Annotated in this window: 46 protein-coding genes and 2 pseudogenes; 19 read left to right on the forward strand and 29 right to left on the reverse strand. The window is 40.5% G+C overall.

Annotated elements, in window-relative coordinates; all coding sequences use genetic code 11:
• Positions 1-711: 711 nt before the first annotated feature.
• From B9T36_RS17930 to def, 3 genes are all read right to left on the reverse strand, one after another.
• Positions 712-2,757, reverse strand: a complete 2,046-nt coding sequence (locus B9T36_RS17930) for a TonB-dependent copper receptor (protein WP_086210792.1) — start codon at positions 2,755-2,757, stop codon at positions 712-714.
• A gap of 72 nt (positions 2,758-2,829) precedes the next feature.
• Complete coding sequence (locus tag B9T36_RS17935) at positions 2,830-3,267, reverse strand: DUF2946 family protein (protein ID WP_086210793.1); 438 nt, start codon at positions 3,265-3,267, stop codon at positions 2,830-2,832.
• 84 nt (positions 3,268-3,351) lie between these two features.
• Positions 3,352-3,882 (reverse strand): peptide deformylase, encoded by a 531-nt coding sequence (gene def, locus B9T36_RS17940; protein WP_086210794.1) that lies wholly within the window; start codon positions 3,880-3,882, stop codon positions 3,352-3,354.
• 120 nt (positions 3,883-4,002) lie between these two features.
• Here def and B9T36_RS17945 point away from each other — a divergent pair, with 120 nt between their 5' ends.
• From B9T36_RS17945 to B9T36_RS17955, 3 genes are read left to right on the forward strand one after another with little or no spacing between them, the layout of a single operon-like run.
• Positions 4,003-5,157 (forward strand): LysM peptidoglycan-binding domain-containing protein, encoded by a 1,155-nt coding sequence (locus tag B9T36_RS17945; protein WP_086210795.1) that lies wholly within the window; start codon positions 4,003-4,005, stop codon positions 5,155-5,157.
• A gap of 22 nt (positions 5,158-5,179) precedes the next feature.
• Complete coding sequence (dprA, locus tag B9T36_RS17950) at positions 5,180-6,313, forward strand: DNA-processing protein DprA (protein ID WP_086210796.1); 1,134 nt, start codon at positions 5,180-5,182, stop codon at positions 6,311-6,313.
• A gap of 45 nt (positions 6,314-6,358) precedes the next feature.
• Positions 6,359-6,928, forward strand: a complete 570-nt coding sequence (locus B9T36_RS17955; protein WP_086210797.1) for an L-threonylcarbamoyladenylate synthase — start codon at positions 6,359-6,361, stop codon at positions 6,926-6,928.
• Between the two features lie 395 nt (positions 6,929-7,323).
• Here B9T36_RS17955 and B9T36_RS17960 read toward each other — a convergent pair whose 3' ends face one another.
• On the reverse strand, positions 7,324-8,244 hold the full coding sequence (locus B9T36_RS17960; protein ID WP_086210798.1) for a DMT family transporter: 921 nt from the start codon (positions 8,242-8,244) through the stop codon (positions 7,324-7,326).
• A 335-nt stretch (positions 8,245-8,579) separates the two neighbouring features.
• Between B9T36_RS17960 and B9T36_RS17965 the strand changes: the two genes are divergently transcribed.
• The 7 genes from B9T36_RS17965 (at position 8,580) to B9T36_RS17995 (ending at position 13,064) form a co-directional block, all read left to right on the forward strand.
• Positions 8,580-9,134 (forward strand): hypothetical protein, encoded by a 555-nt coding sequence (locus tag B9T36_RS17965; protein WP_086210799.1) that lies wholly within the window; start codon positions 8,580-8,582, stop codon positions 9,132-9,134.
• 122 nt (positions 9,135-9,256) lie between these two features.
• Entirely contained in the window at positions 9,257-9,802 is a 546-nt protein-coding gene (locus B9T36_RS17970; RefSeq protein WP_086210800.1) for a glutathione peroxidase, read from the forward strand.
• Between the two features lie 175 nt (positions 9,803-9,977).
• Positions 9,978-10,280, forward strand: coding sequence for a hypothetical protein (locus B9T36_RS17975; protein WP_086210801.1), 303 nt, complete (start codon positions 9,978-9,980; stop codon positions 10,278-10,280).
• 62 nt (positions 10,281-10,342) lie between these two features.
• On the forward strand, positions 10,343-10,777 hold the full coding sequence (locus B9T36_RS17980) for an RcnB family protein (RefSeq protein ID WP_086210802.1): 435 nt from the start codon (positions 10,343-10,345) through the stop codon (positions 10,775-10,777).
• A gap of 152 nt (positions 10,778-10,929) precedes the next feature.
• Positions 10,930-11,520, forward strand: coding sequence for a hypothetical protein (locus tag B9T36_RS17985; RefSeq protein WP_086210803.1), 591 nt, complete (start codon positions 10,930-10,932; stop codon positions 11,518-11,520).
• 83 nt (positions 11,521-11,603) lie between these two features.
• On the forward strand, positions 11,604-12,047 hold the full coding sequence (locus tag B9T36_RS17990) for an AAA family ATPase (RefSeq protein ID WP_086210804.1): 444 nt from the start codon (positions 11,604-11,606) through the stop codon (positions 12,045-12,047).
• Positions 12,048-12,128: 81 nt separating this feature from the next.
• Complete coding sequence (locus B9T36_RS17995) at positions 12,129-13,064, forward strand: hypothetical protein (RefSeq protein WP_086210805.1); 936 nt, start codon at positions 12,129-12,131, stop codon at positions 13,062-13,064.
• 38 nt (positions 13,065-13,102) lie between these two features.
• Here B9T36_RS17995 and B9T36_RS18000 read toward each other — a convergent pair whose 3' ends face one another.
• The 12 genes from B9T36_RS18000 to B9T36_RS18055 form a co-directional block, all read right to left on the reverse strand.
• A complete protein-coding gene (locus B9T36_RS18000) occupies positions 13,103-13,405 on the reverse strand; it encodes a hypothetical protein (protein WP_086210806.1) in 303 nt (100 codons plus the stop codon).
• Positions 13,406-13,542: 137 nt separating this feature from the next.
• The gene (locus B9T36_RS18005; protein ID WP_086210807.1) at positions 13,543-14,403 is read right to left on the reverse strand and encodes a D-hexose-6-phosphate mutarotase; all 861 of its coding nucleotides are present in this window, start codon (positions 14,401-14,403) and stop codon (positions 13,543-13,545) included.
• Positions 14,404-14,501: 98 nt separating this feature from the next.
• Positions 14,502-14,921, reverse strand: coding sequence for a F0F1 ATP synthase subunit epsilon (locus B9T36_RS18010; protein WP_086210808.1), 420 nt, complete (start codon positions 14,919-14,921; stop codon positions 14,502-14,504).
• Between the two features lie 26 nt (positions 14,922-14,947).
• Positions 14,948-16,342 (reverse strand): F0F1 ATP synthase subunit beta, encoded by a 1,395-nt coding sequence (atpD, locus tag B9T36_RS18015; protein WP_004684425.1) that lies wholly within the window; start codon positions 16,340-16,342, stop codon positions 14,948-14,950.
• A 26-nt stretch (positions 16,343-16,368) separates the two neighbouring features.
• Positions 16,369-17,238 (reverse strand): F0F1 ATP synthase subunit gamma, encoded by an 870-nt coding sequence (atpG, locus tag B9T36_RS18020; RefSeq protein ID WP_004984038.1) that lies wholly within the window; start codon positions 17,236-17,238, stop codon positions 16,369-16,371.
• A gap of 87 nt (positions 17,239-17,325) precedes the next feature.
• Positions 17,326-18,870, reverse strand: coding sequence for a F0F1 ATP synthase subunit alpha (gene atpA / locus B9T36_RS18025; RefSeq protein ID WP_086210809.1), 1,545 nt, complete (start codon positions 18,868-18,870; stop codon positions 17,326-17,328).
• 44 nt (positions 18,871-18,914) lie between these two features.
• A complete protein-coding gene (locus B9T36_RS18030; protein WP_086210810.1) occupies positions 18,915-19,451 on the reverse strand; it encodes a F0F1 ATP synthase subunit delta in 537 nt (178 codons plus the stop codon).
• Positions 19,452-19,463: 12 nt separating this feature from the next.
• Positions 19,464-19,934: a F0F1 ATP synthase subunit B gene (locus tag B9T36_RS18035; protein WP_086210811.1), complete on the reverse strand. Its 471-nt coding sequence runs from the start codon at positions 19,932-19,934 to the stop codon at positions 19,464-19,466.
• Positions 19,935-19,972: 38 nt separating this feature from the next.
• Positions 19,973-20,218 carry a F0F1 ATP synthase subunit C gene (atpE, locus tag B9T36_RS18040; RefSeq protein ID WP_000424060.1) on the reverse strand — a complete coding sequence of 82 codons (246 nt, stop codon included), beginning with the start codon at positions 20,216-20,218 and terminating at the stop codon, positions 19,973-19,975.
• An 84-nt stretch (positions 20,219-20,302) separates the two neighbouring features.
• On the reverse strand, positions 20,303-21,178 hold the full coding sequence (gene atpB / locus B9T36_RS18045) for a F0F1 ATP synthase subunit A (RefSeq protein ID WP_086210812.1): 876 nt from the start codon (positions 21,176-21,178) through the stop codon (positions 20,303-20,305).
• A gap of 107 nt (positions 21,179-21,285) precedes the next feature.
• Positions 21,286-21,684: an ATP synthase subunit I gene (locus B9T36_RS18050; protein WP_086210813.1), complete on the reverse strand. Its 399-nt coding sequence runs from the start codon at positions 21,682-21,684 to the stop codon at positions 21,286-21,288.
• 171 nt (positions 21,685-21,855) lie between these two features.
• Positions 21,856-22,695 (reverse strand): metal ABC transporter solute-binding protein, Zn/Mn family, encoded by an 840-nt coding sequence (locus B9T36_RS18055; RefSeq protein WP_086210814.1) that lies wholly within the window; start codon positions 22,693-22,695, stop codon positions 21,856-21,858.
• Positions 22,696-22,836: 141 nt separating this feature from the next.
• Between B9T36_RS18055 and B9T36_RS18060 the strand changes: the two genes are divergently transcribed.
• The 4 genes from B9T36_RS18060 to B9T36_RS18075 are packed head-to-tail and all read left to right on the forward strand — an operon-like array spanning position 22,837 to position 25,404.
• A complete protein-coding gene (locus B9T36_RS18060; RefSeq protein WP_086210815.1) occupies positions 22,837-23,331 on the forward strand; it encodes a transcriptional repressor in 495 nt (164 codons plus the stop codon).
• Positions 23,316-24,098, forward strand: a complete 783-nt coding sequence (znuC, locus tag B9T36_RS18065; protein ID WP_086210816.1) for a zinc ABC transporter ATP-binding protein ZnuC — start codon at positions 23,316-23,318, stop codon at positions 24,096-24,098. Before B9T36_RS18060 ends, znuC begins: the two co-directional genes overlap by 16 nt.
• Before the next feature lie 3 nt (positions 24,099-24,101).
• Positions 24,102-24,902: a zinc ABC transporter permease subunit ZnuB gene (gene znuB / locus B9T36_RS18070; protein ID WP_086210817.1), complete on the forward strand. Its 801-nt coding sequence runs from the start codon at positions 24,102-24,104 to the stop codon at positions 24,900-24,902.
• 4 nt (positions 24,903-24,906) lie between these two features.
• The gene (locus tag B9T36_RS18075; protein ID WP_086210818.1) at positions 24,907-25,404 is read left to right on the forward strand and encodes a DUF523 domain-containing protein; all 498 of its coding nucleotides are present in this window, start codon (positions 24,907-24,909) and stop codon (positions 25,402-25,404) included.
• Here the strand turns inward: B9T36_RS18075 and B9T36_RS18080 are convergent.
• On the reverse strand, positions 25,385-26,005 hold the full coding sequence (locus tag B9T36_RS18080) for a LysE family transporter (RefSeq protein ID WP_086210819.1): 621 nt from the start codon (positions 26,003-26,005) through the stop codon (positions 25,385-25,387). The genes B9T36_RS18075 and B9T36_RS18080 overlap by 20 nt on opposite strands.
• A gap of 163 nt (positions 26,006-26,168) precedes the next feature.
• Here B9T36_RS18080 and B9T36_RS18085 point away from each other — a divergent pair, with 163 nt between their 5' ends.
• Positions 26,169-27,089, forward strand: a complete 921-nt coding sequence (locus tag B9T36_RS18085; RefSeq protein WP_086210820.1) for a Dyp-type peroxidase — start codon at positions 26,169-26,171, stop codon at positions 27,087-27,089.
• Between the two features lie 48 nt (positions 27,090-27,137).
• Here the strand turns inward: B9T36_RS18085 and B9T36_RS18090 are convergent, their stop codons facing one another.
• Together B9T36_RS18090 and B9T36_RS19130 are read right to left on the reverse strand one after the other, a co-directional pair.
• Positions 27,138-27,851 (reverse strand): SH3 domain-containing protein, encoded by a 714-nt coding sequence (locus B9T36_RS18090; RefSeq protein WP_086210831.1) that lies wholly within the window; start codon positions 27,849-27,851, stop codon positions 27,138-27,140.
• Positions 27,852-28,384: 533 nt separating this feature from the next.
• Entirely contained in the window at positions 28,385-29,053 is a 669-nt protein-coding gene (locus B9T36_RS19130; protein ID WP_171264508.1) for a hypothetical protein, read from the reverse strand.
• Positions 29,054-29,372: 319 nt separating this feature from the next.
• Here B9T36_RS19130 and B9T36_RS18110 point away from each other — a divergent pair.
• A pseudogene (locus B9T36_RS18110) lies at positions 29,373-29,549 on the forward strand (peroxidase); the annotation flags it as partial.
• A gap of 45 nt (positions 29,550-29,594) precedes the next feature.
• Here the strand turns inward: B9T36_RS18110 and B9T36_RS18115 are convergent.
• The 4 genes from B9T36_RS18115 to B9T36_RS18130 form a co-directional block, all read right to left on the reverse strand.
• Entirely contained in the window at positions 29,595-30,353 is a 759-nt protein-coding gene (locus tag B9T36_RS18115; protein WP_086210822.1) for a hypothetical protein, read from the reverse strand.
• Between the two features lie 4 nt (positions 30,354-30,357).
• Positions 30,358-32,544: a LysM peptidoglycan-binding domain-containing protein gene (locus B9T36_RS18120; protein WP_086210823.1), complete on the reverse strand. Its 2,187-nt coding sequence runs from the start codon at positions 32,542-32,544 to the stop codon at positions 30,358-30,360.
• A gap of 2 nt (positions 32,545-32,546) precedes the next feature.
• The gene (locus tag B9T36_RS18125) at positions 32,547-35,864 is read right to left on the reverse strand and encodes a type VI secretion system Vgr family protein (RefSeq protein WP_086210824.1); all 3,318 of its coding nucleotides are present in this window, start codon (positions 35,862-35,864) and stop codon (positions 32,547-32,549) included.
• A gap of 153 nt (positions 35,865-36,017) precedes the next feature.
• Positions 36,018-37,718 (reverse strand): NAD-dependent malic enzyme, encoded by a 1,701-nt coding sequence (locus B9T36_RS18130; protein ID WP_086210825.1) that lies wholly within the window; start codon positions 37,716-37,718, stop codon positions 36,018-36,020.
• Positions 37,719-37,992: 274 nt separating this feature from the next.
• On the opposite strand from B9T36_RS18130, the gene B9T36_RS18135 reads away from it, so the two are divergent.
• A complete protein-coding gene (locus B9T36_RS18135) occupies positions 37,993-38,595 on the forward strand; it encodes a hypothetical protein (RefSeq protein ID WP_086210826.1) in 603 nt (200 codons plus the stop codon).
• An 8-nt stretch (positions 38,596-38,603) separates the two neighbouring features.
• On the opposite strand, the gene B9T36_RS18140 is transcribed toward B9T36_RS18135, so the two are convergent.
• Complete coding sequence (locus B9T36_RS18140; RefSeq protein WP_004684392.1) at positions 38,604-38,888, reverse strand: DUF2798 domain-containing protein; 285 nt, start codon at positions 38,886-38,888, stop codon at positions 38,604-38,606.
• 177 nt (positions 38,889-39,065) lie between these two features.
• On the opposite strand from B9T36_RS18140, the gene argS reads away from it, so the two are divergent.
• Positions 39,066-40,871 (forward strand): arginine--tRNA ligase, encoded by a 1,806-nt coding sequence (gene argS / locus B9T36_RS18145; RefSeq protein WP_086210827.1) that lies wholly within the window; start codon positions 39,066-39,068, stop codon positions 40,869-40,871.
• A 402-nt stretch (positions 40,872-41,273) separates the two neighbouring features.
• Complete coding sequence (locus tag B9T36_RS18150) at positions 41,274-41,876, forward strand: SPOR domain-containing protein (protein WP_004684390.1); 603 nt, start codon at positions 41,274-41,276, stop codon at positions 41,874-41,876.
• A 30-nt stretch (positions 41,877-41,906) separates the two neighbouring features.
• Here B9T36_RS18150 and B9T36_RS18155 read toward each other — a convergent pair whose 3' ends face one another.
• The 5 genes and pseudogenes from B9T36_RS18155 to B9T36_RS19135 all read right to left on the reverse strand — a co-directional run.
• Positions 41,907-42,509, reverse strand: coding sequence for an alpha/beta fold hydrolase (locus B9T36_RS18155; RefSeq protein ID WP_086210833.1), 603 nt, complete (start codon positions 42,507-42,509; stop codon positions 41,907-41,909).
• A gap of 14 nt (positions 42,510-42,523) precedes the next feature.
• Complete coding sequence (locus B9T36_RS18160; protein WP_086210828.1) at positions 42,524-43,165, reverse strand: glutathione S-transferase family protein; 642 nt, start codon at positions 43,163-43,165, stop codon at positions 42,524-42,526.
• A 130-nt stretch (positions 43,166-43,295) separates the two neighbouring features.
• Positions 43,296-43,694: an OsmC family protein gene (locus tag B9T36_RS18165; RefSeq protein ID WP_086210829.1), complete on the reverse strand. Its 399-nt coding sequence runs from the start codon at positions 43,692-43,694 to the stop codon at positions 43,296-43,298.
• 101 nt (positions 43,695-43,795) lie between these two features.
• Positions 43,796-44,743, reverse strand: coding sequence for a pirin family protein (locus B9T36_RS18170; RefSeq protein ID WP_086210830.1), 948 nt, complete (start codon positions 44,741-44,743; stop codon positions 43,796-43,798).
• 575 nt (positions 44,744-45,318) lie between these two features.
• Positions 45,319-45,499: pseudogene (locus tag B9T36_RS19135) on the reverse strand (IS30 family transposase); the annotation flags it as partial.

Raw genomic sequence — 45,499 nt, forward strand, 5'->3', positions numbered from 1 at the left:
TTCAGTTAAAATCATTTAGTGACTTAAGGTCACAATTCTGGCTCATCAATTTTCTGACTAAAAATTCGCTCAAATAAACTTCGAGTAATTTCTACCATCAATCAATGAAATATTTTCGATCAATCAATCAGTAAAAATCCACACAAGTTGTTCTTCATAATCTCTTAATGATCTTCTCAATGGTTCGTCACCATCAAGCTAGGTCGGCTATATTACTCTCAATCTCTTAAAAGTCAACTGGTAATTTAAATTATTTTAAACTCTCCTTCTAAAACCCAACTCAATCAATTTTAACTAAGTTGCTGTTTTATCAGAAGTTTTAATCTTCATCACCGCCGATGGATGTGCATTCTACAGCATTTCTATCCCCTTGCAACACTTATTCTGAATAAATATTTTCACATGTTTACTTTTCAAACTCACATAAATTTAAGTTGTTGTTATTTATACTAAATTTATTTTATAAATTTTAACTCATTTTCATAACCACTTAAATTCAACCCGTGCGGTATATATTTTTACACCCTAACATATTGTTTATATTATATATTTTAAAAATCAACTCAATTGCTATCTTTAAACTGCTGTTTCCTCAGCCACTTTCTGTTGAATCTTTATTCAGCATGCTGTTTTATCAAACATTTTTTAACTTACAAAGCAAAACAGCCCATCTATTTCTAGACAGGCTGTTGCGATGATTACTCTATATTTTTAGAACTTCATACTGATACGTGCCCAATAATTACGCCCTATATTGTTAAATTGTTCTGTTGCAGCATAACCAAAACCTGAACTTCCAAGTTTATTCAAATGCTCGGCATAGTTTTTATTCAGCACATTATCTATTCCGACTGAAAGGTCTAGATCTTTTTGGATATTATAAGTCCCATTTAAAGACAGCGTTCCAAAACCTTTACTGTCTTCTAAATCATATCCAATGATATTGCCTTCTCGGTAGCTAGTACGATCTTGTGCTGCAACCACACGCCATAATAAACCAAGGTTATATTTTTCTTGCACATAGCGTAGATTGAAACGTCCTTCTAATGGTGCAATTTGCGGTAAAGCGCTGTGATCCGTTGTATTTTCACCCCATGCATACATGGCACTGATGTCCGCTTGAATTTGATCCGTCAACTGGTAAGCCACACCTGCTTCAGCACCTGCAATGGTTGCATCGACATTTCGGCTTTTGGCTTCTAACTTGCCCATTGAACCTGTCGGGGTATACGCCACTAATATATAGTCTTGAATCAAACCTGCGTAAACAGAAGCCCATGATTTAAAAGCACCCTGTTCATATTGATAGCCTGCATCAAACTGCGCGGTTTTTTCATTCTCTAAATCGGCAAAGGTCGTACCTGCACTTTGATGATATTTGGTACTAAACAATTCCCAATAATCAGGCACACGCTCTACATAACCTAAACCTGCGTAAGTTTTAAGATGTTCCGCAAGCTCACTTTCAATTCGAATAAAACCACTTGGCAAAGTTTCTTTACGCTCTGTATTAGTGGCTAAATTATCAATCTTCGCTTGATCGACACGTACACCTGTTACCAGTTTATGCTGATCATTGAATGCATAACTCAGCTCGCCAAAAGCCCCATAAGACTCAAATTCCATATTGGTTTTAAAGGGAGAGTTCATACTCGGCATAGCGTACATAATCATATTGCCACCATGCTTATTACGCTGTGAGTCTATTCCTGTCATCAGGCTGACTTTGTCCCATTCAGAAGTCATTGCAGCACGCGCATTCAACGTACGACGTGTCACCTCCATCTCCATCTTATTTGGCACAGTCATACTCATGCCATTCATCGTCATAGTCGTTGTTGGTGGCGTTCTTAAACGAAAATTATCCATAACATGGTCGTTATAGCTATAGTCAACTTGTGCTTCGACCTTCTTAATCACCTCGCTGACATTTTTCTTTTGCAGATGCAAACCTAGACTTTCACGGGCAAATTTAGAGCCATCCATGCTACGTCCAGCATAAACAGCCTCACCATCACTTTTACCACCTTTTAGCTCTATCCATGTGTCTTCATTCGGAGTCCAGCCTAATGCAAGGTCTGCATTCCATTTTTCCCAATCCGAGGGAACCGTATCGCCCGCTCCATCTTGATAACTGCCTGCAATCGAACGGTTAGCATTTAAACGTGCATATTTCTTTTCATCACCAACAGCAGCTTCAATATTTTGATCTAAACGACCATAAGAGCCAAGCATGACACTGGCTTGTCCACGATAAGGTTTCGCCGAAGTGAGCTGTTCAGGTTCACGTTCAAAAATAACAGTTGCGGCTGAACCAGTATGCGCATACTGAACAGTTTGCGGCCCTTTTACGACCGTGATTTTGTCATAGCTTTCAGGAGAAACATACGACGTTGGATTATCCATACGGCTTGGGCATGCGCCTAGGTTTTCCGTACCATCGGTGAGGATTTTAATACGGGAACCAAACATACCACGGAAGGTGACATCGCCATTCGCACCGCCATTTTTGATCTGGTTAAAACCGACAATACTTTGTAGGTAGGCTGCACCGTCAACTGCAGGAATTGGCTGCGTGGGTTGCTTCGGATCGGCATGTACAATGAGACCATTGGCATCATTGCCCTGCTGAGCCGTCACCACAATCGGCGCTAAAATATGCGCACTGTCTGTCTCTGTGGCAAATACGACACTTGAAAAACAAGCAAGAGAAATCGCAGCCGCAAGAGGCTGTAAAAAGAATGTAGGCTGAGCCATTTTTATTCTCACTAAATCTATAAATACAACTAGGCTAGAGTCCGTTAAGACCCGAAAAATAAATGTCTAGGTTTATACAAATAGTGGCGGTGCTCGCCCTTGAGGCAATAAGAAAAGTTGTTGCAGCGCAAACCAAACATGCACAAAGGCTTTTTGAAATGCAACTAAACGGACTTGAATACGATCGAGTACCGATTTCAACTCTAAATCGGGCGGTAAGACTAAATTACCGTACACCGTACAGTATTGGCATTGATGACTGGCATCATGATGATTGTGTTCAGCATGTTGTGAACTGAGTTCATGCTGAGTCTGCATATCATGATGATGCGTGGAATGCTTTTCAGCATGAGAACTGAGATGTTCAACTGGCTTGAGTAAAAGCGCACGCGTAATGGTTTCACAGACCGGCGCAATTTGATATTGCGTCGGAAGCAAAGGCTGTAAAAAAACAGCAATCTGTAAAAACACGGCTACACAAGACAGTAGTAACGCAGCTCTAAAGAACAATCCATTCCACCTAAGTTGAGGACGTGCGAAGTATATAACAAAGCCCAATCAAAATTGGGCTTTGTTTATGAAATTTAGGAAAAATTAACGTTTTACGGCTACTTTGTCTTTTTGACGTTGACGCGTGATTTTTTCCACTTTTTCCCGTGCACGTTGACGCTTCAGCGGCGACAGATAATCGACAAATAATTTGCCATTTAAGTGATCCATTTCATGTTGAATGCAAACAGCGAGAAGTCCGTCAGCTTCGACCTCAAATGCTTGACCTTCAAGGTTAATTGCTTCGATCTTTACACGTGACGGACGCGCAACTTTATCGTATATTTGAGGAACTGATAGACAGCCTTCTTCATAGGGCTGTGTTTCTTCGGTCAATGGGGTGACTTTGGGGTTAATGAATACCAAAGGTTGGTCTTTATGTTCAGACAAGTCCATGACAATTAACTGAATATGACGATCAACTTGTGTCGCGGCAAGTCCAATGCCTGGCGCTTCATACATGGTTTCAAACATATCTGTAGCCAGCTGACGAATTTCATCAGTAACTTCTTCGACGGGTTCTGCAATGGTACGAAGACGGGGATCAGGAAAACTTAAAATAGGTAATAAGGCCATACTGCGTCCTCAATTATGCCATTGATCAAAAAACCAAATGAAGGGAATGCTTGATCAAAAAAATGTGTGTAATATCGTTATTATAACGCAACTACATACATAATTTTAGGAATTATGATAATGAAAAAGGTTTTTATGGGCATGCCATCTTTTAGTGCCTTGGGGTTTAAGCAACACATACTAGCTCTTGCCATTTGTGTAAGCGTTGGAGCAAGCGTTATTTCTACAGCACATGCAGCACCTGCTCGAAATACCAATCCACCTGCTCTAAAAGCCAATGCACCGAATGTTTATGTGGTGAAAAAAGGCGATACCTTGTGGGATATTTCTAAACGTTTTCTCAATAATCCTGTCCGCTGGCCTGAAATTTGGGCAAGTAATAAACATGTTAAAAACCCGCACTGGATTTTCCCAGGTGACCGCTTGCTGATGTGTACCTATGAAGGTCGCCCAATCATTGGCAAAGACGAAGGTGATGGCTGTGAAGGGATTATTCGTCGTTATGCAGGTGGCACCAAACTTCAACCACAAGCTCGCGTTGAATCATTAAACAATGCAATTCCAGTGATTCCACTTGAATATATTAAGAACTGGCTAGAACACAGTACTATTCTGCCTGAAGAATCATTAAAAGATACACCATATATTGTCGGTGCTGCAGATCAACGAGTCATTGCAGGTAAAGGCCAAACTGTTTATGCACGTGGTCAAGGCATTCAAGTCGGTCAGCGCTACGCGATTTACCGTGAAGGCGAACCGTATATTGTGACGGATGCAGAAGGTAAAAAACAAAATCTAGGTTTAGAGTTGACTCAGGTTGGTTCAGCCATTGCCATCCGTGGTGAAAATGACATGTCAACTTTAGAAATTACAGACTCATATAATTCTGAAGTCCGTCGTGGTTATCGTGTCCTACCTGAATATGATGCCATGCTTCCAACCTTGTTCTACCCAACACATGCACAAGATGTGACTGGTGGCGGTCAAGTGATTCGTGTTCAAGGTTCGATTGGTTTGGCAGCGAAGCATTCAGTTGTAACCATTGACCGTGGCACAATGGATGGCGTTCAATCAGGCTATGTGTTCGCGGTCAGCCAAAAGGGTCAAGAAATTCGTGATCCGAAGACCAATGAAAAACTCACTCTTCCAACTGAGCGTATTGGCAACATCATGGTATTCAAAACCTTTGACCGCGTTAGTTATGCTTATGTACTCGACAGTGAGTTACCAATGAACTTGGGCGCTCATATTTATCCATCGGTTGTGGATGAATAATCCGTTGCTTTAAGGTACATATATGCTGAACTCATTATCACATGAACAGATTGCAACAATCACCCTGTGGTATTTAGTTCAGCATTCTTTATCGAGCTTTCAAAAATTACAACTTCATTTTGGCTCAAGCAGTGAAGCCGTCGCTCCAGCTCATCTCAATACTTGGTCCAAACTCGGTTTGCACAAAAGCCACCTGCAACGTGTAGCAGAGCTACAAACGCCTGCTGGACAAAACAGATTGCAAAGTGTACTGCATAACATCCAAACCAGTTGTGATTTTATCTTGCTAGAAACCGAAAGCAATTACCCCTCTCAGTTACTCCCTTATGCAGATCGGCCGCCAGTCTTGTTTGGTCAGGGTAATCTACAAAACTTAATGCAAGCTCAAGTTGCTATCGTCGGTAGTCGTAAGCCGAGCCCCCAAGGTAAGCAAATCGCGTATGACTTTGCTTATTACTTGGCAGAAAAAGGCTTTTACATTACCAGTGGCTTAGCTGAGGGCATTGATGCTGCGGCGCATCAGGGTGGATTAAAACATCAACGTACAATTGCGGTGATAGGTACAGGCTTAGATCTCACTTACCCCTCCCAACATCAAACGCTCCGCACACAAATATTAGAAAATAATGGCTGCATTATTACAGAGTTTCTGCCCAGCACCCCACCTTTACAGCGTAATTTTCCACGGCGGAATCGTATCGTCAGTGCACTGAGTCTAGGGGTTGTCATTGCAGAAGCAGCCTTAAAAAGTGGCTCTCTAGGAACCGCACAAAGAGCCGCAGAGCAAGGAAAAACCATTTTTGCCATTCCAGGGCATATTTACAGTGAACACCATCAAGGTTGCCATCAATTGATTCGTGAAGGAGCTATTTTGGTTGATCATCCTGAACAGGTCATTGAAGATTTAGCGCTCCCTACCCAGTGGCATAGCCAATCTCAAGCAAATGGACTGCATGAAAATGCAGATCTTGAAATTCCCCCCGATTTACTTGAGCTCTATAATCAACTGGATTGGGTTGGACAGAATATGGATCAGCTCAATTTTAAACTTGGGGTGGATATTGCCACACTCACCAGTCAATTGATGGAACTGGAAATTTTGGGACTTGCACAACAACAGGCTGGAAATTATCTGCGTTGCCGTTCTCACCAATAAAGTTCACAATAGTCCCTCTTTCCCCAATAAAAGGTACCACGTGTAATGATTACCACCTCTGTGACTGAAGCGGCACAATGTTTAAAACATGGTCAAGTTTTAGCATATCCAACAGAAGCAGTATGGGGTTTAGGCTGTGATCCTTATAACGAACAGGCATTTTTGGACATTCTACGGATTAAACAGCGTCCTATAGAAAAAGGCGTCATTTTACTGGCCGGGCAAATTTCTCAAGTTGAACCGCTTTTAGAACATCTAGATCCTACTATTCGCCAGCAAGTTATTGATAGCTGGAGTCATCGTAGTCCATCTGAACGTGCAACCACATGGCTCTTGCCTGCAAATGAACATATTCCGACATGGATTAAAGGCAATCATCCTAAAGTTGCGGTTCGCGTCACCACACATCCCATTTGCGTTGCCCTGTGCAATGCTTTTCAGGGCTTTATTGTTTCCACCAGTGCCAATCCTGCTGGACTCGATCCTGCACGCTCATTACAAGATGCAAGCCAATATTTTGCCCAACAGGTGAGTTATCTAAATGGTGACTTAGGGCTAAGCCAAGAACCAAGTCGCATACTTGATGCAGAAACCGGTGAAGTGGTTCGTGCCTAAAAATAGGCTTCTTATCAAAATTTATAGGAAAAATAGACAAAAAAAAGCTCAGCCATATAGGGATGGCTGAGCATAAAAAAGGATGTGTAATCACATCCAGAGGGTCTGAAAACCGTTGAGCAAAAGCAAATGCACTGTTTAAAAGCATCATCGTTTCGCAGTGCGCGTATTATGTAGCAAAATGTAACTTCTAACAAATAGATTTTTTGTATTAATCATGCGTCTAAAAGCATGATTAATCTGAATAATTGAAAGATAATTAAAATTATCTGTCTATTTTTAATGATTTTTTAGGCATATTAAAGAACATGGTTAATCTAAAAATACTATTACAAACAAAAAAATGAATGAATTATTCTATTCAAAATACATCTGTTTGTACATTTTTCAACCTTTTAATCTAAATGACCCGTCAAAGTAGAAACCTTTTGTAGCGTTTTTCGCTGTGCGAGTAAAATACCCAAGATGATCACAATACCACCAACAGTATGATAGACCGTCCACGCTTCTTTTAACCAGAAAAATGCAATTACTGCAGTAAAAACAGGCATCAAGTTCATAAAAATGCTGGTTCGGTTTGGCCCTAAACGCGTAATTGCAAGCATCCAAACCATCGGTGCCACCAATGAAGGAAAGATGCTGGCATATAGTACACTCGCTGCATTTTGACTATTGATTGAATCCAGTCCGAAATATGCAATAAATGGTAAATGATAAAGCAGCGCAAAAAAGATTTGGACATAAAGGCTCAACATGAGTGGAATCTGTAATTGCCATTTCTTTAAAAACACGCCATAAAAGGCATAGAAAAAGACAGCAACCACCATCAAGACATCACCAAAGTGTCCGCCAGACTGAACTAAGCCCGCCAGATTGCCCTGCCCAATGATATAGACCAAACCAGCAAAAGAGAGAATACTGCCAATAATCGCAAAGCGATTTGGAATATCTTTTAAAATCAACAATGAAACAAAAATGGTAAAGATCGGAATAAAGGCATTAATCAGCCCCATATTAGTCGCAGTGGTATAATGGGCAGCCGTATAAGCTAAGCCCTGATACAACACTAAACCAAATGCGCTCAATACCGCGAGTTGCCAAATATGTCCTCGGATCAATACCCATTTACGACATAAAGGAATGAGTGCAAAAGGAGTTAAAAGGATAAAAGCAAAGAACCAACGATAAAAGCTAATACTCACGGGTGAAATAAAATCTGCCACATAACGCGTGACCACAATATTGATTGACCAAATCAGTACAGCAATGATGGGTAAACTCAAAGCCCAATACATTCGTTGTTGTGTAGTACTCATGCCTAATCCAGTTCAACTTTTGTATGCAAAATTTAGATGAATGTTAAAGCATTTTTTCAGTTTATTCGAATATCATTTGGGTATTCAACATAATTGATACATTTATTTTTTAGATTTAAAATCAATAAAAAACAAAGTATTAGCGTTAATCATAAGTGCAAAACAGATTACAGTCATCACTTTCTACATTCCAACTCTACAAAAACACCATAGAACGCATTCGGCCATCTCTGCATCTTATTTATAGCGTATGAGAAACGCATTTTGAATAGATTTGTCATTGCACTGCGACTTTGGCAGATACCAAGCATATTTCCCGATAGAAGGATGTTCTTATGAAAAAGTTACTTTTAACCACAGTCTGTTTGGCCACGCTATCTTTGGCCGCATGTGAAAAGAAAGGAACTGAACCAGCCGTTGAACAAACAACGTCTGCATCTGAAACAACCTCCACCGAGGCAACCACCGTCGTTGCTAATCATAGCAATAATAACATTGCTGATATTCAAGCCGATTTATTGGCCGTAGAAACCTTATCAAATGCAAAAGCACAGGAAGCCACAGCATTCCAAAAAGAAGTTGCAGCAGTTGTCGAAAAGAAAGATTCGACACAACTTAAAGCAGTGCTTGAAAAAACAGAAACCTATGTCAAACAATTTAATGATGAGCTTGACGCTTTAACTTTAAAAAGTACTGAGGTGGATGCCTTACGTAAAAAAATGCAGGATGCCAATAACCTTGGCATTGAGCTGACTAAAGAGAGTATTGAAACAAAGCCAGATAGCGCAAAAATTACCGAGCTTCAAAACAAAGCCATGGAACTACAGAAAACCATCATGGCTGATGTCACGGCTTTAGAAGCCAAAGTCAAAGCAGCTCACGCTCCTTAACCTTAAAGCAAAACATTAAAGCAAGCTTCGGCTTGCTTTTTGTTGTGATGAGACATCAAATTGACGTGACTTTGGCGAACGCTTACAACACAATAAAATAGACTTTATATAAGGACACTCAAATGAGCACTTCGATTTATAACATTCCAGTCAAAACCATTCAGGGTGAAAACATCAACCTAAACCAGTACCAAGGTAAAGTGCTACTGGTGGTGAATGTTGCATCTAAATGTGGACTGACACCACAATACGAAGGTTTAGAAAAACTCTACCAAGACAAAAAATCTCAAGGTCTAGAAATTTTAGGCTTCCCTGCTAATGATTTCTTAGCACAAGAGCCTGGTTCAGATACTGAAATTCAAGAATTTTGCTCACTCAATTACCAAGTTGATTTTCCACTCTTCTCAAAAATCTCAGTTGCAGGCGATGACAAACATCCGCTATACCAAACTCTGACCCAAGCCATTCCTGAACGTATTGGAGAAGGTCCATGGTGGAAAGACTTAGTTGACTACGGTTTAACACCAAATGAACCACCTGAGGTACTGTGGAACTTTGAAAAATTCTTAATCAATAAAAATGGAGAAGTGGTTGCGCGCTTCGCACCCGATATTACAGCCAATGATCCTCGTATCGTCGATGCAATCAATGCTGAACTATTAAAGTAAAAACAGCTCATATGCTCAGAAAGTGAGATTCTTACTTTCTGACCTACTTTTCATTCGTCTCCTTTATTCCTCCACAGTTTTAAACTTTATACAACATAAAATCCAAATTAACTCGAACACTTACTGTTGTAATAGCAACATCAGAACAAGACAGATATGAATTGAAAGGTCGATTATGAAACATTTGGTGCAAGCAGTTATTCTCTCATTATCCACAGCATTAGTCGCTGCACCTGTTTTTGCAGCACAAGCAGAACAGCAACCTGCTAAAACTCAAGCAGCAACTCAACAGCACGTACATAAAGCAGCTGACGCAAGTAAGCCAGTAGCTGTAAAAAAGCAATCTAAGACACCAACACCAGCTGTACAAAAGAAAAAAGAAACACCTAAAAAGGCAACAAGCAAGAAAGTTACACCTCAGAACCACACACAACCGCAACACAAAACTGGCGAAAAAAAACCAGTTAAAGCTGCGTAATATTGCATTATTGCCCCTGTAACTTACGCCATCAACGCATACAATATTTAAAAAGGTCAATTATGAATCGTTTAATTAAAGCTGTAATTTTTTCATTCTCAACTGCATTAGTTGCTGCTCCTGCATTTGCTGCTCCACAAGATCAACGTAACAACGCAGAGCATGCAACACAAAATCACAATGATGCGCCAAATCACAATGATGCACATAAAGATGCATCTAACCATCATGCTGACGAGCATAAACCTGCTCCACAAGCTGCACAGCAACCAGGTCAACAAAAACCAAACCACGATAAAGCGCCAAGACCATCAGCATCTTGGAAGCCAGGCAATCCCGTACCAACTCAATACCGTGGTCAAGGCTACAAAGTCGACCATAAAAAGTTTAAAAAATTGAGCAAACCAGGTAAAAACCAACAATGGATTAAAGTGAATGGCGACTATGTACTGACAGACATTCGTACACATGCCATTATCAAAATTATTGCAGGTTAAGTTATCTGCTGATATCGAATCAGAAGAAAGAGTGCCACGGCACTCTTTTTTTTAGCTTCTCAAATAGTTTTGTTATGACTTTGAAACACTCTATTTTATCTGCACATTTTGCCTCTATATTAAAAATAGATAGCCGCAATATTGATTTGATGATGAAAAAATTTTTACAAAACTTAATTCTCCCTTTTGCTTTGTTTAGTGCGGGCATTTTGCTGATTGGCTGTGAACAAGCAGCCGAACCAAACCAGCAAAATATTCAAACTGAAAACGCTGATCAGAGCTCAACAGCACATGTGCAAAACACTGAAAAACCTGAACTCAAAACAGGGAGCATGCTGTATATCGTCCGTGATGTAGCAGATCTGCAATTAAAAGCAGGAGAATATGTCACCCAGCTTCAAGAAACCCAAAACGATCTACAAACCGCAATTGATCAGCACGATCAACAACAATTGCAACAGGCAGCCTCTGCCTTACAAAAACAATTGACTGGGTTTAATGCTGCTTTGAACAGCCTTAACCTCAAAACTCAAGAAATTAACGATATTCGTAATACTTTACTCTCCGCGAACCAACAAGTTTTGGTTTCACCATTTTTAAATGGACAAGTGGATTTCAGCCAAGTGGATTTTAAAAAAATTCAACAACAAATGGGCACAATCCAATCCGAAATGCTGAAACTGGCTTCTATGATGATTCCTCAACAAGCGGACAACGATGCGGCAGCTGAAAAGCAGTCTTAAATTATTTTAAGTCTTGCGACTTTAACAATAAGGGGAGAAAATTATTCAAAGGCTTTCTCGCACAGCGAGTATTTAAATCACATATGCAACTGATTATTTTTATGGGCATCCAAGCTTCAGGAAAATCGAGCTATTATCTGCTAAATTTGGCCCATAGCCATTTACGCATCAACCTCGACATGCTGAAAACAAGGCATCGTGAAAAGATCATGTTTGAAGCAGGACTGGCCTCAAAAACCAAAATGGTGATTGATAATACCAACCCAACCATCGCTGACCGAGCCCGCTATATTCAAAGGGCAAAGGACGCAGGCTTCGAGATCATTGGCTATTGTTTCGAAACTGAACTCAGTAGTGCTCTACAACGTAATCGCTTACGCGAAGGCAAAGCTTGCATTCCCGATGTCGGTGTTCGTGCCACTTATAAAAAATTTGAGCAGCCACAACATGCTGAGGGCTTTAATGCTTTATATAAAGTTAATATTCTAGGTCATGGGGAGTTTTCCATTTCTCCCATACATACTTAATAGTTTGATGAAAAAATATTAACTATTTCTCATTTTTGAGCTAACATCTACAAATAATAAACACAGAAAAACATTTCTATAATGAAAAAAGTCATTCTTGTGGTGGTCTGTTTAGCAATCATGGTTTTTGGCGTGATGCATTTTGTAATGCCTGAAAAAACGACACCACATTTGACCCATTTTTTCTCTAAAGAGTACAAAGAAACCCAACGCACTCAAGATTGGTTGAAATACAAACAGCAACAACAATTACTTTTGGTCGATGTGCTAATCCCTGTCAGCCCCAAACAGCAAGGCGCCTATGCTGAGTATATCAAACAGAAAATTGAGCTTAATCAGCAAAATATTCAGCGTATCAAGTTAAATCATTATCAAAGTAAAGGCTTTAAAGAACTACAGCAATTAGAAATACATGCGCTAGAGCAATGGAATGACCTGTTCCAGACACATATTGTCGATGCCTTTGTCGATCAACAATATTTCTCTGAAATTCCCGCAGAAGAATATCAACAGATCAACACAGAAGCGCGTTACGCCTTACAGCAGCAGGAAATTTTGGTCTTAGAACATTTACAGCAACTGCTACAACAGAATAATCCTTATGTCTCGGACATAGACCATGCTCTACTCAGTGACTGGGTTTATTACCAACAGATGCAACATGAAATTCACCCCGTGATATCTGAATGGCTAAAAACCGAAACAGATACACCACACCGAAGCCGTCAAGATGCGATGCAAGACTTAAGGCTTTATAAGCGGTTTAACCCAAATACCGATGAATATAAGTACATCATGTCACTTGAAACACAGCTTTGGCATGCTGAACATCCATCCTCTAACTTGGTCGCAGAACAGCCAAGTGCTATCTCTGAACTAGAAATAGACCAAGACATCATCATTCCTCAAGAGAAGCCACAGATCGACCAAATCAAACAACTCATCCAGCAACAGCAGGATGCTGTAAGCCAGATGCTACTCCATCAGCTCAGTCAGGCCTTTCTTAAAAAGAATTAAGCCCACCCACCATAATAGAAAATAAATTTAGCTTACTGCTAAACTTGAGTGCTTTTCATCCAGTTTCTAAAGGCCAATTGCATCGCTTGTCGTTCATAAGGCTTGGCTAAACGAGATTCTATGCTAGAAAAATCACCTTTATAGGCGGCTTCTATGATGCACTTGGCCAATTCCTGAATACTGACTCGGCCACGATGTTCATATTGCAAAATTTCTTCTTGCGTCAAAACCAAGTCCCAACAAGACACAACCGAACTCATATCAATGGCAATACTCAGATAATAGCGCTCAAAGTCTTGGTAAAGCTCCCAAAAATGAGCTTCATAGGCAATCAGGTTCATGGTCTTATTCACTTAACAATACTGTATCAACTTATACTTTTTATTGAATGAAATATATGCAACTTTAGCTACATATTCACTTGAGTACTATCCGTTGGCCTCAATCTAGATGGCTTTACTGCGCGAAGGCTTCCCATTTACTCTATACATAGTTCAAATTGGATCATTTCTCCCACTTTTAAAAATACTTTCTCTGATGCAATTTGCCCGCACTCAATACAAACGAAATCTTGCCAAGCATCATCTCGAATATCAAGAATACGCCTCGATTTATCTATCCAAGGATTCCAGATAATTGCACTTTTTGCAGTACTACGAATAAAAATCTGGTGCTGCGTGTCTTGTTCTAAAACAAACTGCCCCCTTGTTAGAGGATAAATGCGATCTAATTCTGACTTAAACTCAATCTGTTGCTCAAATTGATTCTGAACTTTATTGTTATTCAATTGATCAATATAAGTTGTATTGTCTAATCCCGAAATTTTAGCAATTTCTGTTTTGGCAGGAAAATAGCTATGCCATGCAAAGCTAAATTCTATATCCACTGTATCTAAATTGCTCAGTTGCATCATGAGTTGCAATTTTTCACCACAATAAATATGCATACTCAACTTAAATGCAACATCCCAATATCTGCGCGTTACATTTGAATCCCTCAATTCAAAAATAATTTCATGCCCTGCTTCACTCTCAATAACATTGACAAGTTTCCATTTCAGGTTCCGTGCAAAGCCGTGTGCAGAAAAATCGGCATGTTGTGAGTGGGCACTAAACCACGGAAAACATAAAGGAATCCCTCCTCGAATGGCTGTCCCTGCCTGATAAGAATTTAGTTCAGAGAGCCAAAGCAAAGGCTGTTGTTTCACTTTGGAATAAAATTCGAGTACTTGTGCTCCTTGGTAACTCATCACGGCATCACAATATGCATTTGATACTTTTAAAACATCCAACTCACTCTCGGCAAGTTGATCAATGCTAATGCCAGAAACATTGAACATAAATTTTCACACTTTTCGAATTAACGCCATTTATACTAAATTTTTTCGACATAAAAAAACCACCCTTTCGGGTGGCTTTTTTAATCTCAAACCGTCTCTTACTGAGCACGGTTCTTGATTTTGCGGATGGTTTCCAACTGAGCAGCAGTTTCTGCAAGAGCAGCCAAAGCGGCAGCAGAGTCCAAGTCGCTCTTTTGATTTGCAAGCAATTGTTCAGCGTGTTTACGCGCTTCAATAATTGCTGCTTCATCTAAGTTTTCTGCACGGACTGCAGTATCTGCAAGAACCGTCACAACATGCGGTTGAACTTCGAGTACACCACCAGATACATAGATTAACTCTTCTGTACCATTTTCAAGTAGAACGCGGATTGCGCCCGGCTTGAGTAAAGTTACTAGTGGTGCGTGACCAGGCATAATACCCAACTCACCACCAGCACCTTTAGCAATTAGCATCGTTACAGTGCCAGAGTACAAAGACTCTTGAACACTTACAACATCACACTGCATAGTCGCCATGAGAATCTCCTAAATTAGGTAACTAATTAAAGTTTCTCAGCTTTAGCAATTACTTCGTCAATACCACCAACCATGTAGAACGCTTGTTCTGGGATGTGATCGTATTCACCAGCTAAAAGACCTTTAAAGCCACGAATCGTTTCTTTAAGCGGTACAAGTTTACCAGGAGCACCAGTAAACACTTCAGCTACGTGGAACGGTTGAGAGAAGAAACGTTGGATTTTACGCGCACGGTAAACAGTCAACTTATCTTCTTCTGCAAGTTCGTCCATACCAAGAATCGCGATGATGTCTTTCAATTCTTTATAACGTTGAAGAACGTTTTGAACTGAACGAGCGATCTCGTAATGCTCAGCACCCACAACTAGTGGATCTAACTGACGTGAAGTTGAATCCAGTGGATCGATCGCTGGGTAAATACCAGAAGATGCGATGTCACGGCTCAATACAACAGTTGCGTCTAAGTGAGCAAATGTCGTTGCAGGCGATGGATCTGTTAAGTCATCGGCAGGTACGTATACCGCTTGGATTGACGTAATCGAACCAGACTTAGTCGATGTAATACGTTCTTGAAGAACACCCATCTCTTCTGCAAGTGTTGGTTGATAACCTACTGCAGATGGCATACGACCTAGAAGTGCTGATACTTCAGTACCTGCTAGTGTATAACGGTAGATGTTGTCTACGAACAATAGTACGTCACGGCCTTTGCCGTTTTCGTCTTTCTCGTCACGGAAGTACTCAGCCATAGTCAAACCAGTCAACGCTACGCGTAAACGGTTACCTGGTGGCTCGTTCATCTGACCGTAAACCATTGCTACTTTGTCAAGAACGTTTGAGTCTTTCATCTCGTGATAGAAGTCGTTACCTTCACGAGTACGCTCACCAACACCAGCGAACACAGATAAACCTGAGTGCGCTTTCGCGATGTTGTTGATCAACTCCATCATGTTTACAGTTTTACCAACACCGGCACCACCGAACAGACCAACTTTACCACCTTTAGCAAACGGGCATAGTAAGTCGATGACTTTAATACCAGTTTCTAAAAGGTCAGTAGAAGCTGCTTGTTCAGCATAAGAAGGTGCTTGACGGTGAATCGGCAAACGCGCTTCAGTCGCAACTGGACCAGCTTCGTCGATTGGGCGACCAAGAACGTCCATGATACGACCCAAAGTCGCTGTACCTACTGGTACAGAGATTGGAGCGTTAGTATTCGTTACGTTCAAACCACGCTTAAGGCCTTCAGTAGAACCCATTGCAATAGTACGAACTACGCCATCACCAAGTTGTTGCTGAACTTCTAATGTAGTTTCAGTGCCATCAACGTGGAGAGCGTCATAGATCTTAGGAACGCTGTTACGTTCAAACTCGACGTCGATAACCGCGCCGATGATCTGAATGATACGACCGCTACTCATTGCTGTCTCCTCAATTCAAAATAATGTTAAACGGCAGCGGCACCACCAACGATCTCAGAAATTTCCTGAGTAATCGCGGCTTGACGCAGCTTGTTATAAATAAGTTGTAGGCTCTTGATCAAATCACCTGCGTTGTCCGTTGCAGCTTTCATTGCAACCATACGAGCTGACTGCTCACACGCGATGTTTTCGATCACGCCTTGATATACCACAGACTCGATATAACGAACCAATAAGCCATTTAAAAGCTCTTCAGCTTCAGGCTCATAGATATAATCCCAACCGTATTGACGGTTAAGGGTCTTGTTTTCTTCAGCAGTTGCTAAAGGAACAAGTTGTTCGATTTTTTGATTTTGAGTCATGGCATTGACAAAGCCGTTTGACACAAGATAAATACGATCTAACTCGCCTTTATCAAATGCGTCTAACATCACCTGTACAGAACCAGATAACTGTTCAAGGCTTGGTGTATCACCGACATTTGTCGTAGCACCCAGCACTTTACCGCCGTAGTTTTTAAAAAACGAAACCGCTTTTTGACCAATCAAAGCAAATTGAACTTCAATTGACTGCTCTTGTTGCTGTTGTACGTGTTTAACCACTTTTTTGAACAAGTTAATGTTCAAACCACCAGCAAGGCCGCGATCTGAAGACACAATGATATAGCCAACGCGCTTAACTGGGCGTTCAACCATATAACGGTGTTTATATTCAGGGTTCGCTTGAACCAAATGAGCAATTACACGGTGCATATTTTCGGCATACGGACGGCCTTGAGCCATGCGCTCTTGCGCACGACGCATCTTAGAAGCTGCTACCATCTGCATCGCGCGAGTAATCTTCTGCGTGCTTTTGATACTAGCTACTTTGGCGCGAATTTCTTTTAAATTTGCCATACGCTTAACCTAGTATTCGAAGGCCCTTTCGAGCCCTCGAAGGTTGATTCCGTGAACCAAACCAACACTAATTAGCAAGTTGCTAAATTAGTAAGTTTGAGTCGCTTTGAACTTTTCAATACCAGCTTTGAATTCAGCTTCGATATCTTTGTCCCAAGCACCAGTCTGGTCAATTTTTTGCATTAACGCAGCGTGCTCTGAACGGAAGTAAGAAATTAACGCAGCATCAAAGTCTACGATTTTCTTCACTTCTACGTCAGCCATATAGCCTTCGTTAGATGCATAAACTGAAACAGCTTGGTCAGCAATTGAGTATGGAGCATATTGTTTTTGCTTCATAAGCTCAGTTACACGTTGACCGTGTTCAAGCTGTTTACGCGTTGCTTCGTCAAGATCAGAAGCGAACTGAGCAAACGCTGCAAGTTCACGATACTGTGCAAGTGCAGTACGGATACCACCAGACAATTTCTTGATAACTTTAGTCTGCGCTGAACCACCAACACGAGATACAGAAATACCCGCGTTCACAGCAGGACGAATACCTGCGTTGAATAATGATGTTTCAAGGAAGATCTGACCATCAGTGATCGAAATTACGTTCGTTGGTACGAATGCAGATACGTCACCCGCTTGAGTTTCAATGATTGGTAATGCAGTTAATGAGCCAGTTTGGCCTTTAACTTCACCATTCGTGAATTTCTCAACATAGTCAGCTGAAACGCGAGAAGCACGCTCAAGTAGACGAGAGTGAAGATAGAATACATCACCTGGATACGCTTCACGACCTGGTGGACGACGTAATAACAATGAAATTTGACGGTAAGCAACAGCTTGCTTAGACAAATCATCATAAATGATCAATGCGTCTTCACCACGGTCACGGAAGTATTCACCCATTGTACAGCCAGAGTACGGAGCAAGGAAAAGCATTGCTGCTGGATCCGCTGCCGCTGCTGCTACAACAGTTGTATACGCCATAGCGCCAGTTTCTTCTAGCTTACGTACCACGTTAGCAATTGTTGATTGTTTTTGACCAACAGCTACGTATACACATTTAATGCCAGAGTTTTTCTGTGCGATGATCGCATCGATCGCCATTGCTGTTTTACCAGTTTGACGGTCACCAATGATCAACTCACGCTGACCACGGCCAACTGGAATCATTGTATCTACTGATTTATAACCAGTTTGTACAGGTTCATCCACTGATTGACGCCAGATTACGCCTGGTGCAACTTTTTCTACTGCATCAGTTAATTTTGCATCAATTGGGCCTTTACCATCAATTGGGTTACCCAAAGCATCTACTACACGGCCTAAAAGTTCTGGACCAACCGGAACTTCTAATACACGACCTGTGCAACGAGCTTTTTGACCTTCTTGAAGGCTTAAGTAGTTACCTAAAACAACGACGCCCACTGAATCCTGTTCTAGGTTCAGTGCCATACCGTATAAGCCGCCGTCGAATTCGATCATTTCACCGTACATTGCATCAGCAAGGCCGTGAATACGCACAATACCGTCGGAAACCATAACAATGGTTCCTTCGTTCTTAGCGGTCGCGCTGGTGTCCAGATCGCCGATACGCTGTTTAATGAGCGCACTGATCTCGGATGGATTCAGTTGTTGCATTGCGCTATACCTCAATCTTTTTAAAGTTCAGTCTTCTTATGCAATTAAGCAAGAAGACGAGTCCGCATTTTTTCTAGCTTGTTAAGTGCAGAATCATCTATCACTTGGTCGCCTGCACGAATAACAACACCAGCAATAAGCTCTGGTTTAACTTCTACAGTTACATTTACCGCAGCTTCGAATTTTTTCTCTAAAGCATGAGTCAGTAATTGTTCTTGTACAGAAGTCAATGGGAATGCAGATTCAATCACTACATCCACAGTATTGTTATTCTGTGATTTGAGCTGCTCGTATTCTGCAGAAATTTCAGGAAGAAGCGCCAAACGGTTGTTTTCAGCAAGCAATGTCAAAAAGTTTGACACTGCTGCAGTTTGGTCTTCGCCTAATACTTTTGCAAAAAGACTTACCTGCTCAGCAGGAGTAAGCTCAGGGCGAGTTAGGAAAGCTGAAAATGCTTCGTCTTGCACCGCAGCACTGAGCAAATTCAATGCAGATGACCAATTGTCAGTTGCATTTTGCTCAGAAGCGTAAGCAAATGCTGCTTTAGCGTAAGGGCGTGCCAACGTCAAGAGTTCAGCCATAATCCGCCTCTCTTAAAGTTTAGCAGCCAGCTGAGTCAGCATGGCATTGTGAGCTTCTGCGTCAACTCTTTGGCTAAGAATTTTCTCAGCACCTGTTACTGCAAGATCAGCAACTTGTTGACGTAATTCTTCACGAGCAGAATTGATTTCTGTATCAACAGCTTCTTTTGCTTGTTGACGAATACGCTCACCTTCAGCTGACGCTTGATTACGAGCTTCTTCTACCAATTGTGCACCGCGACGGTTCGCTTGTTCGATCAATTGAGCCGCTTGTGCTTTAGCCGCGTCTAATTCAGCTTTCACTTGAGCTTGCGCATCCGCAAGGTCAGCTTTTGCTTTTTCAGCAGCGTTTAAGCCATCAGCGATTTTACGCTGACGCTCACTAATCGCATTGATTAGTGGTGGCCATACAAATTTCATGCAGAATGCGACGAAAATCGCAAATGCAATCGCTTGGCCAATCAATGTGAGGTTGATATTCATTGCTATTCCTCAATAGTTTAATTTAGGAATTAAGCTGATTAACCTACAAATGGATTAGCAAAGATGAAGAACAAGCCAATACCAACACCGATCATAGGCACAGCATCAAGAAGACCTGCGATTAAGAACATACGAGTTTGAAGTTGTGGAGCCAATTCTGGTTGACGAGCAACAGCTTCAAGGAAGCGACCGCCTAAAAGACCAAAACCAATCGCAGTACCTAAAGCACCAAAAGCGATCAAGATAGCAGATGCAATTGCAACTAGACCTAAAGTGAGTTCCATGATAATTCCTCAGAGGTTAGGTTTATACCAAATTAAAATAAAAAATTATGCGCCCAACCATCCAGTGATAGTTGGGCATTACCATTAATGCTTTTCGCTTGCCATGCTCAAGTATACGATAGTCAGCATCATGAAAATAAATGCTTGTAGCGTAATAACAAGAATGTGGAAGATCGCCCAAGGCACAGACAACGCCCATTGGATCCAGAACGGTAATAATGCGATCAAGATGAAGATTAACTCACCTGCATACATGTTACCGAAAAGTCGTAGAGCCAATGAAACTGGACGTGCAAGGAAGGTTACCAATTCAAGAATTAAGTTCACTGGAATTAATAACGCTTTTGCAACTGGGTTACTTGGATTAAATGGGTTAAGTGCCAATTCGCCAACGAAACCACCAATCCCCTTTTCACGAATACTGTAGAACAAGATCAGAACAAATACAGATAAAGACATACCTAAGGTAATGTTTGGATCTGTAGAAGGTACAACCTTAAAGTAAACGTGATGAGGATCCATACCAAATACACTTGCACCAATTTGTTGAGCTATGAATGGAATCCAGTCAACAGGGATTAAGTCCATTGCGTTCATGAGGAAAATCCACACGAAAATAGTCAATGCAAGTGGAGCAATTAAGCGTGATTTGCCATGGAAAGTGTCGCGAACACTTGAGTCTACAAACTCAATGATCATTTCAATTGCAGACTGGAACTTGGTTGGAACACCAGAGTTTGCAGCTTTCGCTACACACCAGAATAACAAACAGAAAATCACACCAAGCGTGATAGACCAACCCATTGAATCCAAGTGAATAGCAGTGAACCCCATCTGTTGAGCTTCATCAGCAGTTTCAGCCAACTTCCATGAACCATCTGGCATTTTGCCATAGGTCATATTCGTCAAGTGATGCTTGATATACTCGGTCGAAGTAAGGGCATGTTCTTCAGCAGCCATAAATCACACCTGGTCAATGTCAAATACAAATAGAGAGAACGAACATCGCGTGCTGCTTGACATCTCGTTCTTCTCCTAAAAAACTTTTCAATTTTTTGTAGTGCTTATTAAACTCGTTTTTGTTGACGCGACACCCAAAATGGAGCAACCCACGTCATGGTTTGAACGAGCATAAAACCACAAAACAACGCCACCGCTGACAACGGTTTGACATTGCTTAAAATTAAAATGAAACCAACAATCACAATTGCAAACTTACCCATCATGCCTTTATACATGTTCGCAAGAACCTGTTTAGAAGCGCGAGCTCCTGCTGCTCGAAACGACTGCCATGAAAAATAACAAGTCGCAAGCCAACACACGAGCGCACCTAATGCTGCACTCAGGGCTGCAGTTGAATCTTTCAAGACCCAACCGATCAAGGCTGAAACAGGAATCATGCATGCTTGTAAGAGGACTAAAGCTTTCGCTAATCGTCGGTCAATCAAGCGACTAGTTCGGCTCATTTTTTACTCACTCACAACAATCATGCTTGACAAGTTTAGCTGATGATTATTTTTAATCGCAGGCATTATAGGGTTACACCCCTGAACATGCAATCTTTTCCCGACCTAAGTCGAGTTTTTTTCTATGTTTAAATTGCTTTTAAACTAATCAATTATTGTTTAATTTTTGCGTCACTTTCGGGTATTTAGCACACATTTATGCACATGATCAGCTAATTGCTTCCACGCACTGACAAAATCCCCTGCCCCAGTCATACTTTCATCGACCGCTTGGAAAACCAGTGGGTTCAACTTTTGATATTGTGCTTGACTGGCATGCACTTCAGCCAAAAGGCACATCTTAGAATAAGGACGGTTGTCATTTAAGTATTTGATTTGCGCAACAGTAGGTGCAACATGTGGATCATCGGTTAGCGCACCTGCAAAACGCAAGTTTAAAGGTCGTTCCAGGTATTGATAAGCATCATGAAAAGACCAATATGGGCGAGCTTGGGTACTTTGACTATATATATTGGAGGTTTGCAACATGCTCTGCGCAAAGACTTTAGCATTATTCCAATAACGGTCTTTATATTCAGGCATTTGCTGCGAGCGAAGACTTGCAATAAAGAAAGCTATGCGAACTGCATTATTGGGATCTAGCCAGACATGAGTATCAACAGTATCTTTGAGTGCTATGCCACGGGTATTTCGCTGAGGTAATGCATGAATAATGCCCGAGTGTAAGATAGAAATAGCTTTTTCATTCTGTGACAACAGCTTATCTAAAGGTGCCTCATGTTCTTTACCCAACCAAATCACCAGATCTGCATCTTGAATAATTTTGCGATGCATTGGGGTCAGACTGACATCATGTCCAGATTGATTTGCCAATAATAAGGTTGGTTTTTCAATGCCTTTCGTCACTTCCTGTGCGATCAAGTAAATGGGCTGCGTAGAGACAACCAAGTCTTGCGTCCAAGCAACACTACTAAACAGCGCAAACGCACAAAAAGCCAAAAAACGGGACATGGGGAGCAATCACTAGAAAGATAATTAGTGTTATAATATAACAAATCAACAAAAATACCTATGCCCAATCGAAACTCTCTTCGCTTCATGCTAAGATTTAATGTCGTTTTTCTTTTATAGATTTTGCACTTGAGGTTTGCTATGAGCGCTTGTTCTCACGAACACCACCATGCTTTACATGATGTGCATGGTCATCACAACGTTGAGACGCGTTTGGCGGAAGCAGAAGTCTTGTGCACAACAACAGGGGCACGCTTAACCCCGCTAAGAAAAGAAGTGTTGGCACTGATCCTCAATGCAACAGGCCCAATGGGGGCGTATGACTTGCTGGCTAAAATTAAAAGTAATGCTGACCGTCCTGCTGCCCCACCAACAGTGTATCGCACTTTAGACTTTCTATTAGAAAAAGGCCTGATTCACCGTTTAACCTCAATTAATGCCTATATTCCATGCTGTCATCCACGCGAGGGACATCAAGCGGCCTTTCTTATTTGTACCGATTGCAAGTCAGTGACGGAAGCCTCTGCTCAAGGGTTATTACAACAACTCGACGCCCTTTCAGCAGCAGATGGTTTCACCGCGCAGCATAGTATTATTGAAATTTCAGGAATTTGTCAGCAGTGCCGCAACAAATAAACTCGGATCCCGTTCTGGTCGAACTCTCCCAGATTAGTGTTCGCATTGATGAACGCGACATTCTAAAACATGTCGATTTTTCTTTGCATGAGCAAGAAATTGTGACCTTGATCGGCCCCAATGGGGCGGGGAAATCCACGCTCATTAAAGTACTATTGGGCATTGTGCGCCCTAATGCTGGTGAAATTAAAACGACAAAGTCCCTGAAATTTTCCTATGTGCCACAAAAATTTAATCCTTCACATAGCCTACCGCTTAGGGTGAAAGACCTCTTAGCTTTGGAAAAATGTGATCCCACAATCAAACAAGAAATCATCCACGATACGGGGATCAGCAAACTTGAAAATTCCAAAGTACAGCAGCTTTCAGGTGGGGAACGACAACGGGTTTTGCTGGCGCGCGCGCTGTTACGCCAACCCGATATTTTAGTTCTCGATGAACCCATGCAAGGCTTAGATATCCAGTCTGAAGCTGAATTATATGATTATGTACGCAGTCTGCCCGTCAAATACGGTTGTGCTGTGCTTATGGTTTCCCATGACTTGCAGTGGGTGATGCAAGGGACACATCGTGTGGTGTGTCTCAATAAACACATCTGCTGTAGCGGTTTACCTGAAAATGTGCAACAGCACCCCGAATACCAAGCAATATTTGGCACCAACCGCGTGTTCTATCAGCATCATCATGATCACTGTGCACATGGTGATAGTGCAACGCCTTGTCAGCATGACACTCGCCCCCACATTCACCCTGAACCGGAAGCTTAAATCATGATGGAATGGTTACAAATACTATTGCCTGCATGGATTATGGGAACCTTATTGGTCTTCCTCACAGCTCCACTGGGCTGTTTGATGCTATGGCGTCGTATGTCTTTCTTTGCCGACACCATGGCACATGGCACACTATTGGGTGTCGCAATTGCAGGAGCAATAGCGTTACCCCTGTGGATGGGTGTAGCTTTTATTGCGGTGCTGTTGGTGGCGATTCTTTGGGTGTTGCATGATCCACGTTTACCGAATGACGCCTTACTCGCACTCTGTTCTGCGACCTTGCTCTGCTCAGGCCTAATGTTTATTCAACACATTCCAAGTTTAAGACCTGAGTTGCTCAGCTATTTGTTTGGTGATTTGCTCACGATTACATGGGCTGACCTCCCTGTTTTTGCAAGCGTTATTGTTGTTGCTTTGGTAGTGCTTTATAAAAGTTGGCAGGCTCAAATTCAAATCGCTATTGATCCTGATATGGCTGTCAGTGAAGGTGTTAGTGCGAAATGGCAACGTTTGATTTTTATGTTGCTACTGGCTCTATTTACCATTTTAGCGCTTCGTGCAGTGGGTTCTTTACTGATGGGTGCCTTGCTTGTCATTCCAGCACTCACCGCTCGACTGCTTGCCCACTCTCCAAAACAAATGGTGATTTGGGCCTTTGTGATTGCGCAAATTGGGGTAACGGTTGGTTTATGGTCCAGTGCAGGGCTAAACACTTCCACAGGGCTTAGCATCGTCTTAACCATGTCGATTCTGTTTGCGCTGATTTTTATCGCGCAGAAGTTTAAAAAACTGACTTAAATAAATGAGCCATAAACGTTATTTTATCAGCGCATGTCTACTCGGACAAAAAGTCCGTTATGACGGCAAAGACTGCCTAGTCTCTCAATTAGCTCAAGCCTTACTCGATAAAAATTATGTCAGCTTATGTCCTGAAGTCAGTGCAGGACTTCCCACCCCACGTCCCGCAGCAGAAATTCGCCATGGGTCAGGTGCTGATGTTTTATTCGGTCAGGCACAAGTTTTTTCCGAAGATGGCTATCCGCTTAGCGATGCCTTTATTCAAGGTGCCTACCAAGCTTTAGCATTGGCACAAGCCAACCATGTTACCCATGCCGTGCTCAAAGCCAATAGCCCATCCTGTGGTAGCAATGGCATTTATGATGGTTCATTTACAGGGCAAAAAATTGCGGGTGAAGGCGTCACTGCCGCCCTATTTCGTCAGCACGGTATACATGTGGTTACTGAACAACAGTTTTTAGCAGAACTGACGCAGACTAAATTTACTGATGAACTAAACTAAGCAATCCCGCCGCACAACTGAACAACACGGCAAAAGTACGATTGAGATATTTTTGCTGTCGCGGGGATTTTAAGAGTTTTAAAACTTTTGCTGCCAGCCCTGTATATCCCGCCATCACAATCAAATCAATCGTGACCATCGTGACAGCCATCACCGCATATTGAGACCACTGCGGTTTAGACAAATCCAAAAATTGCGGTAGAACAGCCAATAAAAATACGATTGCTTTCGGATTGCTCATATTGACCAGAAAGCCATACATCACCAATTTGGAACGTGATTTAGTCGATTGTTCTTGTTGAATGTCAATCGACTGGATGGGTGCCGTCCATTGTAAATAAGCCAAATACAATAAATAAGCCACACCAAACCATTTCACAGCCCAAAATGCCCAAGGCGTTGTGGCAAAAAGCACCCCAACCCCAGCCGCCACAATACCGATTTGTACCAACAAGGCGAGTTGTAAACCCAGTGCATTCCAGTAGCCATGCCGAAAACCGTAGTTGACACCACTCGACATTGACGCAATGGCCCCTGCCCCAGGGGAGATACTAATGATCCAACATGCAAGTACGAAACCAAGCCAAATTTGAAATGACATAAAAGATATTGAGAGAAAATGACTGTTCAATTATATGATCTTTCATGCTTTCAGGGGCCCATAATTCATCAATGAATTTTTCACTTAAAGGCTATGAAGCTGAAACAGCATAAGGCACAATAAGTGTAGCCAATAGAAATAACAATTTTTTTAGGAGCCATGAATGACCGCCCAATCTGTAATTCTACCATTACCTTCAGATCATGCCCGTTTTATTGTTTTACGTTTAAAAGATTTAAGTATTGAAGAACTTAAAGAAAAATTAGAAGATTTATTTTCAACCCGTGATCGTCTTATTACTCAACATCCACATGCTCAAATTAAAACAGCGGTTGCTTTTGGCCCTGAACTTTGGGCACAACTTCATCCTACAGCGCCTGCAGGGTTTAAACAGCTAGAGCCCATTTATGGTTCTTTTAATATGCCTGTCGCACCTGCGGATGTTTTAATTCATATTGCGGCTCAGCGTACCGATATTTGTTTTTCCCTTAGCCAATCGTTCTTTGAAGGCATCCAAGATAAAGTGGATGTTTTAGATGAACGAGTCTGTTTCCGCAATTTTGATGGTCGAGATTTGACTGGGTTTATTGATGGTACTGAAAACCCGCAGTTCCCCGATGATCGTGCTGAAACAGCATTATTAGGTGAAAATTCCGGAGTATTCGCAGATGGCTCTTTTATCTTTGCACAGCGCTATTGCCATGATTTGGAAAAGTGGAAAAAATTAAAAGTTGATGCTCAAGAGCAAGTTTTTGGCCGAACAAAACTTGAAAGTATTGAACTAGATGATGACGTTAAACCTGAAAATTCTCACGTTGCACGTGTCGTGGTTGAAGATGATGAGGGCGAGGAAATGGAAATCCTACGTCACTCTCTTCCTTATGGCGATGGTAAAGGTGAGCAAGGTTTATTTTTTATTGCCTATACGAAAGATTTAAGCATTATTGATGCGATGTTATTGCGTATGTTTGGCACCAGCGGTGATGGAATTCATGACCGCATGCTTCATTTTGTGACTCCTGTTGACGGTGCTTATTATTTTGCACCGAGTGAGGAGTTGCTGGAAGAAGTTTTGGAAGGGTGATTTTTAATGCTTAACTACAGTAAGAGTCTACTGTAGTTAAGCTAATTTTTACAATTCTGTCTTCCATACTTTATTTTTCACCAACTTCCCATCTTTAATATGTAATGCAATATTATATTGAGCAGCCCCACCACTACTTAATGCGTTGATTATGTATAAATCATTATTTTTCTCATAAATCTGAAAATCAGCAAGTTCATTCTTACTACTAAGCCCATCTTTTGGAAAAAAATAGTTTTCCAATTGATCTGAATTAATAATAATTTTTTGCTCTTGTATTTTAACTACTATTCTATTCAACTGAAGAAAATTTGCAGTAGGGAGGTCACCATCCGTACCATAAAAAGCCTTCCCTTTATACAAACTATATAACTCCCTCCCCTTTAAAATTTTGGAATAATTTTTTGAATTCAAATCTGCATCCTTCGATGAGATCTCAACTGTATATAAAGAACTCCTATATAAAGCAGTTCTAACATCATATTTTTTTAATTTTATTTTGTTATAACCATCGAATCTATTAATTCTATTATTATAAATATAACCATTCACACCAGACGATGAGTTAATAAAACAAAAATTATTCACAATATCATCTACACATGAAACTATTTCTCCATTCTTCTGTTTAGATATAACCTTAGAGCTCAAATCTGCCAATTCACGAACATTAACATAGCCATCCTTATCTTGAATTAATCCAAAATCAGCATAAATACAACTACTAATTGTCATTAAAAAAAGGAAAAATATATAATTCATTATTTTAAATTCTCTTAGACTCAATTCATTTCCTGCACAATAAAATTCGGTCTTTTATCATTTCTGTTTGAAATTCTCGCGTGAACTTCTCATCATTAGCAACATATTTCTTTTTTATCCAAGTTCTTTGGGAATCTCTTAATGTTACTCTTTCTTCTTCAGATAATTTTGATATTTTCTTTTTTTATAAGGAAGTTTAATATTTGGTAATTTTCTTATAATCAATTAAACAACAACTCAATATATCGTTAAAAGGGGCGCTATCAGGCTTACATACCAAACCATCTTTATCTAAAAATACATATAAAGAGATAAATATAGTTAATATAGAGATCTTAATTTTTTATTTATAGCAATATCTCCTTAACCCTTTTTAAAGTAGCCTTAGGATCCAATAAAATCGTCCCTCTATTAAAAACCCAAAAAGTAATACTCTTTGATAGAATAAATATCTTATTATTTATTGTAAAATACCCCTAAAGTTATTTACACTGGCGTAGAAGATTTCATTGACACAGAATTTTTACAAGGTATTATTCTTTTAGATCCAATAAACCTAAACTAACTATTTTATCATTTTCAGTACATGATGGCTGTATATCCATATCTAAGAAAGTATAACGGTGCAATAGTTTTTCTTCACTATTATGACCTCCCCAGATATTAAAATTAGAACCTTCATGTGAAAAACATTCAGTTATAATATTTGGAATACCATTTCCAATTAGATCCACCCCTCTAATCTTTCCATTACTATACATAATTTGGTTTTTACTTAACTCAAAACCATAACCTCGAAGAGGCGTTTTAGTTTTCTTATCAATATTATAAAAATAATTAGGCTCATCAGTTACAAAAGTCAAGTTCGAAACACAATCAGTATCATCTTTTTTAGATACTGGTTTCACCATATCATATTTAAACTTTTCATCTTCCTTATATATAACAACAACATCATTATTAATTGGTTTTTCACTTACAATACATCCTTCTTTAGAGTTTAATAATACATAAATTTTATTATCTAAGGCTTTCTTTACGCCTTTACTGCTCTGCAAAATTTTACCAGCTAATAAATCTGATTGTGGCTTCTCTATTTTCTGTTGTTCAATCGATTTAGCATGAGCAGTCTCACCTAAATATTTAGTGTCGCAAGCATTTAAGATTAATAAGCACATAAAAATCAATGTTTTATAAATCACTTTTACCTACCTGTGTGTGACCAATGCAGTGCATCTTTACTGCCGTACCCAATTACACTATATTTTTATTTAATTGCATAAATGTAGACCAGCTGGTATTCTTTTTCTTTCAATATTAATAGTCAAAAATTTTCCAATATAATTAGATATTTTTATATCTACTGCCATTCTCCTAACATGGTTTGAATACCTTGGCTTATCCACCACATTATCTCCTATGCATTATTTTTAATACATTGCTTCAGAAAATTCACTCCTTCAGCATTATTTCTTTTATGGGTCCATCCACTGTCTTATAGCTATGGTAAAATAAGCAAGACTTATTTTTATTGCCTATACTAAAGATTTAAGCATTATTGATTCGATGCTATTGCGTATGTTTGGCACCAGTGGTGATGGAGTCCATGGCCGCATGCTTCATTTTGTAACTCCTGTTGACGGTGCTTATTATTTTGCACCGAGTGAGGAGTTACTGGAAGAAGTGTTGGAAGGATGAGTTTAAATTAGGAGTAACTAAAAATGCTAGTTACTCCTAATTTAATCAATTAATAACAAACTCTCCATTATTATTCAGAGTAATTTTCAACAGCTTTCCATTCTTTGTATAAAATATTTCATAGTTTTTATTAATTGTTATATTGTTAGAAGCATCTATAGTAATTTTTTTAAATAGTCCCAATGCATTTACTGAGGTAAGATTAATTACAGAGCGACCAGAATCCGAAGACGATGGAGATGCTATTAAGATCACACCATTTTTTGATTCAGGAAAGATAACTGAACTACCATAGTTTTCATCAAGTTCGTTATAAACTTCCAATAAAGCAGAAACATCAATTAAATTTACTTTATCACAACTAGTCTTACTGTTTTTCAAAATGCAGTTGATGTGATCATCAGTATTATAAGGTAATAAAGTTACAGAAAATCCATCATCATTTTTTTTATTAATTTCTTTTAAAACCTTACCATTATCTCTGCCAATTTCATTTAACCTGTTTATGTATTCACCCCTATAACACTCTTCCTTTACCAATCCAACACCTTCCCCAAGAGTATAAGATTTTTTACTCTCACATCTATTCTCAATACTTTTTTTCCATAGAGTAAAATCTTTTCTTTCATTGTTTTTTAACTTTTTCAACTCTTTTTCAAGAAGAAAATTTTCTTTTCTAATACATTGAAATTTTTCCTCAACATTATTTGAATTGCAACCTTTTGTGCTAGTTTTTGCACATGCCACATTCAGAAAACCTAATCCTATAAAAAAAATTAAATAAAAAAAATTAAAATTAAACATGGTGTTAAATTCCTTTAAAATTATCTGGAAGTCTTAATTTAAATGATTTTGGAATACTATCTTTTAATTCAGAAACTGTACCATGTGCATGAATTGCTTTTCCATGACCAAAAATTAGACCCTCTCTAACAGCTTTATCATGAAAAACATTGACCCATGCTTTTCGATTATATTCATCAGAATAATATTTATTTGCATAATTCAAATGTCCCCCTACAATGGATGGGCGACCATTTGCTCTTTCAATCAAATAACTATTCACGAAATTTTTTATCCTTGAGCTAACAGCAGACATTGGCATATTTTGAACAGAACCATATGGCTCTAAACTTTTAGGTCCTGTTATTTTAGAGAACTGACGATGTGCATTGACAACATTTCTCACAGTACCTCCCCATACACCAGATTTCGTCCTATTTAATATAGTATCTACAACTCCAGCAGCTTGTTGTTTAAAATTATTTTCATTTTTAAATTTAATTACTTCAGTCTCCGTTACCTTCATAATATCAATAATATCTTGATTCGATAAAATCAACTCACTTTCTAAAATATTAGATTTAGGATCTTCATTTTTAAAGATAATACCAGAACAACTGAGTAAAGATTGCTTATTTATTTCTTTTAGTAGAACAGAGAATAATTCTCCATTTAGATCTTTAACTGTTTTTTTAAAATAAATTTCATTTCTAGCAACCATTGAAAATTTTGTCACATCGTAATGCACCCATGTACTTGCTCCCGAAGAACCATCATTAAACTTTTCTGGTTCCAGATAAATTTTACCATCTTGTCTTTGTTCTGAAGCATTCATCTTAGCTACTAATATTTTTTTACGTATTTTATTCATATCTTGAGAAGCTGTAGTTCTAACTCCATTTTTATTAAAATGTATATCTAAAGCTAGTCCCATATGGTTAACACTAGTTCTTTTCTTTTGTTTATTACTCTCGATACACCTATACCCGGACTCTATATATGCTACTTCGATATTTTCAGATTTAAAATCATTTTTTAGATAAAAACTTAATGCCTTCAACACCCATATTAAAGACCTATGTAAACCTGGATACTCATTTGCAGTATTTAATCCTGACTTCACCCCTCTAATATTATTACCATACCCTAAACACTCACCACACGGACAAGAAGCCTTCGCCATAAAACTTGCTATTGGATACTCATAGTAAAACTTATCCAAAGCAGATAAAACGCTTCCACAAATTTTTCCAGTTTCAATCACCCCCATATAATCTCTCTGAAATTGCCTAATACAAGCAGCTGTTAAGTTAGTAAACTCATCTGTGGGTAATGCACCACCAAACCCAGCTAAACGAATATTAATTTCTCTAATTAATTCACTTTTACCTGATGAAATACATTGAGGATTGGTTTTACATAAATTTTCAGTATTCGTTTTGGGTGTTCCACTCTCTTGGCTACGGTCTTCAACTGTCGGGATTTTAGAGCCTAAATTGGCAGTTTCATTGAGTATATTCTTACCCTCTTCATAAAGTTCATTCACCTTATTTAGGATTTCATTACCTAAATTTCCTGAAAAAAGTCCATCACCTTGCTTTTTTTGCGGACTCGCCTGAGAAGGCTTTTTTGCTTCTTGCCTCTGAGATATTTTTGATGTTGTACTAGGGGACGATTGATTTTTTGGTTGTGTGGCTGATTTTTCTTTTTGTTGATGCACATGATTTCCTGCAGCTGGAATATTTACTTCCAACTTAATCACTTGACCAATATAAATCTTATTTGGATCATCTATCTTATTTAGGCGTTCTAATGCGCGAACTGTCGTATTATTTTTCTGAGCGATATCAAATAAAGTTTCTCCTTTTTTCACAACATGTGTTTTTCTTTTATATTCTCCATTACTTCCCTGATTAGTGAATGTCGTTAAGTTTAAAAGAACTTTAGGGCTCGTAATCTTTACAATCATCCTATCTCTAGACATAACAAAGCTTTGGACTTTTAGCATTAAACCATCAAACATACTTTTGACATGAACATCTAATGCTGTACCTTTATCTCGGCTAATTTCGACAATGCACCCTTTAGAGTTTGTTGCACCAGCCGCAATAACCTGTCCAGTCCTTTGGTTCGTCACTTTATATTGAGCTTTAGGAATTGGGCTTCCAAATAAATCTAAAATTTGTATAGTCACTAATGATTTTTTATTCATTTCTAATCCTTATTATTTTCATTATGATTTATTTCTAAATTCTCACCATTTACATTTTTATCAATACTAAAATCATCTTCATCAAAACTTTCGACTCGTAAGCCCCATTCATCATCAGATCCAACAAGCACTTGGACTTTTGTTGGGTCTGATGTGTTAATTTTTCCTGTACGGCCATGTTCATCTATTACCCCTGCAATAAATACATTTGTCTCAGGAATAAAAGCTTTGTAACTGAGCTGATTAAAATCACTTGCCCAAAATAAATTATAAATATCTAGCCGATTGCTAAAAGTAGAAGAGCAAGGTAATTCAGGAACCTCATAAGACACTTTTGCCCCACCCACAAAACTATGCTGACCCGCCTTACTTTCAAACTTTCCACCTGTTGTCGTAAAAATTCCATCCCCATTGATTTTGAGCTGTGAACCACCAGCAGTAAGCACAATTTCTTTTGGACTGGTTATCTCTATTTTATCTTCAGTTGAAATTAGCTTAATCACCTTGCGCGCAATCGCCTCTATCGCATCATCTTGCGCCTGTAATTCAACTTTTCCTTTTGCAGCAAATGCCTTTAGCCCTTTTTGTGCAGCAAATAAGCTCACCTTATCCTGTGCATGCGCAATAATATTCTTCTGTGCACTTAAGTTAATAGACCCCTGTGCGCTTTCAACAATGTCTTGAGAAGCCTGTAAAACAATATCTTCGGGTGTCGTGAGGGCAATACCATTGGGGGAAGCCAACAACATTAAAGCCTGACGAAAGATCTTCGCTTGAGCTTGATTGTGAGTATCCTGCGTTTGCTCTGCCTCTTGAGCATATGTCTCCATAAAGCCTTGCATGGAGCCCAATGCCTGCATAGGATTAACATTTAGCTTGCTGCCTTTATTAAAGCTTCCGCAAACACTGGTCAGATCAAAGTCATTCATCTCGACATTAGCAATCACTTTGCCAACATCTTTTAAAGCGGAGAAAGGATCCGCATTCAATTTTTCTTTGACACTTTGCAACTGACTCTTTAAAGCATCTGAACCATGTTCTTCGAGATTATCAATAAAGGCTTTTAAGTTTTCGATTGAGTTATTCGCGCCTTGAAAGAAGTCTTTAAATTCATTGATCAAATTGTCAGTGTCTTGACCAAATTTTTGAATATCCTCAATGAAGCCACCACAGCTTTTTAGTGCCGAAATCGGATCTTGACTAACTGCCGTTTTAAATAAACCAACAGTTGCTTGGAGTGCTTGATTGGCTCCTTTTAACTCTAAAGATTGAATCAACTTAGGCAGACGATTGACGACATTCAGTGCATCAGTCTGTTGTTTGACAGCCAAAGTACTCAGTATGTGCATACTGTCATGACCTTGCTGTAAGATGGACTGGGCTTCTGACGCAGCCAAATGATCTGCAACCGCTTGATCCTGTGCATAGGTACTAATCAAGAGCCCCTTACCTGCACGCATGGCTCCCCATTGATCCGTTCTTAGCTCAAACCCCTCACCACGCCCATCACTGTTTTCAGTTTCTTTTGGATGACTGAGGTTACCAAGGTTGAGCTGACTCGCTCCATGACTACTGTGTAGCTGCACACTAATTTGCCCTGTCGTATCATCAAAACGCAGTTGGTTAAAACCTTGCCCTGCAACCTCTTGTGAACGAATACCACTGAGCTTCTTCGTTGCAGGCAATGTTCCCTTTACATCAAACATGGTTTGGTGACGCTCCGCTTCATGAATCCGCCCTACGACAAAGGGTCGATCAACATCCCCCTCAAAGAAGTCAATAACCACAATTTCTCCGACACGCGGATGAAAACGTGCGCCATATCCCTCACCCGCCCATGGGGTCAATACATCGACCCAAGCCGAGTCCGTATCATTGTCATTTGCACCCGCACCACCATCATGGGCATGGTCATCACTACGGGTAAACATGAAGCGAACTTTAATCCGTCCCCATGCATCCACATAAATTTCTTCCCCTTCGGGCCCGACGACTTTAGCCCGTAAAGGGTAGGCTGCTGGACGGTGTATCCATGCTTGATATTCAGGAACAATTTTAACCTCACGGCGTACGACAAAGAGTTCATTGGCTTGTCGTTCTTCATCACTCAGACCTTGCCAGCGACTTCCTTTTAATAACAGATTGATTTGCTGTAGCAACTCTTTGGGTAAATTATTTTGGTTATAAAAAGTTTTCCCTAAAATGAGAAATTCACGCTCTGTGGATACATGTTGGTCTATTTCAGGATGCCCCACCATTTCAAACCAATAGCCCACATGCGCATCGCGAACGCTACTTTTTGCGGTGAAATATTTGGCCTGAAGCTCGTAAGAATGGCTCAGTTGTTGATTCAGTCGTTCTAGTTGGTTGCTATTTGCAACTGTCGTCTGATCTCCTCCCTGCAGATCACCCGTCCATGCTGAACTAACACACCAAACTTGTTCTAAGCTTAAACTTTCATTGTCCTGTTGATCACTATGCTGATGTGTACTAAGTGCAGTATGACTTTGATCTTGAAGCAAATGTTGCGCATGCCAACGCTGCGTTTGTACCCGTGTTGGTTGTAAATGCCGCTCTGCAATAAAACTGGTAATGCTATCAAATGGCTCGGTGGCATGGCTGCGGTGGAAACGAATCGTCCGACGACCCAGTGCTGTAAACACTTGATTGTCATCAATCAAACGAAGTTGCTGTGCCTGAATCGGCTCGGACGAACTGAACACCATCGGAGCTTGTTCATCAATCAACCAATTAATACCTTCACTCCGCCATAGGCGCGTAAGAAACTCAGCATCGGTTTCATTAGACTGCATGACAAACGGACGTATATCATAATCGCGGCTCAGACCCTCTAAATTCAAGCTTAAACTGGCTGCGAATAAGGCACTATTGTTTTGCCATTCACTAAACAGAGTTTCAGTAATTTCACGAACACTTTTATTCATAAACACGCGACTGTTTCTGCGCTTATGCCACAGTGAGGTTGCATCTTCAATCGTCAGTTTATAAACAGTTAGTGCACCATCACTTTGGCCTTGACTAGCACCCGTAATTACGCCAGTGAGACGCGAGAGCTGCCCAACATCCGTAACCTGATCTACGGCGACACGACCACCAATGAATTGTTTCAAAGGCAGATAAGCATTGGTCGATAGACATAGAATTTCAGCCTTTAGGCCTTGATTGATACGGTGCTTACCCTCAATGCGCTGAATAAACACCTGTGTATTCAAGGCCAGATTGGAAAAATGAATATGCAAGGCACGTTTTTGCGAGCCAAATCCAAAGGATTCCAGCATCTTATAAATAGAATTGAACATGATCATTATTTAAGTTATTGGTTTTTATATTTGTGCGCGGAGTGTACAAAATGTCTAATTTTTAATCTAGTAAAATAATGTTAATCAATACGTATTCCTGAGATAATAAAAAAAGGAGCATTCTGCTCCTTTTTTTATTATCTCATTTCAGCTTTAGAAGGCGACACGTTTATAGTGACGATACTCTGGCTTCCAGAAGTTCTTTTCAATCGCGTGTTGCAATTGCTCATCACTAATAATCGGGGCTACACCTGCATCCATCGCTGCTTTCGCAACCTTGAAAGCTATCAGCTTAGATACTTTTTGAATTTCATCAATCTCAGGTAACAAGTCTGCTTCAGGATTAACCAACATCGGTGAGCAATCTGCCAAAGCATTACTCGATGCAATCAGCATAGAATCCGTCACACGGGTTGCATTGGCCGCAATCACGCCCAGTCCAATGCCTGGGAAGATATACGAGTTATTGCACTGCGAAATATTATAAATTTTGCCTTGATAGTTGACTGGAGCAAAAGGACTACCTGTCGCAATCAAAGCCTTGCCGTCCGTCCAGTGAATAATATCTGCTGGCACAGCTTCGACACGCGAGGTTGGATTAGACAGTGGCAACACAATCGGACGCTCACAGTTCGAAGCCAAAGTACGAATCACTTCTTCAGTGAATAAGCCCGGCTGACCCGACACCCCAATCAACACGGTAGGTTTGGCATTTTTCACGACATCAAGCAGTGAAATCACCTCTTCCGCATTTCCCCATTGCGCAATCACGTCTGGCTTTTGCGCCAATTTACGTTGGAAGTCGAGTAGATTCGGCTGATTTTCAGTGATTAAACCAAAACGATCGACCATATACACGCGTGCACGCGCTTCGGCATCAGTTAAACCTTCAACTTTCATCTGTGCAACGATTTGTTCAGCAATCCCACAGCCTGCTGAACCTGCACCTAAGAAGGCAACGGTTTGATCCTTGAGTTGTTTACCTGCCGCACGTGATGCAGCAATCAAACTGCCCACAGAAACGGCTGCCGTACCTTGAATATCATCATTAAAACAACAGATTGCATCACGATACTTATTCAGTAACGGCATGGCATTATTTTGCGCAAAATCTTCAAATTGAATCAGCGCTTTCGGCCAACGACGCTTGATCGCCGCAATCACTTCATCGACAAAAGCATAGTACTCATCACCACTGATGCGTGGTTGATTCCAACCCATATAAATCGGGTCATTCAATAACTGTTGATTATTGGTCCCGACATCGAGGGTAATTGGTAACGTATACGCTGGACTAATACCACCACACGCGGTATATAGCGATAATTTTCCAATCGGAATACCCATCCCGCCAATGCCTTGGTCGCCCAAGCCTAAAATACGCTCGCCATCGGTAATCACAATGACTTTGACATTTTTCTTGTTGATGTTATGCAAGATGTCATCAATATGCGCACGATCTGGATAGGAAATAAATGTGCCGCGATGGCGACGATAAATATCCGAGAAACGCTGACAGGCCTCACCCACCGTTGGAGTATAGATGATCGGCATCATCTCACTTAAATGGTTTTCAATGAGGTGATAGAACAAGGTTTCGTTGGTGTCTTGAATATTACGCAAGTAAATGTGCTTATTGATCGCATCATTAAAAGCACAGTACTGTTGATAAGAACGCTGACTTTGTTCTTCAATGCTTTCTTCAACATGCGGAATTAGACCATGCAAGTTGAAGCGAGTGCGCTCTTCTTCCGTAAATGCGGATCCTTTATTTAACAGCGGCAACTCAAGTAAAGTATTGCCCGCATAAGGGATGTATAAGGGTTGTTTTGTCTTTAAATATTCTGTCGTCATTACCTATCTCGTTATACATAGATTTAGATGAACCTATGGGAGAATCTGTACATCTATTTCGGCTACTAGCTTAGCGCCATTTACTCATGTTTTGATATTTATAAGCGTGATGCAATTATCAAAGCGATTTAGTCTGAAAATAAAAATACTGAGTCATACAACTAAATATAGGGACTGAAACAGACTTTTCGCAAAATTCAAAATGGATAAAAATTGAACTTCACCATTACACAAGCTAAGCTAGCGCCTTTCGTAGTTCTCTATCCGCAAAAAAATGACAATAAAAAAATTAATGCTCTTGTTTAGCCTCATAAGCGTTGTTACCGCTCAACTGACCGCTTGCCAATCTGTCTCTAAGGCTCAAAATACCGTGAGTCATAAAATTACAGGGCTATTGGGTAATCACGAGAAACTGCCTGAAATTGATCAAAAAGGCATTGTCGATATCAGTAAAGCCACCATCGAGCAATATGAGCAACTCAGTGCCAATTTACCCTTGAACCAATGGGTCTATTTGGAGAATGAAAAACAAGACATTTATCAACTACAAAACAAATCGACCGAAGGCTTTGTGCTCTCACTGCGTCTGAATTGTAAAATCAGCAGTCATCCGCCTACGTTTGAGCTTCAAGATGCGCAAGGTAAACGTATTTTATATGGTTATAATAAAGAAGCAGGACAGATTCAGTTTTTACTCGACAACAAAAACTACGGCAATCCCTTTGATCCATTTCAACACCAAACCCTGAGTCGTTTTCAACAACAGCTTGCCAGTGCCCAAGTGATTAAGCTCTTTCATGCAGGCAAACTGTATCGTTTTCAAAACCAAAATGCGGCACTACTCAGCAAACCTGTCTCATGCCGTGAAAATAGCTAAAATGAAGGTTATTTGGGTGGGTTCAGATGTGACATATCGACAAACACACCAGTCAAACGGCGCACAATCGGCAGTACAATGAGCACGACAGGATAGGCCACCACCCAAGACATCATCCATGCAGACAGCCAAACCTGTAGAAAGTTGTCCACCCAGCCCAAATTACGCCACAGATTGATCATCGAAATAATGCCACTCATAAAAAATGAGATAAAAAACGGCAAAATAAACATGGCGTATTTTGCGGGTAACTTGGGAATATTGCCAATGATCATGGGGCGCTGTTCAGACACGTTTCATCCTTAAAAACATGAGTTTTGGTTTTGATCATACTGCACTTTTCATCTTTGTTGCAGTGCAATCGTTAGCAGTTAGTGCGCATTTTTTATTCTATAAAAATGGATTCACCTAAAGACGCCGAAATTTGCTATATTTAGCGTTTTTCTGCGACATTAAATTTTCGACTGAATATGAACACGGCAATCCAAGCAGCTCTCGAGCACGCAGTGCAAAACCTTCAAGCTGAAGGCGTCCTTCCAGCAGACTGGAATAACAGCAGTAATTTGACGCGTACCAAAGACCGAAGCCACGGTGACTTTGCGTCCAATATCGCGATGATTGCCTCTAAAGCTGCGGGGATGAAGCCACGTGATTTAGCCGAAAAAATTCTTGTTGCGTTGCCTGAAGTGGCAGACATCAGCAAAGCAGAAATCGCAGGCCCTGGCTTTATTAACTTCTTTTTAAATGCTGACCAACGTTTTGCTGTACTTGAGCAAATTCAAGCGCAAGGCAAGCAATTTGGTCGCACTCAAGCCAATGCTGCGAAAAAAATCCAAGTAGAATTCGTTTCTGCCAATCCAACTTCAAGCCTGCATGTCGGTCATGGCCGTGGCGCAGCGTACGGGATGACCGTTGCAACCTTGCTTGAAGCAACAGGTGCAACGGTAGACCGTGAATATTATGTGAATGATGCAGGCCGTCAAATGGACATCCTTGCAACATCTACCTATTTACGCTACCTCGAATTAACAGGTCAGGAACTGGTTTTCCCTAAAAATGCCTATCAAGGCGATTATGTTAAAGAAATCGCGCAAAGCATTATTGATGCTGATGGTGATGCCTACGTTCGACCAGTGGCTGACGTCTATAAGGATGTTCCTGAAGATGTACAATATGCAGAAGAGCTCGATGCTGAAGGCAATAAAGTTGTCCTTTCAGGCGACAAAGAAAAACATATTGATGGTTTAATCGCCAATTCACAGCAACTCATTGGTACCGGCTACCGTGTATTCCACCAAGCAGCACTCCATGCCATCCTAGATGACATTAAAGATGACTTAGGTGAGTTTGGCGTAACCTTTAACCAATGGTTCAGCGAAGCATCACTCACGGATAAAATTGATGAAGCGTTAGCCACTTTAGAACAACGTGGTTTCTTATACGAAAAAGACGGCAATATTTGGTTCAAATCAACTGAATTTGGCGATGAAAAAGACCGTGTTGTGAAGCGTCGTAATGGGCAAACCACTTATTTTGCTTCTGACATCGCTTATCACCTCAACAAATTACAACGTGGCTATACCGACCTGATTGATATTTGGGGTTCAGATCACCACGGCTATATTTCACGGGTTAAAGCCGCGATTGATGCAATGGGCTATGACTCGAAAAAACTCACCGTTCTATTGGTTCAGTTCGTCAGCTTATGGCGTGGTGGTGAGATGGTACAAATGTCATCTCGTTCGGGTCAGTTCGTGACTTTACGTGACCTACGTAAAGAAGTGGGCAACGATGCTGCGCGTTTCTACTACGTGATGCGTAAGTCCGAGCAACACATTGACTTTGACTTAGACCTTGCGGTTTCACAAAGCAAAGACAATGCGGTGTACTACATCCAATATGCGCACGCACGTGTCAATCGTATGGTCGATGTGAAAGCCCCTGAAAAAGGCATTCCTTTTGATCGTAGCAAAACGGCTGATTACGATGCGACCTTATTAACGCTTGACGCTGAAACTGAAATTCTGGCTAAACTTGCAGCCTATCCTGAAATTGTGCTTCGTGCTGCAAATAGCTATGAACCACACCAAGTGGGCAACTATTTGAAAGAACTCGCAGCATTATTCCATGGTTGGTATAACTTGGATAATACAAGAATTATCGACGAACAGAATGTTGCCCTTTCGCAAGCCCGTTTATTACTTTCAATAAACGTACAACAAGTTTTGCGTAATGGTTTAGAGTTACTGGGTGTGTCTGCACCTGAAACCATGTAATAAGTGAAGCAAAGCTTCACACATGGTTGCAAGACCGAAAGCTATGCTTGAGGTAGCGATGTAAAAAAGCAACGCTTTGCACATCGTCGCAAGACGAAGGGCTATGCCCGAAGTAACCATGTAATAAGTGAAGCAAAGCTTCACACATGGCTGCAAGACCGAAAGCTATGCTTGAGGTAACGATGTAAAAAGCAACGCTTTGCACATCGTCGCAAGATAATGGGCTATGCCCGAAGTAGCCATATCAACCCAGATGTATTGTTCGCTTTGTGAAACTTGAATTTTGCAAAGCGATTCTTTATTTTACGATGACGCCTCTTTTAATCCCTTGAGGCCAAGTATTAAAATAAAGAAAAGAATGGGCCAGTCCCTCATATTGATTAGAAGAAAAGAGGTTTCCACGTGTTTGGAAAAACGCAGCGCGGTGTATCTGAAAGACCGAACAAACCCAAAAAGCCACTGATTCCAGCTTGGCTCGGTACACTTGTGGTCATTTTAATCGTGCTCTGTTTTGCTGTAGCACTGTTACTGTGGAAGCCTTGGGCGCCAGTGAAGCCGAAAGGTCAAATCACCTCGGAACATTATCAAGAAGAAACCAATAAAGACTACCGTTTCTACGACTTACTGCCACAGCAGCAAGTGACTCCGATTCCAGATCAAGCCATTCCTGAAACTAAAGACAATCCAAGCACTGTGGTGATTGTTGAAGCACCTGCTGCCGAAGAAAGCACCCCTGCTGAACCGGGTTTAACCGAAGCAGCACCAACACCGCAAGCACCAAGCTTTATTTTGCAAGTGCGTAGCTACCCTGACCCAGACAGTGCAGATGCACGTCGTGCAGAAATTATCTTAAATGGTCTCTCTGCCGATGTCGTCAAAACCGTTGAAGGTGGGCAAACATGGTATCGCGTGATTTCAGGGCCATATGACTCGCAAGAAGCTGCGGTGATTGCACAGCAAACCCTACAACATAGCGGGATTGATTCGATTGTGGTCAAACGCTAAAAAAATAAAAGGATGCCGAGGCATCCTTTTTTATACCCTGAGTTTGGTGAGAAAACGCTGAATCAATTGCGCAACATGCTCCGCATGTACATAAGCCAAATCATGTTGCCCCTGTGACACGATATACAATTCAGCATGTGGTATTTGACGGTGTAAGGCCTGCCCCACTACAACAGGACTAATCGGATCTGCATCGCCCCAAATCAGCAGAACTGGGCACTGGATACGCTCCAGACTGTCCGTCAAATCAGACTGATGCTGAACAAACCAATCGGGAACAGTAAAGTTCTGTTGATAATCCTCTCTCCAATCCGCCACCTGAAAAGGACTTAAATCAATACCGCCTGAGGTTGCCACAAGTACCAAAGCCTGTACCTGCTCAGGTTTTTGTAAGGCAGCTTGCACTGCAAAAATGCCACCCATAGATTGTGCAATGACCACAGAAGGCTGTTGAATTTGATTCAATACATAGTCTTGTAAGCCCTCAAAACTCTGCACATTCACATCATCCGGATAGCCACCAAAGCTCGGATAAGCGACGACCATGCTTGAATTGTCCTCTGGGAGGCGCTGTATGACAGGTTGCCAAAATGCCGTATTACCCGATGCACCGGGCAAAAAAATCAGGTTCAAACCATCACCCACCACTATAACCCACTGAGTTCTTTGGCTTTTTTAAAGGCTGGGCGTTGCTGAATACGCTGTGCATAAGCAACCATTTGAGGATTATGGGCTTTGACTCGCTCTTGCATCGCCACCACAGGAAAGCTCATTTGAATATCGGCAAAAGAAAAATCACCTGCAAAATATTCATGTTGAGATAAATAATTTTCTAAATATGCACTATGCTCTTTCAAGCGTGGATTAATAAAGCTGCCTTTCACCCCATCACAAATTTTATTGGCAATCGGCTTAATTAGAAAGGGAACATGTTTCGGTACATTGGTCATCACCAAGGTCATGACCAAATAGGGCATCAACGACCCTTCGGCATAATGCATCCAGTAGTTGTATTGCATTAAGTCCTTTGGATTTTGCGGTTTAAACCTATGCGCCGTATCGTAAGTGGCTTGCAGATATTCTAAAATCACCGCAGATTCTGCTATGACCAAATCACCATCAGTCAAAACGGGGGCTTTGCCTAAGGGATGAATGTCTTTTAACTCAGGTGGCGCAGCATAAGTCGGCAGCCGTTTATAAAACTTCACCTCATACTCCAACCCTAACTCTTCCAAAGCCCATAAAATGCGTAAAGAACGTGAATGTTCCAAATGGTGCAGAGTGATCATTGTTTTGCCTTTTGTTTTAATTGAAATCTAGCACTCACTTTACGCGAAAATTTGGATTTTGCACCTGTAGATGTACATGAATCTGCAGTCGTACAAAATCCTTTACTGCCTCTAAAAACAGCCAAGTGACTTAAACGATTGAGGTTTCAATCTCAACAGAACGTAATAAAGTTTTAGTAACTGGTGTTTTTTGACAGATATCTAAGATTTTTTGGCGTGCTTCTTCTGTCAATGTTTGCTCAAACGACAAACGACGACTAATCCATTCTCGGCCTTCTTTATTGGCATTAAAGTCTGCTTCGACACTAAAAGCCCCCCACTCGATCCCTTTATGCTGTGCATACATCCTTAGGGTAATCATGGTGCAGGAAATCAAGCCTGTACAAATAAAGTCATAAGGTGCAGGGCCTTTGTCCTGACCGCCAAAAGACGCTGGTTTATCGGTAATGAATTGATGTCGCCCACTACTTACTTCACCAGACCATGCTTCGACGCATGTTTTCACTTCTGCATTCGCAATGATTGCCATTTTTTTATTATCCTATTTTTCATTTATCTTTTTTGAATAGGTTTCAAGTACTGAAACTGTCCACCTATGCTGTTGTTGAACGATTTTTCGCAGTATTCCTCTTATTTTGAAGCGCGCATTTGGTCTGGAAATGCTGGTGCTTCCAAACGCGGGCCTTCATAGTCTGGAATTGAGCCAAAACGTTCATCTTGTGCAATCCACTGATCACGTGCAATTTTCAATTCTTCTTGAGTACGCCCAACAAAATTCCACCACAGTAGAATTGGACTTTCAAACGGCTCACCACCTAACAGTAACAAGCGACTACCCGCATGAATTTCAATTTCAATCGTGCTTACACCCTGCTCGAGCACCACCATATTGTCTTCACTCAGTTCGTGCCCATTGACCGTAGCCGTTCCTTCTAAAGCCATAAATCCATATTCAAAGTTTGGATTGAGCGTTAAACGGGTCTTGGTGCTTTCTGCTGCACTTAAGTCCACCCCTAACAGCTCGGTATAGACACTCACAGGTGAGGTGGTATTTAAAAACTCTCCGACCAATACGGTAAATGCTACCCCATCTTTTTCCACCACTGGCAGTTCTGGATAGTGATCGAAACGGGGTTCAACAGCAATTTGTGCATCGGGCAATGCAATCCACAACTGTGCCGCATGCATTTTGGTTTCTGTATCTGGTGCGACTTCCGTATGGGAAATTCCATGTCCTGCGGTCATGAGGTTGACCTGTTTTGGACGAATCAGTTGTTTGCTGCCCAAACTGTCGGTATGCATCATGGTGCCTTCAATCATCCATGTAAAAGTTTGCAAACCAATATGTGGATGTGGACCAACATCTAAACCGTCCCCTTGTGGGAAAGTTACAGGGCCAGCGTGATCTAAGAAACACCATGCGCCAATCATTCGTTTATGGCGACTTGGTAGTGCACGCTTGATGACCGTCCCTTGGCCGATTTCAGCACTTCTCAGTGGAAACTCTTGAATGAATTGATTTACGTATTTTTCACAGTCATCCGAATGCGAAAGTTCAGTATAATTATTATTCGTCATGTGCTTACTCATTACAGATCCATATGTCCTAGATCATAACAAGCAGATTCCCAACTGCACATACCTAAAAATAGAATGCTGATTCTTAAACATGGGACAATATCTTGTATTTTCAAAACTTAAGTAAAAGGCAATGCGTGGATGTAAAAATGTTGTTACATCTTTATAAGGTGTGTTTTTGCTCTGCTGGAGTGATTTAGGAATCATGAAAGGTTGTACATTTTAGCCTAATTGAGAAGTTTTCTTCATCAAAACGATCTTTTCCGAGCATTTAAACCTATAGAAAAAAGATATACAATTAAATCACTTACAACTAAAATTTTTCCTTAATGTTTAATAAAATTATCTATTCTGAATTATCCCCTAGGCAAAAAGAAATTTATAATTTCCAGAAAATCTCGGCATATTTAGCAGACTACGGATTCAATTGTATAAAGTTATCAGATGATTGGAATGGTGCCGATTTTCTTGCATATCATTTAAATGGAAAAGACACCTTACGAATCCAGCTAAAAAGCCGCATTACAATTGATAAAAAGTATATAAATAAAAACTTACATATAGCTTTTCCAATCTTAGATTAGCATTTGAAGTGCAACACCATGTTGTTGCCATAATACCTGACTCGGACTTTTAAAGCTGAGTCTTTTTCTTGGGCGATGATTCAAACGTTGAGTGATTTCTGAGATATATTCATCCGTATAGGCATTTAAATTACTGCCTTTTTTAATGTATTGTCTGATTAAACCATTTGTA

It is taken from the genome of Acinetobacter sp. ANC 4204, assembly GCF_002135205.1.
Lineage (GTDB): Bacteria > Pseudomonadota > Gammaproteobacteria > Pseudomonadales > Moraxellaceae > Acinetobacter.

Excerpts from the sequence above, each read along its gene's own strand:
- B9T36_RS18090 (WP_086210831.1), bottom strand. The coding sequence starts at position 27,851 with ATGAATTATATATTTTTCCTTTTTTTAATGACAATTAGTAGTTGTATT.
- atpE (WP_000424060.1), bottom strand. The coding sequence starts at position 20,218 with ATGGAACTCACTTTAGGTCTAGTTGCAATTGCATCTGCTATCTTGATC.
- B9T36_RS18005 (WP_086210807.1), bottom strand. The coding sequence starts at position 14,403 with ATGTTCAATGTTTCTGGCATTAGCATTGATCAACTTGCCGAGAGTGAG.
- B9T36_RS18085 (WP_086210820.1), top strand. The coding sequence starts at position 26,169 with ATGACCGCCCAATCTGTAATTCTACCATTACCTTCAGATCATGCCCGT.
- B9T36_RS18165 (WP_086210829.1), bottom strand. The coding sequence starts at position 43,694 with ATGGCAATCATTGCGAATGCAGAAGTGAAAACATGCGTCGAAGCATGG.
- znuB (WP_086210817.1), top strand. The coding sequence starts at position 24,102 with ATGATGGAATGGTTACAAATACTATTGCCTGCATGGATTATGGGAACC.
- B9T36_RS18050 (WP_086210813.1), bottom strand. The coding sequence starts at position 21,684 with ATGAGCCGAACTAGTCGCTTGATTGACCGACGATTAGCGAAAGCTTTA.
- B9T36_RS18000 (WP_086210806.1), bottom strand. The coding sequence starts at position 13,405 with ATGAACCTGATTGCCTATGAAGCTCATTTTTGGGAGCTTTACCAAGAC.
- B9T36_RS18060 (WP_086210815.1), top strand. The coding sequence starts at position 22,837 with ATGAGCGCTTGTTCTCACGAACACCACCATGCTTTACATGATGTGCAT.
- atpB (WP_086210812.1), bottom strand. The coding sequence starts at position 21,178 with ATGGCTGCTGAAGAACATGCCCTTACTTCGACCGAGTATATCAAGCAT.
- B9T36_RS17945 (WP_086210795.1), top strand. The coding sequence starts at position 4,003 with ATGAAAAAGGTTTTTATGGGCATGCCATCTTTTAGTGCCTTGGGGTTT.
- B9T36_RS18130 (WP_086210825.1), bottom strand. The coding sequence starts at position 37,718 with ATGACGACAGAATATTTAAAGACAAAACAACCCTTATACATCCCTTAT.
- B9T36_RS17960 (WP_086210798.1), bottom strand. The coding sequence starts at position 8,244 with ATGAGTACTACACAACAACGAATGTATTGGGCTTTGAGTTTACCCATC.
- B9T36_RS17990 (WP_086210804.1), top strand. The coding sequence starts at position 11,604 with ATGCAACTGATTATTTTTATGGGCATCCAAGCTTCAGGAAAATCGAGC.
- B9T36_RS17975 (WP_086210801.1), top strand. The coding sequence starts at position 9,978 with ATGAAACATTTGGTGCAAGCAGTTATTCTCTCATTATCCACAGCATTA.
- B9T36_RS18160 (WP_086210828.1), bottom strand. The coding sequence starts at position 43,165 with ATGATCACTCTGCACCATTTGGAACATTCACGTTCTTTACGCATTTTA.
- dprA (WP_086210796.1), top strand. The coding sequence starts at position 5,180 with ATGCTGAACTCATTATCACATGAACAGATTGCAACAATCACCCTGTGG.
- B9T36_RS18030 (WP_086210810.1), bottom strand. The coding sequence starts at position 19,451 with ATGGCTGAACTCTTGACGTTGGCACGCCCTTACGCTAAAGCAGCATTT.
- def (WP_086210794.1), bottom strand. The coding sequence starts at position 3,882 with ATGGCCTTATTACCTATTTTAAGTTTTCCTGATCCCCGTCTTCGTACC.
- B9T36_RS17980 (WP_086210802.1), top strand. The coding sequence starts at position 10,343 with ATGAATCGTTTAATTAAAGCTGTAATTTTTTCATTCTCAACTGCATTA.
- atpG (WP_004984038.1), bottom strand. The coding sequence starts at position 17,238 with ATGGCAAATTTAAAAGAAATTCGCGCCAAAGTAGCTAGTATCAAAAGC.
- B9T36_RS18075 (WP_086210818.1), top strand. The coding sequence starts at position 24,907 with ATGAGCCATAAACGTTATTTTATCAGCGCATGTCTACTCGGACAAAAA.
- B9T36_RS18170 (WP_086210830.1), bottom strand. The coding sequence starts at position 44,743 with ATGACGAATAATAATTATACTGAACTTTCGCATTCGGATGACTGTGAA.
- atpD (WP_004684425.1), bottom strand. The coding sequence starts at position 16,342 with ATGAGTAGCGGTCGTATCATTCAGATCATCGGCGCGGTTATCGACGTC.
- B9T36_RS18135 (WP_086210826.1), top strand. The coding sequence starts at position 37,993 with ATGACAATAAAAAAATTAATGCTCTTGTTTAGCCTCATAAGCGTTGTT.
- B9T36_RS18120 (WP_086210823.1), bottom strand. The coding sequence starts at position 32,544 with ATGAATAAAAAATCATTAGTGACTATACAAATTTTAGATTTATTTGGA.
- B9T36_RS18010 (WP_086210808.1), bottom strand. The coding sequence starts at position 14,921 with ATGGCGACTATGCAGTGTGATGTTGTAAGTGTTCAAGAGTCTTTGTAC.
- argS (WP_086210827.1), top strand. The coding sequence starts at position 39,066 with ATGAACACGGCAATCCAAGCAGCTCTCGAGCACGCAGTGCAAAACCTT.
- B9T36_RS18035 (WP_086210811.1), bottom strand. The coding sequence starts at position 19,934 with ATGAATATCAACCTCACATTGATTGGCCAAGCGATTGCATTTGCGATT.
- B9T36_RS17995 (WP_086210805.1), top strand. The coding sequence starts at position 12,129 with ATGAAAAAAGTCATTCTTGTGGTGGTCTGTTTAGCAATCATGGTTTTT.
- B9T36_RS17955 (WP_086210797.1), top strand. The coding sequence starts at position 6,359 with ATGATTACCACCTCTGTGACTGAAGCGGCACAATGTTTAAAACATGGT.
- B9T36_RS18055 (WP_086210814.1), bottom strand. The coding sequence starts at position 22,695 with ATGTCCCGTTTTTTGGCTTTTTGTGCGTTTGCGCTGTTTAGTAGTGTT.
- B9T36_RS18115 (WP_086210822.1), bottom strand. The coding sequence starts at position 30,353 with ATGTTTAATTTTAATTTTTTTTATTTAATTTTTTTTATAGGATTAGGT.
- B9T36_RS17965 (WP_086210799.1), top strand. The coding sequence starts at position 8,580 with ATGAAAAAGTTACTTTTAACCACAGTCTGTTTGGCCACGCTATCTTTG.
- B9T36_RS17930 (WP_086210792.1), bottom strand. The coding sequence starts at position 2,757 with ATGGCTCAGCCTACATTCTTTTTACAGCCTCTTGCGGCTGCGATTTCT.
- atpA (WP_086210809.1), bottom strand. The coding sequence starts at position 18,870 with ATGCAACAACTGAATCCATCCGAGATCAGTGCGCTCATTAAACAGCGT.
- B9T36_RS17970 (WP_086210800.1), top strand. The coding sequence starts at position 9,257 with ATGAGCACTTCGATTTATAACATTCCAGTCAAAACCATTCAGGGTGAA.
- B9T36_RS17985 (WP_086210803.1), top strand. The coding sequence starts at position 10,930 with ATGAAAAAATTTTTACAAAACTTAATTCTCCCTTTTGCTTTGTTTAGT.
- B9T36_RS18080 (WP_086210819.1), bottom strand. The coding sequence starts at position 26,005 with ATGTCATTTCAAATTTGGCTTGGTTTCGTACTTGCATGTTGGATCATT.
- B9T36_RS18125 (WP_086210824.1), bottom strand. The coding sequence starts at position 35,864 with ATGTTCAATTCTATTTATAAGATGCTGGAATCCTTTGGATTTGGCTCG.